The sequence below is a fragment of the Lentzea sp. NPDC054927 genome (assembly GCF_053610285.1).
Map to the genome: position 1 here is coordinate 1 of NZ_JBSGXZ010000010.1, position 56262 is coordinate 56262.

Annotated in this window: 58 protein-coding genes (2 of these 58 cut by a window edge); 37 read left to right on the forward strand and 21 right to left on the reverse strand. The window is 68.5% G+C overall.

Features of this window, described 5'->3' with window-relative positions; translation table 11 throughout:
* Positions 1-868: 868 nt before the first annotated feature.
* Positions 869-1786, reverse strand: coding sequence for an NUDIX hydrolase (locus ACWGE0_RS17355; protein ID WP_452262086.1), 918 nt, complete (start codon positions 1784-1786; stop codon positions 869-871).
* Positions 1786-4065, reverse strand: coding sequence for an RNA degradosome polyphosphate kinase (locus tag ACWGE0_RS17360; protein ID WP_452261893.1), 2280 nt, complete (start codon positions 4063-4065; stop codon positions 1786-1788). The genes ACWGE0_RS17355 and ACWGE0_RS17360 overlap by 1 nt, the downstream gene beginning before the upstream one ends.
* Before the next feature lie 313 nt (positions 4066-4378).
* Between ACWGE0_RS17360 and ACWGE0_RS17365 the strand changes: the two genes are divergently transcribed.
* The gene (locus tag ACWGE0_RS17365) at positions 4379-5911 is read left to right on the forward strand and encodes a hypothetical protein (protein WP_452261894.1); all 1533 of its coding nucleotides are present in this window, start codon (positions 4379-4381) and stop codon (positions 5909-5911) included.
* On the opposite strand, the gene ACWGE0_RS17370 is transcribed toward ACWGE0_RS17365, so the two are convergent.
* The 3 genes from ACWGE0_RS17370 to cofC all read right to left on the reverse strand — a co-directional run bounded on the left by ACWGE0_RS17370 (position 5833) and on the right by cofC (position 8811).
* Positions 5833-7023: an acyltransferase family protein gene (locus tag ACWGE0_RS17370; RefSeq protein WP_452261895.1), complete on the reverse strand. Its 1191-nt coding sequence runs from the start codon at positions 7021-7023 to the stop codon at positions 5833-5835. The two genes, ACWGE0_RS17365 and ACWGE0_RS17370, sit on opposite strands and share 79 nt — an antisense overlap.
* Before the next feature lie 136 nt (positions 7024-7159).
* Positions 7160-8134 carry a hypothetical protein gene (locus ACWGE0_RS17375; protein WP_452261896.1) on the reverse strand — a complete coding sequence of 325 codons (975 nt, stop codon included), beginning with the start codon at positions 8132-8134 and terminating at the stop codon, positions 7160-7162.
* 53 nt (positions 8135-8187) lie between these two features.
* A complete protein-coding gene (cofC, locus tag ACWGE0_RS17380; RefSeq protein ID WP_452261897.1) occupies positions 8188-8811 on the reverse strand; it encodes a 2-phospho-L-lactate guanylyltransferase in 624 nt (207 codons plus the stop codon).
* A 203-nt stretch (positions 8812-9014) separates the two neighbouring features.
* Between cofC and ACWGE0_RS17385 the strand changes: the two genes are divergently transcribed.
* From ACWGE0_RS17385 to ACWGE0_RS17400, 4 genes are all read left to right on the forward strand, one after another.
* On the forward strand, positions 9015-9764 hold the full coding sequence (locus ACWGE0_RS17385) for a lysophospholipid acyltransferase family protein (protein ID WP_452261898.1): 750 nt from the start codon (positions 9015-9017) through the stop codon (positions 9762-9764).
* A gap of 2 nt (positions 9765-9766) precedes the next feature.
* Positions 9767-10777, forward strand: a complete 1011-nt coding sequence (locus tag ACWGE0_RS17390) for an NAD(P)H-dependent glycerol-3-phosphate dehydrogenase (protein WP_452261899.1) — start codon at positions 9767-9769, stop codon at positions 10775-10777.
* The gene (locus ACWGE0_RS17395; RefSeq protein ID WP_452261900.1) at positions 10774-11838 is read left to right on the forward strand and encodes a cystathionine gamma-lyase; all 1065 of its coding nucleotides are present in this window, start codon (positions 10774-10776) and stop codon (positions 11836-11838) included. The genes ACWGE0_RS17390 and ACWGE0_RS17395 overlap by 4 nt, the downstream gene beginning before the upstream one ends.
* Positions 11839-11956: 118 nt before the next feature.
* Positions 11957-12415: a cysteine dioxygenase gene (locus tag ACWGE0_RS17400; protein WP_452261901.1), complete on the forward strand. Its 459-nt coding sequence runs from the start codon at positions 11957-11959 to the stop codon at positions 12413-12415.
* On the opposite strand, the gene ACWGE0_RS17405 is transcribed toward ACWGE0_RS17400, so the two are convergent.
* On the reverse strand, positions 12396-13040 hold the full coding sequence (locus ACWGE0_RS17405) for a pyridoxamine 5'-phosphate oxidase family protein (RefSeq protein ID WP_452261902.1): 645 nt from the start codon (positions 13038-13040) through the stop codon (positions 12396-12398). The genes ACWGE0_RS17400 and ACWGE0_RS17405 overlap by 20 nt on opposite strands.
* Before the next feature lie 168 nt (positions 13041-13208).
* Between ACWGE0_RS17405 and pdxR the strand changes: the two genes are divergently transcribed.
* The 3 genes from pdxR (at position 13209) to ACWGE0_RS17420 (ending at position 15974) form a co-directional block, all read left to right on the forward strand.
* Complete coding sequence (gene pdxR, locus ACWGE0_RS17410; protein ID WP_452261903.1) at positions 13209-14573, forward strand: MocR-like pyridoxine biosynthesis transcription factor PdxR; 1365 nt, start codon at positions 13209-13211, stop codon at positions 14571-14573.
* A gap of 112 nt (positions 14574-14685) precedes the next feature.
* Positions 14686-14889: a hypothetical protein gene (locus tag ACWGE0_RS17415; RefSeq protein ID WP_452261904.1), complete on the forward strand. Its 204-nt coding sequence runs from the start codon at positions 14686-14688 to the stop codon at positions 14887-14889.
* 32 nt (positions 14890-14921) lie between these two features.
* Complete coding sequence (locus tag ACWGE0_RS17420) at positions 14922-15974, forward strand: D-alanine--D-alanine ligase family protein (protein ID WP_452261905.1); 1053 nt, start codon at positions 14922-14924, stop codon at positions 15972-15974.
* Here ACWGE0_RS17420 and ACWGE0_RS17425 read toward each other — a convergent pair.
* Both ACWGE0_RS17425 and ACWGE0_RS17430 read right to left on the reverse strand, forming a co-directional pair.
* Positions 15971-16534 (reverse strand): DUF3515 domain-containing protein, encoded by a 564-nt coding sequence (locus tag ACWGE0_RS17425; RefSeq protein ID WP_452261906.1) that lies wholly within the window; start codon positions 16532-16534, stop codon positions 15971-15973. The genes ACWGE0_RS17420 and ACWGE0_RS17425 overlap by 4 nt on opposite strands.
* 19 nt (positions 16535-16553) lie before the next feature.
* Positions 16554-16787: an Lrp/AsnC ligand binding domain-containing protein gene (locus ACWGE0_RS17430; protein ID WP_090008449.1), complete on the reverse strand. Its 234-nt coding sequence runs from the start codon at positions 16785-16787 to the stop codon at positions 16554-16556.
* A 97-nt stretch (positions 16788-16884) separates the two neighbouring features.
* Between ACWGE0_RS17430 and ACWGE0_RS17435 the strand changes: the two genes are divergently transcribed.
* The 5 genes from ACWGE0_RS17435 to ACWGE0_RS17455 are packed head-to-tail and all read left to right on the forward strand — an operon-like array spanning position 16885 to position 20766.
* Positions 16885-17853 (forward strand): thiamine-phosphate kinase, encoded by a 969-nt coding sequence (locus ACWGE0_RS17435; protein ID WP_452261907.1) that lies wholly within the window; start codon positions 16885-16887, stop codon positions 17851-17853.
* 55 nt (positions 17854-17908) lie between these two features.
* A complete protein-coding gene (locus tag ACWGE0_RS17440; RefSeq protein ID WP_452261908.1) occupies positions 17909-18319 on the forward strand; it encodes a GNAT family N-acetyltransferase in 411 nt (136 codons plus the stop codon).
* A 10-nt stretch (positions 18320-18329) separates the two neighbouring features.
* The gene (locus tag ACWGE0_RS17445; RefSeq protein WP_452261909.1) at positions 18330-18851 is read left to right on the forward strand and encodes a gamma carbonic anhydrase family protein; all 522 of its coding nucleotides are present in this window, start codon (positions 18330-18332) and stop codon (positions 18849-18851) included.
* A gap of 20 nt (positions 18852-18871) precedes the next feature.
* Positions 18872-19546, forward strand: a complete 675-nt coding sequence (locus ACWGE0_RS17450) for a uracil-DNA glycosylase (protein ID WP_319970243.1) — start codon at positions 18872-18874, stop codon at positions 19544-19546.
* Between the two features lie 26 nt (positions 19547-19572).
* Entirely contained in the window at positions 19573-20766 is a 1194-nt protein-coding gene (locus tag ACWGE0_RS17455; RefSeq protein WP_452262087.1) for an MFS transporter, read from the forward strand.
* Here the strand turns inward: ACWGE0_RS17455 and ACWGE0_RS17460 are convergent.
* The 3 genes from ACWGE0_RS17460 to rpmB all read right to left on the reverse strand — a co-directional run bounded on the left by ACWGE0_RS17460 (position 20709) and on the right by rpmB (position 23066).
* On the reverse strand, positions 20709-21590 hold the full coding sequence (locus tag ACWGE0_RS17460) for an NAD-dependent epimerase/dehydratase family protein (RefSeq protein ID WP_452261910.1): 882 nt from the start codon (positions 21588-21590) through the stop codon (positions 20709-20711). The two genes, ACWGE0_RS17455 and ACWGE0_RS17460, sit on opposite strands and share 58 nt — an antisense overlap.
* On the reverse strand, positions 21587-22714 hold the full coding sequence (locus tag ACWGE0_RS17465) for a nucleotide disphospho-sugar-binding domain-containing protein (protein ID WP_452261911.1): 1128 nt from the start codon (positions 22712-22714) through the stop codon (positions 21587-21589). The genes ACWGE0_RS17460 and ACWGE0_RS17465 overlap by 4 nt, the downstream gene beginning before the upstream one ends.
* 160 nt (positions 22715-22874) lie before the next feature.
* Positions 22875-23066 (reverse strand): 50S ribosomal protein L28, encoded by a 192-nt coding sequence (gene rpmB, locus ACWGE0_RS17470; RefSeq protein ID WP_030467945.1) that lies wholly within the window; start codon positions 23064-23066, stop codon positions 22875-22877.
* Positions 23067-23214: 148 nt separating this feature from the next.
* Between rpmB and ACWGE0_RS17475 the strand changes: the two genes are divergently transcribed.
* The 3 genes from ACWGE0_RS17475 to ACWGE0_RS17485 all read left to right on the forward strand — a co-directional run bounded on the left by ACWGE0_RS17475 (position 23215) and on the right by ACWGE0_RS17485 (position 28212).
* Positions 23215-24825, forward strand: coding sequence for a DAK2 domain-containing protein (locus ACWGE0_RS17475; RefSeq protein WP_452261912.1), 1611 nt, complete (start codon positions 23215-23217; stop codon positions 24823-24825).
* 14 nt (positions 24826-24839) lie between these two features.
* Positions 24840-26996 (forward strand): ATP-dependent DNA helicase RecG, encoded by a 2157-nt coding sequence (gene recG, locus ACWGE0_RS17480; RefSeq protein WP_452261913.1) that lies wholly within the window; start codon positions 24840-24842, stop codon positions 26994-26996.
* Between the two features lie 88 nt (positions 26997-27084).
* Positions 27085-28212 (forward strand): hypothetical protein, encoded by a 1128-nt coding sequence (locus ACWGE0_RS17485; protein ID WP_452261914.1) that lies wholly within the window; start codon positions 27085-27087, stop codon positions 28210-28212.
* 10 nt (positions 28213-28222) lie between these two features.
* Here ACWGE0_RS17485 and ACWGE0_RS17490 read toward each other — a convergent pair whose 3' ends face one another.
* Positions 28223-29545: a hypothetical protein gene (locus ACWGE0_RS17490; protein ID WP_452261915.1), complete on the reverse strand. Its 1323-nt coding sequence runs from the start codon at positions 29543-29545 to the stop codon at positions 28223-28225.
* A 316-nt stretch (positions 29546-29861) separates the two neighbouring features.
* Between ACWGE0_RS17490 and ACWGE0_RS17495 the strand changes: the two genes are divergently transcribed.
* From ACWGE0_RS17495 to ACWGE0_RS17505, 3 genes are all read left to right on the forward strand, one after another.
* On the forward strand, positions 29862-33239 hold the full coding sequence (locus ACWGE0_RS17495; RefSeq protein ID WP_452261916.1) for a pyruvate carboxylase: 3378 nt from the start codon (positions 29862-29864) through the stop codon (positions 33237-33239).
* A 116-nt stretch (positions 33240-33355) separates the two neighbouring features.
* Complete coding sequence (locus ACWGE0_RS17500) at positions 33356-34429, forward strand: MBL fold metallo-hydrolase (protein ID WP_452261917.1); 1074 nt, start codon at positions 33356-33358, stop codon at positions 34427-34429.
* A 19-nt stretch (positions 34430-34448) separates the two neighbouring features.
* Positions 34449-35132, forward strand: a complete 684-nt coding sequence (locus ACWGE0_RS17505; RefSeq protein ID WP_452261918.1) for an SDR family NAD(P)-dependent oxidoreductase — start codon at positions 34449-34451, stop codon at positions 35130-35132.
* Here the strand turns inward: ACWGE0_RS17505 and ACWGE0_RS17510 are convergent.
* Complete coding sequence (locus ACWGE0_RS17510) at positions 35083-35529, reverse strand: TFIIB-type zinc ribbon-containing protein (protein WP_452261919.1); 447 nt, start codon at positions 35527-35529, stop codon at positions 35083-35085. The genes ACWGE0_RS17505 and ACWGE0_RS17510 overlap by 50 nt on opposite strands.
* Positions 35530-35560: 31 nt before the next feature.
* On the opposite strand from ACWGE0_RS17510, the gene rsmD reads away from it, so the two are divergent.
* Positions 35561-36115: a 16S rRNA (guanine(966)-N(2))-methyltransferase RsmD gene (gene rsmD, locus ACWGE0_RS17515; protein ID WP_452261920.1), complete on the forward strand. Its 555-nt coding sequence runs from the start codon at positions 35561-35563 to the stop codon at positions 36113-36115.
* A 53-nt stretch (positions 36116-36168) separates the two neighbouring features.
* Complete coding sequence (gene coaD / locus ACWGE0_RS17520; RefSeq protein WP_319970232.1) at positions 36169-36651, forward strand: pantetheine-phosphate adenylyltransferase; 483 nt, start codon at positions 36169-36171, stop codon at positions 36649-36651.
* Here coaD and ACWGE0_RS17525 read toward each other — a convergent pair.
* Complete coding sequence (locus ACWGE0_RS17525) at positions 36648-37043, reverse strand: GNAT family N-acetyltransferase (RefSeq protein WP_452262088.1); 396 nt, start codon at positions 37041-37043, stop codon at positions 36648-36650. The two genes, coaD and ACWGE0_RS17525, sit on opposite strands and share 4 nt — an antisense overlap.
* Positions 37044-37191: 148 nt before the next feature.
* On the opposite strand from ACWGE0_RS17525, the gene ACWGE0_RS17530 reads away from it, so the two are divergent.
* From ACWGE0_RS17530 to ACWGE0_RS17565, 8 genes are all read left to right on the forward strand, one after another.
* A complete protein-coding gene (locus tag ACWGE0_RS17530; RefSeq protein WP_452261921.1) occupies positions 37192-37908 on the forward strand; it encodes a DivIVA domain-containing protein in 717 nt (238 codons plus the stop codon).
* Positions 37909-38057: 149 nt separating this feature from the next.
* The gene (locus ACWGE0_RS17535) at positions 38058-38639 is read left to right on the forward strand and encodes a YceD family protein (protein WP_452261922.1); all 582 of its coding nucleotides are present in this window, start codon (positions 38058-38060) and stop codon (positions 38637-38639) included.
* A gap of 2 nt (positions 38640-38641) precedes the next feature.
* Positions 38642-38824, forward strand: a complete 183-nt coding sequence (gene rpmF, locus ACWGE0_RS17540; protein WP_030467958.1) for a 50S ribosomal protein L32 — start codon at positions 38642-38644, stop codon at positions 38822-38824.
* A gap of 16 nt (positions 38825-38840) precedes the next feature.
* The gene (gene rnc / locus ACWGE0_RS17545) at positions 38841-39647 is read left to right on the forward strand and encodes a ribonuclease III (RefSeq protein WP_319970229.1); all 807 of its coding nucleotides are present in this window, start codon (positions 38841-38843) and stop codon (positions 39645-39647) included.
* A gap of 8 nt (positions 39648-39655) precedes the next feature.
* Positions 39656-39856: a hypothetical protein gene (locus ACWGE0_RS17550; RefSeq protein ID WP_319970228.1), complete on the forward strand. Its 201-nt coding sequence runs from the start codon at positions 39656-39658 to the stop codon at positions 39854-39856.
* A gap of 1 nt (position 39857) precedes the next feature.
* The gene (gene mutM, locus ACWGE0_RS17555; protein ID WP_452261923.1) at positions 39858-40715 is read left to right on the forward strand and encodes a bifunctional DNA-formamidopyrimidine glycosylase/DNA-(apurinic or apyrimidinic site) lyase; all 858 of its coding nucleotides are present in this window, start codon (positions 39858-39860) and stop codon (positions 40713-40715) included.
* Positions 40716-40887: 172 nt separating this feature from the next.
* Complete coding sequence (locus ACWGE0_RS17560; protein WP_319970226.1) at positions 40888-41214, forward strand: PadR family transcriptional regulator; 327 nt, start codon at positions 40888-40890, stop codon at positions 41212-41214.
* Positions 41211-42323, forward strand: a complete 1113-nt coding sequence (locus ACWGE0_RS17565; RefSeq protein ID WP_452261924.1) for a DUF1700 domain-containing protein — start codon at positions 41211-41213, stop codon at positions 42321-42323. Before ACWGE0_RS17560 ends, ACWGE0_RS17565 begins: the two co-directional genes overlap by 4 nt.
* A 34-nt stretch (positions 42324-42357) precedes the next feature.
* Here the strand turns inward: ACWGE0_RS17565 and ACWGE0_RS17570 are convergent, their stop codons facing one another.
* Entirely contained in the window at positions 42358-42798 is a 441-nt protein-coding gene (locus ACWGE0_RS17570) for a MarR family winged helix-turn-helix transcriptional regulator (RefSeq protein ID WP_319970224.1), read from the reverse strand.
* 330 nt (positions 42799-43128) lie between these two features.
* Between ACWGE0_RS17570 and ACWGE0_RS17575 the strand changes: the two genes are divergently transcribed.
* Together ACWGE0_RS17575 and ACWGE0_RS17580 are read left to right on the forward strand one after the other, a co-directional pair.
* The gene (locus ACWGE0_RS17575; protein WP_452261925.1) at positions 43129-45618 is read left to right on the forward strand and encodes a DUF4118 domain-containing protein; all 2490 of its coding nucleotides are present in this window, start codon (positions 43129-43131) and stop codon (positions 45616-45618) included.
* Entirely contained in the window at positions 45615-46295 is a 681-nt protein-coding gene (locus tag ACWGE0_RS17580) for a response regulator (RefSeq protein ID WP_452261926.1), read from the forward strand. Before ACWGE0_RS17575 ends, ACWGE0_RS17580 begins: the two co-directional genes overlap by 4 nt.
* On the opposite strand, the gene ACWGE0_RS17585 is transcribed toward ACWGE0_RS17580, so the two are convergent.
* Complete coding sequence (locus tag ACWGE0_RS17585) at positions 46296-46793, reverse strand: hypothetical protein (protein ID WP_452261927.1); 498 nt, start codon at positions 46791-46793, stop codon at positions 46296-46298.
* 174 nt (positions 46794-46967) lie between these two features.
* On the opposite strand from ACWGE0_RS17585, the gene ACWGE0_RS17590 reads away from it, so the two are divergent.
* Entirely contained in the window at positions 46968-47429 is a 462-nt protein-coding gene (locus tag ACWGE0_RS17590) for a hypothetical protein (protein WP_452261928.1), read from the forward strand.
* Here the strand turns inward: ACWGE0_RS17590 and ACWGE0_RS17595 are convergent.
* Positions 47402-48127: a CAP domain-containing protein gene (locus ACWGE0_RS17595; RefSeq protein WP_452261929.1), complete on the reverse strand. Its 726-nt coding sequence runs from the start codon at positions 48125-48127 to the stop codon at positions 47402-47404. The genes ACWGE0_RS17590 and ACWGE0_RS17595 overlap by 28 nt on opposite strands.
* 81 nt (positions 48128-48208) lie before the next feature.
* Here ACWGE0_RS17595 and ACWGE0_RS17600 point away from each other — a divergent pair, with 81 nt between their 5' ends.
* The 4 genes from ACWGE0_RS17600 to smc are packed head-to-tail and all read left to right on the forward strand — an operon-like array spanning position 48209 to position 53389.
* Positions 48209-48481 (forward strand): acylphosphatase, encoded by a 273-nt coding sequence (locus ACWGE0_RS17600; RefSeq protein ID WP_452261930.1) that lies wholly within the window; start codon positions 48209-48211, stop codon positions 48479-48481.
* Between the two features lie 46 nt (positions 48482-48527).
* Positions 48528-49034, forward strand: a complete 507-nt coding sequence (locus ACWGE0_RS17605) for a sigma-70 family RNA polymerase sigma factor (protein ID WP_452261931.1) — start codon at positions 48528-48530, stop codon at positions 49032-49034.
* Positions 49031-49636 carry an anti-sigma factor family protein gene (locus ACWGE0_RS17610; RefSeq protein ID WP_452261932.1) on the forward strand — a complete coding sequence of 202 codons (606 nt, stop codon included), beginning with the start codon at positions 49031-49033 and terminating at the stop codon, positions 49634-49636. The genes ACWGE0_RS17605 and ACWGE0_RS17610 overlap by 4 nt, the downstream gene beginning before the upstream one ends.
* 60 nt (positions 49637-49696) lie before the next feature.
* Entirely contained in the window at positions 49697-53389 is a 3693-nt protein-coding gene (gene smc / locus ACWGE0_RS17615) for a chromosome segregation protein SMC (protein ID WP_452261933.1), read from the forward strand.
* A 239-nt stretch (positions 53390-53628) separates the two neighbouring features.
* Here smc and ACWGE0_RS17620 read toward each other — a convergent pair whose 3' ends face one another.
* The 3 genes from ACWGE0_RS17620 to ACWGE0_RS17630 all read right to left on the reverse strand — a co-directional run bounded on the left by ACWGE0_RS17620 (position 53629) and on the right by ACWGE0_RS17630 (position 55265).
* Positions 53629-54342, reverse strand: coding sequence for a lysophospholipid acyltransferase family protein (locus tag ACWGE0_RS17620; protein ID WP_452261934.1), 714 nt, complete (start codon positions 54340-54342; stop codon positions 53629-53631).
* A 24-nt stretch (positions 54343-54366) separates the two neighbouring features.
* Positions 54367-54705: a hypothetical protein gene (locus ACWGE0_RS17625; RefSeq protein ID WP_319970212.1), complete on the reverse strand. Its 339-nt coding sequence runs from the start codon at positions 54703-54705 to the stop codon at positions 54367-54369.
* 74 nt (positions 54706-54779) lie between these two features.
* Positions 54780-55265 (reverse strand): tetratricopeptide repeat protein, encoded by a 486-nt coding sequence (locus tag ACWGE0_RS17630; RefSeq protein ID WP_452261935.1) that lies wholly within the window; start codon positions 55263-55265, stop codon positions 54780-54782.
* 94 nt (positions 55266-55359) lie between these two features.
* On the opposite strand from ACWGE0_RS17630, the gene ACWGE0_RS17635 reads away from it, so the two are divergent.
* Positions 55360-56262, forward strand: partial view of a GNAT family N-acetyltransferase gene (locus ACWGE0_RS17635; RefSeq protein WP_452261936.1) — the 5' portion only. Its footprint extends 21 nt past the window's final position; 903 of the gene's 924 nt are visible here — the first part of the coding sequence; it begins with the start codon at positions 55360-55362; its stop codon lies off the right edge, out of view.
* Positions 56233-56262, reverse strand: the 3' end of a protein-coding gene (locus ACWGE0_RS17640; protein WP_452261937.1) for a sodium:solute symporter. The gene runs 1530 nt beyond the window's last position; 30 of the gene's 1560 nt are visible here — the last part of the coding sequence; its start codon lies off the right edge, out of view — the gene reads right to left on this strand; the stop codon is at positions 56233-56235. The two genes, ACWGE0_RS17635 and ACWGE0_RS17640, sit on opposite strands and share 51 nt — an antisense overlap.

The following is a 56262-nucleotide window of genomic DNA, read 5'->3' on the forward strand; positions in this document are numbered from 1 at the left end:
TCGCTGGGTGTTGGGGGCTCGTTGTGGTTATTACGCCGCCGGCCGGGGGGCGCCCCACCGGGGCCTTCCGCGTGTCCGGGTTCGGGGGGTTGCCTGCCCTGCCTGGGAGGCGTGGCGGGGGCCTCGGGAAGGCGCTGGCACGCCTGGGAAGCCGCCGGGGGTGGCTGGGAAGGTCATGTGGGGCAGGGTGAAGCGCCCGTGGGTGCGGCGAGAAGCCTGTGACCTGCTTGAAAGGGCCGCTGATGAGCGTCTGCGGCTGATGTTCCCGGCTGGTCTGGGACGAGGCGCGGGGGCCTCGGGAAGGCGCTGGCACGCCTGGGAAGCCGCCGGGGCCGGTCGGGAAGGTCATGTGGCGCAGGGGAGCCGCCGCACGCCTGAGGCGCTGCTCTGGTCGGCGCACTCGACGGGTCTGCCGCGGGGGTTCGGCGTAAGTCGCTGATATGCCTGGAATGCGGCGACAAGCGTCGGAAGAAGCCCCTGACCTGCTTGGAAGGCGGCGGACAGGTGTTCGCGGAGCAGGCGCGACGCAGATGTCTCGGCCGCCGACATAGACGTAAATGGGAGCGCGGGACCCTGCCGCGGAAACGTCCAATGGCCGCCCGCCAAGCGTCCCAGTCGTACGCTCGCCACTGGTGAGGCGTCCAGAAATTCGCCGGGCCCTGCGCATTTCGACGAAGTCTCCGAGGGGTTCCCGCGACGTCCCGGACCGGCTCCCGGGAACGCCTGTCGCCCCAATAGAAATAACGCCGCCACGCCTGCGAACACGTCCCGCACAAGCGAAACCGCCGCCTCTCCACCCGACTTGGTTGCCAGAGGCGAACTTTTGTCGAGCCGGAGAGACGGCGGCTGAAAACGTCTGCACGCAGCCTCAGGGGCGCGGCAGCGGTGAGGCCAGGTAGTGCGCCGACACCAGCGTTGGCCAGCGCGAAGGTGAGTCCGAAGTGGACCAGGTGCCGAACGGCCTGGTGAAGGCCAGCACCCACACGCTGCCCTTCTTGCACGGGAACTCGTCGAACCGCAGCCCGCCCAGTTCGGCCAGCGACTGCACCACGGACGGGATCACGCCGCCCTGCGAGGACACGACGGCCCGGTCTTCCAGGGCGGCCACCTCCAGCAGCCGCACGAGGCCGGCGTCCGGGTCGGGCCAGTAGCCCTCCTCGGACAGCCGCGCTTCCTCGACGATGTCGACGGAGAGGTCCTCTGCCACGCCTCGCACGGTGTCCGCGCAACGCACCCTGGGCGCCGTGTGGACGCGGGCTGGTGCCCACAGGGGCAACAACGACCGCAGTGCCGCGGCTTGCTTCCAACCCGCGTCGGACAGCGGGCGGAGATCGTCGTCGTCGTTCCACTCGGACCGCTTGCCTGCCTTCGCGTGCCGCACGAGCAACACCAGCAACAGGTCCGCGGGCAGCCGGCCGAACTCCGCCAGCACCGCCCGGTCGTGTGAGTACGTCAGCAGAGAAGAAGCGTCGGCGATCGGCAACCAGCGCAACGAGTCGACCTCGTCGTTGGCCACGAACGAACCGGAGACGGCCTCGGCGGCGTAGTAGTCGACGGTCTTCGCGTCGCCTCTGACCGTGTAGGAAATCTGCTTCAGGAACCGTCCCAGCACGCACGAGTACCCGGTTTCCTCCCGGATCTCACGCGCCGCGCAGGCGGGGATCGTCTCGCCGCGATCCAGTTTTCCCTTCGGCAGGGACCAGTCGTCATAACGCTGGCGGTGCACCACCGCGATTTCGACGTCACCGTCGGCCTCGCGCCAGAGCACCGCCCCAGCAGCTTTGATCACCCAAGAGCTCCGTGCTTGTGCAGCAGATCCATCTGATGGTCGCGCACCGACGAACCGTCGGACGGCGATGCTTCCCATTCTCCGTCAGAACGCAGCACCCAGCAGCGCGTCTGAGGGTCGAGCGCCGAGGTGTAGACGTCCGCCAGCTGCGCGGCCAGGCGGGGGCTGATGACGCGCACGGCCACCTCGACGCGGCGGTCCAGGTTGCGGTGCATCATGTCCGCGCTGCCGATCCAGTACTCGTCGGAGGCGACGAAGTGGAAGATCCGCGAGTGCTCCAGGAAGCGGCCGAGGATCGAGCGCACCTTGATGTTCTCGGACAGGCCCTTGATGCCCGGCTTCAGGCCGCAGATGCCGCGCACGATCACGTCGACGGGCACGCCCGCCTGTGATGCCCGGTACAGCGCGTCGATGACCTGCTCGTCCACGAGCGAGTTCACCTTGATCCGCACGCCGGACGGCTGACCCGCCTGCGCCTGCTCGATCTCCAGGTTGATGCGGTCCACGATGCCCTTGCGGACGCCGTAGGGCGCGACCATCAACGAGCGGTACTCGTCCTGGCGCGCGTAGCCGGTCAGCACGTTGAACAGATCCGTGAGGTCCGCGCCGATCGTCGGTTCGGCCGTGAGGATGCCGACGTCCTCGTACAACCGCGCGGTCTTCGGGTTGTAGTTGCCGGTGCCGATGTGGCAGTAGCGCCGGATCGTCGAACCCTCCTGGCGCACGACCAACGACGTCTTGCAGTGCGTCTTGAGGCCCACCAGGCCGTAGACGACGTGCACGCCCGCCTTTTCCAGCGCCCGCGCCCACTTGATGTTCGCCTGCTCGTCGAACCGGGCCTTGAGCTCCACCAGCGCCACGACCTGCTTGCCCGCCTCGGCCGCGTCGATCAGCGCGTCCACGATGGGCGAGTCGCCGGAGGTGCGGTACAGCGTCTGCTTGATGGCGAGCACGTGCGGGTCGGCGGCGGCCTGTTCGATGAACCGCTGCACCGACGTGGAGAACGAGTCGTACGGGTGGTGCACGAGGACATCGCCCTCGCGCAGCGTCGCGAAAACGCTCTTCGGTGTCTCGCGCTCGCCGAACGCCGGGTGCGTGGCCGGCACGAACGCCGGGTCCTTCAACGTCTTGCGGTCGATGCCGTAGAGCTGCCACAGGCACGACAAATCGAGCAATCCAGGCACGGTCACGACGTCGTGCGGGTCGACGTCCATCTCCCGCAACAGCAGTTCGAGCATGTGCTCGGTCATGTCGTCGGCGACCTCGAGGCGCACCGGCGGGCCGAACCGGCGCCGCGCGAGCTCGCGTTCCAACGCCTGCAACAGGTCCTCGTCACGGTCCTCTTCGACCTCGAGGTCCGCGTTGCGCGTCACGCGGAACGCGTGGCACTCGATGACCTCCATGCCGGCGAACAGCTCGCCCAGGTGCGCGGCGATGAGTTCCTCCAGCGGCAGGAAAGTCGCGGAGGAAGACGAACGGTCCGCCTCCACCCGCACCAGCCGCGGCACGTTGTCCGGCACCTTCACGCGGGCGAACCGCTCGCCGCCGCCCTCGGGGTCGCGCACGGTCACCGCGAGGTTCAGCGACAGTCCGGAGATGTAAGGGAACGGGTGCGCCGGGTCCACCGCGAGTGGCGTGAGGACCGGGAAGACCTGCTCGCTGAAGTAGTTGGAGAGCCGCAAACGGTCGTAGTCCGTGAGGTCGCCCCACGCCACGATGCTGATCCGGTGCTCTTCCAGACCGGGCCGGATGTGGTCGAGGAACGCGCGGGCGTGCTGCTCGACGAGTTCCTGCGAACGCTTGGAGATCGACTGCAACTGCTCGAGCGGCGTGAGCCCGTCCGCGCTGCGCACCGTGAGCCCGGTCTCCGCGCGCCGCTTCAGACCCGCGACCCGGACCATGTAGAACTCGTCCAGGTTCGAGGCGAAGATAGCGAGGAACTTCGCGCGCTCGAGCAGCGGCTGCGAGGAGTCCTCCGCGAGCGCCAGCACGCGGGCGTTGAAGTCCAACCAGGACAGTTCACGGTTGAAATACCGGTCGTCCGGCAGGTCGGTGGGCAGGACGCTCGACGTCACCGCAGGCGGCGCCGAGGGGACACCGCGCACCGGCGTCGAGATCGGCTGAGTCGGCTGGGTCTTCCGCCGCGGTGGGTTGGAGGCCCGCCTGGTAGCCGCGCGAGGCTGCTTCTGCGGGGTCGCCGCCGCCTTGCTACGCGTGGAGCGGCGTCGGGAGGGGCTCGCCTTGTCGTCGCTGTCGTCCGTGCTCACGCCCCGCATTGTTCCGCACTATCGCCGGAAGCGCCCCCAAGCAGGACATCCGTCTGGTGAACTCCTCGTCACAGAACAGGCATGCGCACGGCGGTGACGCCCCCGTCGGGACTACGTTCGAGGGTCACCCGCTGACCCGGACGCAGCATCCGCCAGCCACCCGCGGTGACCGCGGTTGCGCTCACATCGAGCAGGACGCCGTCGTCTCGAAGGACGGTCGCGGATCCGTCACTGTTAAAAGTAGACACAGTCGCCTGCACAGCCCAGAAGCCTAGACGTTCGGACCTACACGTCTCATTCGCGGCGCTGCCAGGGTCGATCCATGAAGGTTATTGCCACGATCACTGCGGCGACCCTGTTGGCCTTCACCACGGCAGGACTGGCATCGGCTGCGGCGGCCGAGCCCAGGACTCCCGAGGTGGACAAACCACGACTCCAGGCGGCGGCCAAGAACGTGCGCCTGAAGGCCTCCCTTCCCGGCACCGAACGGGCCATCTCGATCGCGTTCGCCCAGTACGGGCATCGCGACGTGGCGTTCGTAAGCATGGAGACCGGGCTGAAGACGTTCGACGTCACCGATCTGGACCAGCCGAAGCTCCTCGACCACCTCACCAAGGAGGAGATGGCGCTGCCGGGCGACGACCCGACGAAGCGCTTCTGGGAGAACGAGGACATCAACGTCGACCCCAAGCGCAAGCTCGCGTTCCTGGCGCGTGAGGTCAACTCGTTCGGGCGCGCCCTGCCGGGTGACCGCCCGACCGGCAACTACATCGTGTCCGCTGTGGACCCGAGCGATCTGAAGGTCCTGAGCTTTCACAGGCAGAACACCGGCCACACCAGCACCTGCATCAACGACTGTTCCTTCCTGTGGACGGCCGGACTGGACAGGTCGGACGCCAAGACCGGGCGGATCTTCGTCACCGACATCCGCGATCCGAAGACGCCGAAGGAACTTCCGGTCTCGGTCGACGTCCGCGGCAAAGCGGGCGAAGGCAAGATCACGCACGACGTCCAGGTCGACGCCCAGGGCATCGCGTGGGTCGCCGGCGACGACGGCACCCGCGGCTACTACACGCAGGGCTGGCACCGCGACCCGTTGAGCGGCAAGTACCGCGAGGCGAAGGCGTGGGACCCGGTCCCGTACGCGGGCGGCACCGTGCCGAAGGCGGACATGCCGACCTCGTTCACGCACAACTCGTTCCGCCCGATCGGCCGCACGCTCGACGACGGCCCGCGTCCCACGCGGGAGAACCCGCCCGGCTCGCTGCTGCTGCACACCGAGGAAGCGTTCGGTTCGCCCACCTGCAAGACCGAGGGCCGATTCGTCATCTCCTCACTGCAGGGCACGCACAACGGTGAGGGCTGGGGCGAGACGCCCAAGGAGATGAAGACGGTCGGCATCTGGAGCCCGGACGACCAGGAGGGCACGATCCCCGGCAACGTCACATGCTCCGCGCACTACTTCGACGTGCAGAAGAGGATCGTGGCCTACTCCTGGTACAACCAGGGAACCCGGTTCCTGGACATCTCGAACCCGGCCAAGCCGATCCAGGTCGGCTACTGGCGACCGGACACCGCGACCTCGTGGGCGCCGTACTGGCACCGCAACACCGTTTTCGTCGCCGACATCTCGCGCGGCGTCGAGATCCTCCAACTGGAGAAGGGCGCTTACGACGCCCAGGCGAGCGGCACGCCCGTGACGCTCACCGAGCACTACGCGCAGGAACTGGCCAGGGAGAGCGACCGGGAACCCGTGCCGCTCGCCCCGAACCCGTTCTACGGCTGGGCCTGCCCGATGGTCGCGAGCCGCGACGACTCGGACTGCGGCGTGGGAGCCTGCGGCGCACCCTGCTGAGTCGTCTGCTGGGTCACCTGCCGGGCGACTCCAGCCCGGACAGCGGCCTGAGCGCGCTGGCGGGTGATCACACGTCGGCCGACGTTGATCATCGGGATCTCCACGGTCACGTAGAGAACACTCGCCAGCGCCAGTCCCAGCCCGGTGACCACCGCGGCCTGGCCGAGACCCGACAAAGCGGGCCAGAAGAACCAGATGATGGTCGCGGCGATCGTCTGCACCAGGTAAAGCGAGTACGAGCGCTCACCGACGAACTGCATCGGCTTCGTGGACAGGAAGGTCGTGACCGGTCCCGGCGCGATCAGAGCCGCGAGCAGCACCGCCGTCGCGAGTGCGTACACCGGAACGACCAGCACGTGACCAGGAATTCCGTTGATCCCGTCCAGGAATCCGGCGATCGGCTTCACGCTCAGGTGCACCGCGATGAATCCAATCGAGACGATCGCCTGCGCGACCGGACTCGTGAGCGGCCGCAACAGCGCGAACGCGCGCGGGCTGTGCAGCGCGATGGCGAGCAGAACGCCGGTCAGGATCGAGAAGTAGTGCAGCGGCCAGCCGGGGTTGCTGTGCGAGCTGGTGAAGTTGACGATCACGACGGCGAGCAGCATGCCGAGGGCGGCGGCACCGGCGCGGCGCCGGAGCACGACGGTGCCCAGCGCGATCGCCACCAGCGGCCAGACCAGGTAGAACTTCTGCTCGATGCCCAGCGACCAGGACTGTCCGTACGGGCTGGCGCCGGCGAACTCGTTGGTGAACGTCAGGAAGTACTTGAGCGCGGGCCCGATCCCGTTGCTGACGAACGTGCCGTACAGCGCCGAGCCGACCGCGGTGACCAGCAGCAGCACGAAGTAGACGGGCAGAATCCGGAACGCCCGCCGCAGGTAGAACTCCTTGAGCGAGATCTCGCCGGTACGACGTTCCTCGCGCAGCATCAGCGTGGTGATCAGGAATCCGCTGAGGACGAAGAACATCTGGACACCCGCCCAGCCCTGCAGCCAGTCCGGGCCCCCGTAGTGGAAGAACACCACCAGCACCGCGGCAATGGCCCGAAGACCGTCAAGAGCGGGAAAGCGGCGCAACGCCAGGTAGTCGGCGTGCGTCAACAACTTCATGCAGGTACACCTCGGGGCAACGCGTCGGGGAAACGACGTCGGGGGATGCGTCGTCATGGGGGGATACGGATGTAAAGGTGCTGGGGTTTCCCGTTACGTTGCTCTGAACAACCTTTTCGTGTTGTTCGTCACGGCGTTAACAGGTGGGCAGCGGCGAAAGTGAAGACAGCGGCGCGGACGAGGCCACCCGCCATCCCTGCTGCGTAAGCGCTCCGCCGTGCACCTCGAGCCAATAAGCACCTTCGGTCGTGTGCATGGTCGCGCCGCTGCGCATGTCCGTGACGTACGAGGCCTCGGACTGCCAGGACACGAAGTCGCCGCTGACCCGCGGGAACAGGATGCCCTCCGTCCTGGGCGCGGACTTGATCTCGGCGAGCTCACGCGGTTCGGTCCAGCCCTCGCGCCAGCCGCGCAACGCATCATCCTGCGTCCACACGACCGTGCGGCCGTCCGAGGCGACGCGGTCGCCGGGCCTGGCGTTCTTCAGCTGCTCGGGCAACGCGTCGACCGCGCGGAACTTCCCGTCCTGCAGCCAGATGACCGCGTCACCCAGGAAAGCGGGCGACGAACCCTGACCCACGACCTTGTCCTTCTTCTTGGCGAGGTCGTAGACGTGCACGCCTTTGCTGTCCGACCAGGCGGCTTTGCCGTTGTGCACCACGGCGCCGGCGTCGCCGATCCGCACGGGCGCGCCGTCGTTGCGGGCGTCCCACGCGTAGGTGGTCGTGGTGCGGTCGGCCGGGCCGGGACTCGTCGAGAACGTCACCCAGCGGCCGTCGAACTCGACGCCGAAGAGCTGCCCGTCGTTCTGCACCGCCATCACCTGCTGGCGCTTCTTGCTGTCGCGCAGCACGAGTTCGGTGGTCCTGTTGCGCGTGGTCTTGACCAGCGTCGTGTCACCGTTCTCGTTGGCGCCGACGACCGTCACCTGCTCGTGCGAGCCGGCTTCTGTTCGGTCGCGTGCCAGCCGGTCTTTCCAGTTCTGGGGAAGGTCCACGCGGCACGATGTGAGCTTGCTCGGTGCCGTGTAGTCGGAAGGTCGGTCGATCGGTACAACGGCGACACAGCCGGCGATGGCCGTGACAGCCGCCAGCGCGATGAGCGCTCGCATCAGTCTCCCAAATCGTGATCACCCCGGTGACCCGGAAGACGCGTGAGGACAGCTCAGGTTGTCCAGGCGGGCAAGGCGTTCGCGGTGTGCACGCCTAGACCGAGCGTGAGGGCGAGGCGCAGATCTTCTTCCGTGTCCACGTCACAGCGCAGCGACGGCCACGGCCCGAGCAGCGCGACCGCACCGGAAACCCGGTGATGCCCGGCCGATCCGACGCCGAACCGCGGATCCAGCGCACCGCCGGGAGCCGCGAGCAACAACGTGGTGCCGGTGCCCTGCCGGTCCGGGACGAACGCGCGCCGCCCGGCCGCGGCTTCGAGCGCGGCCTGGAGCTCGGCCGACCGCAACGCGGGCAGGTCCGCCTGGAGCGCGCCGATGCGAGGTGATCGAAGCGTGCGCGCGCCGTGGTCGAGCGCCGCGTTGAGTCCGGGCTCCGGTGGTTCGGGCACCGAATCGACACCCAATGCGGCCATTTCGGACGCCACCGCCGGATCCGATGTGATCGTCACCACGCGCCGGACGCCGGGCGTGGCGAGAGCGGCGCTCACCGTGTCCATGGCGAGCGCCAGCGCCAGCGCCGCGTGTGACACCGGATCTCCGCCGGTGGCGCTGGTCAGCCTGGTCTTGGCCCTGCCGAGCGTCTTGACCGGGACCACGAGGTCGACTTCGTCTCGCACCTCGTCATAGTCCACGATCTGACGACGAGCCCGTCGACCCCTAACCCTCATCGTTCGATTTTCGCCGCTCAGACGGGTGCATCGTGGTGCCGACCCCCGCCCCTCATATCGGGCATATGGGGGGCGGGGGTCGGCACCACGAGGTGCCCTGCTGAGCGCCGGAAGCGAGCGATGAGGATTGGGGTCGACGGGCTAATGTGCTCATGGGCGCAGGTTCGTGCAGGTCCGGGAGTGAGGAGAGGGTCCACGTGGCCAAGGAGAAGGGCGGCTTCTGGGTCGGGGTCGCCGCGGCGATCGTCTATCCCATGTCGTTCGTGCTGGGCAGGCACCGGATCCTGCACGGCGACCGCATCCCGCGCGAGGGATCGGCGCTGCTGGTGATGAACCACATCTCGCACCTCGACCCGTGCTACGACGCCGTGTTCGTGCACCGCAACGACCGGGTGCCGCACTTCCTCGCCAAGCACAGCCTGTGGAACGTGCCGATCATGGGTTCGATCCTGAAGGGCGCGAAGCAGATCCCGGTCTACCGGGGCACCTCGGACGCGCAGCAGAGTCTGCGGGCGGCGCACGAGGCGCTGGAGACGGGTCAGCTGGTGGTGATCTATCCGGAGGGCACGATCACCAAGGACCCCGACGGCTGGCCGGCGAACTCCCGCACCGGCGTGGCGCGGCTCGCGCTGCAGCACGACGGCCCGGTCATCCCGGTCGCCCGCTGGGGCACCATGGATCTTTACAACCACTACCAGAAGAAGTTCCGGCCGCTGCCGCGCAAGACGATCACCCACTTCGTCGGTGAGCCGGTCGACCTCTCCGCCTACCGCGGCAAGGAGGAGACGCTCCCGGTGCTGCGCGAGGTGACGGATCTGCTGATGGGCAAGGTCAAGGACCACCTCGCCGAGGTCCGTCAGCAGCAGGCCCCCGAAGGCTATTACGGACCGAGGAAGGCCTGACCATGGCGATCGAACGCGTTGCGGTGCTCGGCGCCGGTTCGTGGGGCACGACGTTCGCGAAGGTCATCGCGGACTCGGGTCCCGAGGTCGTGCTGTGGGCGCGGCGGCAGGAGATCGCCTCGGCGATCACCGAGACCCGCGTGAACGCCGACTACCTCCCCGGCATCTCGTTGCCCGGCAACCTGGCGGCCACCTCCGACCCGGCGAAGGCGCTGGACGGGGCGGACGCCGTGGTGCTGGCGGTGCCGTCGCAGACGTTGCGGGTGAACCTGTCGGCGTGGAAGGAACTGCTGCCGCCGGACGCGACGCTGGTGTCGTTGTCCAAGGGTGTCGAGCTCGGCACGTTGAAGCGGATGAGCGAGGTCATCCGCGAGGTCGCCGGCGTCGACGAGTCGCAGGTGGCCGTGGTGTCCGGGCCGAACCTGGCCAAGGAGATCGCCGTCGGGCAGCCGACCGCGACCGTCATCGCGTGCACGGACCACGACCGCGCGGTCGACCTGCAGCACGCGTGCTCGAACTCCTACTTCCGCCCGTACACCAACACCGACGTGGTCGGCTGCGAGCTGGGCGGGGCGTGCAAGAACGTCATCGCGCTGGCATGCGGCATGGCGGCCGGCATGGGCTACGGCGACAACACGATGGCGTCGATCATCACGCGCGGCCTGGCCGAGACCGCACGTCTCGGTGCGGCGCTGGGTGCGGACCCGCTGACGTTCGCGGGCCTGGCGGGGCTCGGTGACCTCGTGGCGACCTGCGCGTCGCCGTTGTCGCGCAACCGGTCCTTCGGCGAACGGCTAGGCAAGGGCGAGACGCTCGCGCAGGCCCAGGAAGCCGCTCACGGACAGGTCGCCGAGGGCGTGAAGTCCTGCTCGTCGATCCGCGAGCTCGCGGCCGCGCACGGCGTCGACATGCCGATCACCGAAGGCATCCACCAGGTCTGCCACGACGGGCTGAGCGTGCGCGACCTCGGCGCCGCGCTGCTGGGCCGCGACCGGAAGCACGAGCGCCAGTGACCGAGCTGGGTGACGGCACGCGGGTCGTGCACGCAGTGTCGGGTGCGCCGGGCGAGCCGTTCGGCGCGCAGCCGGTGTTCGCGTCGGCGTTCCACTTGGGCGGCTCGGACTACTACGGCCGTGCGGGCAACCCGACGTGGCGATCTCTGGAAGCCGCGCTGGGTTCGCTCGAGGGCGGGGAATGCGTTGTCTTCCCGTCCGGGATGGCGGCCATCTCCACGTTGCTGCGGGTCGTTCTGTCCACTGGGGACACTCTGGTGGTGCCGTCGGACGGCTACTTCCTGACCCGCAAGTTCGTGTCCGAAATGGACGTGAACGTGGTCGAGGTGCCCACGAGCGGACCGTATCCGTCCTTCGACGGGGTGAAGCTGGTGCTGCTGGAGACGCCGTCGAACCCCGGCCTGGACGTGTGCGACATCGCGGATCTCGCCGCTCGGGTGCACGCGGTGGGCGCGTTGCTGGCCGTGGACAACACGACCGCGACGCCGTTGGGGCAACGGCCGCTGGAGCTCGGCGCGGACATCGTGGTCGCGTCCGACACCAAAGCGGTCGCCGGCCACAGCGATGTCCTTTTCGGACACGTGACGGTGGCTTCTCCCGAGCTGGCCGCTCGGGTGCGCGACTCGCGGACGTTGAACGGCGCGATCCCCGGGCCGTTCGAGACGTGGCTCGCGTTGCGCGGCCTGGGAACCTTGGACCTGCGGCTCGCGCGGCAGGCGGAGAACGCGGAGGCGATCTACGCGCTGCTCAAGGGCCGGGTCGAAGGCCTGCGCTGGCCCGGTGCGCCGGAAGACCCCGCGTACCTCGTGGCGGCGCAGCAGATGCGGCGGTTCAACGGCGTGTTGACGTTCGAGCTGGAATCGGTCGCGGCGGTGGAGAAGTTCCTGGCGCGCTCGAAGCTCGTGTCGGCGGCGACGTCGTTCGGCGGCCTGCACTCCACGGCCGACCGGCGCGCGCAGTTCGGCGACCCGGTGCCCGAGGGCCTGGTGCGTTTCTCGGCCGGCTGTGAGGACACGCGGGACCTCGTCGCGGACGTGTCCCACGCTTTGGGACTGGATTGACGGAGGGTCCCGGTTCCGGGACCCTCTTCCGCATGTCCTTCACTGCTCTGTGTTGTACCTGGCGATAGTCCCGCGTCCTCTTTTCGCGCATTCGCCACGGTTAGGACTGTTTTCCCCGATGTTCGCCGTTCCCGAGAACAGCACCGTTCTGCCTGAAAACACCGCGCTCCTGCACCCCGTCCGGGTGGCTTTGGCGTGGGCGGCCGACCGCGATCGCTGGAAGCACCTGCTCCGGTACGACCCGGAAGAGCGCTTCTCGGCGTTGGTCGACAAGACCGACGACCAGGAGATCTGGCTGATGAGCTGGCTCCCTGGTCAGACCGCGTCGCTGCACGACCACGACACCACCTCCGGCGCGTTCACGGTCGTGAGCGGCCTTCTGACCGAGGTCGTGACCACGCGCATCCAGGTCGTGCACTCACTTCACGCCGGTCAGTCACGCGTGTGGGGGCCTGGCTACGTGCACCAGGTGCGCAACGACGGCGTCGACCCGGCCGTGTCGCTCCACGTGTACCGCCACGGCACACGCGCCATGACCCCCTACCGCTACGACCCGGTCAACGGCCCCGTGCGCTGACGTGCGGCGGGATGCCCTTGTCCGTCTCGTGCGGCACCGGCGCACCCCACGTCTGGATGAGCGGCATGTGCCCGGCCCACACCAGGTTGGCTTCGAGGTCTGACGGCTCCTCGCCAGGCCCGCCGTCACGCACCTTGACGCTCGCCTCGGTGAGGTCGATCTCCAGCGCGGCGGTCTGCGCGAGCTCCTTCTTGGACGGCTGACGCGCGTAGTCCCAGCTGCCCGGCGTGACGTGCTCGACGATCGTGCGCAGCGCGTGCTCGGCGTCCTCGGCGATGTTGGCGGTGCCGTGGATGATCGCCGACCGGTAGTTCATCGAGTGGTGGAACACCGACCGCGAGTAGACGACGCCGTCCACGAGCGTGACCGCGACGCAAACCTGCTTGCCTTCCAGCATGCTCCTGATGGACCGTGAGCCCGTCGACCCGTGCAGGAAGATGCGGTTGCCGTCCCGCCCGTACGCGGTGGGGATGAGGAACGGCGCCCCGTCGACCTCCACGGCGAGATGGCAGACCAGGCCCGCGTCGAGGATGTCGTAGAGCACCTGGCGGTCTTCGACGGCTCGCTTCTTGCCGCGGACGACGGTGCTGCGCGGGGTGGGGGAGAGCTGCGTTTCAGCGGTCATGCTCCTACTGTGACGGCAGAAGTGGCATCATTGAAGCGCCAGTATCCGTCGATTTGAGAAGGCCACTTTGCGCCTCAGGCCCGCTGGGAGTGTCGGTGCTGTCTGGGAGAATTGAAACAAGGGGTCCCCTTCGCGGGGGGACGCCTGCGCGAGCATGGGCGGCCGGCCGTGGCTGAGACCGCGCTCCCCGTCGCACTCGACCGCGAGTCGCCCGAACCACTCGCCGTCCAGCTGGCCGACGCCCTGCGTTCCGCCGCCTCCGAGGGCAGGCTGCGCGCGGGCGACCGGCTCCCGTCCACACGGGCGTTGGCCGAGAGCCTCCAAGTTTCCCGCACGGTCACCGCCGCCGCCTACGAGCAACTGCACGCGGAAGGCTGGATCGCGGGTCGCCACGGCTCCGGCACCTACGTCACGACGACGCCGCCCGGCCCGTTGCGCAAACGTTCGCGCAAGCCGGTCGTGCCCGCCATCACCGACTTCGTCGACCTGGGCACCGGCGCACCGTGGGCGAGCGGCCTCGATCGCGCGGCCTGGCGGAGGGCATGGCGGGCCGCGGCCGACACCCCACCGTTGTTCCGACCCGAACGCGCCGGGCTGTCCGACTACCGCGAGGCCATCGCCGAACACCTGCTGCGCCACCGCGGGCTGGCCGTCAACGCCGACCCCGTTCTGGCCACCGGCGGCACCACGGCGGTGCTGACCGAGATCGCGGTCGCGGTGCTCCAGCGCGGCGACGCCGTGGCCGTCGAGGAACCCGGCTACCAACGGGCGGTGGGCGTCTTCCGCGCCGCCGGCCTCAAGGTCGTGCAGGCGGCCGTCGACGCCGAAGGGCTGCTCCCGGACGCCGTGCCGGCCGGCGTGAAAGCCGTCTACTGCTCGCCCGCCCACCAGTACCCGCTCGGCGGGCGCATGTCGGCCGGGCGCAGGGTCGCGCTGGTCGAGCGGGCGAGACGGGACGGCTGGCTGGTCATCGAGGACGACTACGACGGCGAGCTCCGATATGACGTGGCGCCGCTGCCGTCACTGGCCGCGCTGGCCCCGGACGTCGTGGTCCACCTCGGCACCACGAGCAAGATCCTCACCCCGACGCTGGGCGCGGGCTGGATGGTCGCCCCCGAGCACATCGCCACGGCCGTGCTCGAACACCGTGACCTGACCGGTACCAGCCCGGCGGCCGCGGGACAGCGGGTCGTCGTCGAGCTGGCCCGCATGGGCGACCTCGGCCGGCACCTGCGCAAGCTGCGCCGAGAGCTGTCCGAACGGCGCGCGCTCATCATCGACACGTTCGCCGACGCGGGTATCAAGGTGCTCGGCGACGACGCGGGCGCGCACGTCGTGGTGTTGCTGCCCAGTGCCGAACAGGAGCGCGAGCTCATGAGAATGGCGCTCGAACGCGGCCTGCGGGTCGACGGGCTGGCGCGGCACTACGTGAACCGGGCCAAGCTGCACGGGCTCGTCATCGGATACAGCGCGTGCTCGCGCGAGCAACTCGTCAACGCCCTGCCCGTGCTCACGGAATTGCTGAGCCGATGACCCCCTTCGTCCCCGACGACTTCGTGGTCCCGCGCGAGCTCACCACGGAGTCGTTCCGCCTGGAGCCCCTCGGCCCGCGGCACAACGACCGCGGGCAGGGTTCACCTACTCGGTGGTCGACGAGGAGGAGGTGATCGGCTGCGTGTACATCTACCCGCTGCGCGACGACCGCACCGTGGCGGACGTGCACTCCTGGGTGCGTGCCGACCGGGCTGACCTGGACAAGCCGCTCTACGACGCGGTTTCCACCTGGCTCGTCAACGACTGGCCGTTTCCGGAGATCCGCTACGCGCCGCGACCTCCAACTGGCGAGTAGGCACAATCGCCCAAACGGGTAGGGTCGCCCGCATGACGCAGCGCAAGACGAGGGTGGCCGTGGTCTTCGGCGGCCGCAGCTCCGAGCACGAGGTCTCCTGCCAGTCCGCCAAGAGCGTCCTGCCCTACCTGGACGCGGACCGCTTCGAGGTGGTGCCGGTCGGCATCACGCCGCAGGGGCAGTGGGCGCTCGGCACGGACCCGAACGCGCTGGAATCGGGCGCCGGCAACCTCCCCACGCTGCGCAACAAGGCCGACATCACCCCGATCGAGCCGGGCGTCGCGCTCCAGGACGTGGACGTGGTCTTCCCGCTGCTGCACGGCGCGTGGGGTGAGGACGGCACGATCCAGGGTCTGCTCGAACTCGGCGGTCTCCCGTACGTCGGGCCGGGCGTGTTCGCGAGCGCCGCCGCCATGGACAAGGTCTTCGCCAAGAAGATCCTCGAGGCCGAGGGCCTGCCGGTCGGCAAGTTCGTCGCGCTCGACCGCGCCGCCACCACGCTGACCCTCGACGAGCGCGAGCACCTCGGGCTGCCGGTGTTCGTGAAGCCGTCGCGCGCCGGGTCGTCCGTCGGCATCTCCAAGGTGAACGACTGGGCTGACCTGGACGCCGCGATCTTCGAGGCGCGCCAGCACGACCCGAAGGTCATCATCGAGGCCGCCGTGCCCAACGTGCGCGAGATCGAACTCGCGGTGCTGGAGTTCCCGGACGGCCGCGTCGAGGCCTCGCTGCCCGCCGAGCTGCGTCCGGTCGGCACGGGCGCCGACTGGTACGACTTCGAGGCCAAGTACGTCAACGACTCCTACGAGGCAGACATCCCCGCGAAGCTCGACGACGACATCACCGCGCAGCTGCGTGAGATGGCCGTCGTCGCGTTCAAGGCGCTCGACTGCCAGGGTCTGTCCAGGGTGGACTTCTTCCTCACCGAGCAGAACGAGCTCATCGTCAACGAGCTCAACACCATGCCCGGTTTCACGCCGATCTCCATGTACCCCAAGGCGTGGGAGGCGACCGGCATCGACTTCTCGACCCTGCTGACCACCCTGATCGAGACGGCGATCGCGCGCGGCTCAGGCCTCCGTTAGGGCCCGGCCTTCACCGGCTGCTTCGGCAGCAGGTCGCGCACCGTCGTGGAGATGTCCTGCAACGGTCCGGTGCCCGCGTCGTCGGGCACCGTCAGCGCCACGTACGCCTCGCGGTCCACGATCACCCACGTCGAGCTGCCGGAACCGGGCAGCTGCAACCACTGCACGTCGGAGATCACCCGGAGCTGCGAGGTCGCCGACAGCTCGGACGGCCGCGGCATCCCGCACCGCAGAACCACCGGATCGTGTTCGGCGTCACCCCACGCGACGGTGGCGAGCGGCGCGGGCGAGGCGAGCTCCCGGCGCGGCAGCATGTCCTTCCCGGACGGCAGCCCCACCGGCAGCTTCTCGATCAGCGACACGCACGTCGGTGAGCCCGCGTCCGGTGCGTCGATCGAGACCAGCGCGAGGGGACCCGTGCGACCGGGTACGTCCTGCGTCTGGTTTCCCGTGCCCAGCACTAGACCGAGCGTGGCGACACCGATGGCGAGCAGCACGGCGAGCCCGACCGCCGCGAGCAGCGGCCGGGACAGCGCCGACGTGGATTCCTGCTGAGTCACCCAGTTATGACAACACGAGCTAGAGATGCACCACCGGGCAGGTCAACGTCCGGGTGATTCCCTCGACGTTCTGGATCCGCGCGACCACGAGCTGGCCGAGCTGGTCGACGGTCTCCGCTTCGGCGCGCACGATGACGTCGTAAGGACCGGTGACGTCTTCTGCGGTTGCTACGCCGGTGATTCCGGAGATCTCGGAGGCGACTGCGGCGGCCTTGCCGACCTCGGTCTGGATGAGGATGTATGCATGCACCACGGCGTGCCCCTTCGTCGCGACAGGTTGGGTCGAGGTAGGAACGTGTCACGCAACGTACCCCAGTTGGGGTTCCGAATGCTCAGATTGGGAGGCAACTTTGCGTCCGGAGCCGCCGCGCGACGCGGAGACGGTCGCCGCCGTGGGTGAGTTCAATCTCATCCATCGGGTGACGACCGGTCGGGCGCAACCCGAGACGACCATCCTCGGTCCCGGTGACGACGCGGCTGTGGTCGCCGTTCCGGACGGCAGGGTCGTGGCCTCCATGGACGTGCTGGTCGAAGGTGTCCACTTCAGACTCGACTGGTCCAGTCCCGAGCAGGTGGGCCGAAAAGCGGCCGCCGTGAACCTCGCGGACGTCGTCGCGATGGGAGCGTTGCCGTCCGGTCTGCTCGTCGGGATCGCGTGCCCGCCGGACACTCCCGCGGCGACGGTCGAGGGGATCATGTCGGGACTCTGGCAGGAGGCGGCGATGGCCGGCGCGGGCATCGTCGGCGGCGACATGGTCAGCTCCGCCACGCTGGTGATCTCGATCACGGCCATGGGTGACATGAACGGGCTCGAGCCGGTCACGAGGTCCGGCGCGCTCGTCGGGGACGTCGTGGCGGTGAGCGGAAGACTCGGCTGGGCGGCCGCGGGACTGGCCGTGCTGGGGCGCGGTTTCCGTTCCCCGGTGGGCATCGTGAACGCCCAGCGCACGCCGGAGCCGCCGTACGAGGAGGGCCCCAGGGCCGCGGAGGCCGGCGCCACTTCGATGATCGACGTCTCGGACGGACTGCTGCAGGACCTCGGCCACATCGCGGACTCCAGCGGCGTCGCGATCGACATCCGCACCGAACTCCTGCCGCTGCACCAGCGTCTGCTCGACGTCGCGTCGGCGCTCGGCGGTGACGCGCGGCACTGGGCGTTGACGGGAGGCGAGGATCACGCGCTCGCGGCGACGTTTCCCGGCCCCAAGTCGGTTCCGGAGAACTGGACGACCATCGGCACGGTTCGCGCGGGCGAGGGTGTGACGGTCGACGGGAGGGTTTACGAAAAACCTCCTGGCTGGGAGCACTGGCGCGCGTAAACTGGTCGATGTGGAACTATGCACGCGGACGTATGACCATCCAGACTCGGTCAAGATGATCGCTGACCTGCAGCAGGTCTACGTCGAACGCTACGGCGACGTCGACGTCACGCCGGTCGACCCGGCGCAGTTCGCCGCACCGCTCGGCTACTTCGTGATCGGCTACCTCGACGGCGTGCCCGTCGCGTGCGGTGGCTGGCGCATCAACCCCGAACTCGACGGCGCCGCCGAGATCAAGCGGATGTACGTCGTCGACTCCGTGCGCGGCAAGGGCCTCTCCCGGTTGGTTCTCGCCCACCTGGAACAGACCGCGCGCGAGGGGGGCCTGGCGCGGATGGTGCTCGAAACCGGTCTCCGCCAGCCGGAGGCGATCAGCCTGTACACCTCCAGCGGGTACGAGCAGATCGACAACTTCGGCGTGTACCGGGACCACCCGGAGAGCCGCTGCTTCGGGAAGTCGTTGTAGGTTCGGGCGCATGGCCATTTATGCGTTGGGGGACTACACGCCGCAGATCCACCCGGACGCGTACGTGCACCCGGATGCGACGGTGATCGGTGACGTGCGCATCGGCGCGTTCTCGTCGGTGTGGCCGCAAGCCGTGCTGCGCGGCGACTACGGGCGCATCGTCGTCGACGAGCGCACGTCGGTCCAGGACGGCACGGTGATCCACTGCACCGAGGTCCACCCGGTGCACATCGGTTCGTCGTGCGTCATCGGCCACAACGTGCACATCGAGGGCGCGACCGTCGCGGACGACTGCCTGATCGCCTCGGGTTCGGTGGTACTCAACGGTTCCATCGTGGAAAAGGGCGCGATTGTCGGCGCCGGCGCGGTGGTCTCGTTCGACGGCCACGTCCGCGAACGTTCGATGGTGCTGGGAGTTCCTGCTCGCGAGCGTCCCGGACATGTTGTGCCAGAACAGGCCTGGGCATTCATCGTAGAGAAATACGTTCAGAACATCGCCTTGTACCGGGAGAAGCTCCGTCGGCTGGATTGAGTGAGATAGGGTTCACAGCCGTGGCTCGTCCCCTCAACGAAGTTGTCGAAGCCGGTTGGGCTGAAGCTCTCGCCCCCGTTGCTGACCAGATCGCCGCCATGGGTGAGTTCCTGCGCGCGGAGGTCGCCGCCGGCCGCACCTACCTGCCGGCGGGTGAGAACGTGCTGCGAGCGTTCCAGCAGCCGTTCCACCAGGTGAAGGTGCTGATCGTCGGACAGGACCCGTACCCGACGCCCGGCCACGCGGTCGGCCTGTCGTTCTCGGTGGCCCCTGACGTGCGGCCGATCCCCAAGTCGCTGGTGAACATCTACAAGGAGTACGCGGAGGACCTCGGTCACCCGTTGCCCTCCAACGGCGACCTCACGCCGTGGTCCGAGCGCGGTGTGCTGCTGCTCAACAGGGCGCTCACCGTGCAGCCCGGTAAGGCGAACTCCCACCAGGGCAAGGGCTGGGAGGCCGTGACCGAGCAGGCGATCAAGGCGCTGGCCGCTCGCGACGCACCTCTTGTCTCCATTTTGTGGGGCCGCAACGCCCGCAACCTGCGCCCCTTGTTGGAACCGTTGCCCGCCATCGAATCCGCGCACCCGTCGCCGCTTTCCGCGCACGCCGGGTTCTTCGGCTCGAAGCCGTTCAGCCGCGCCAACGAACTGCTGGAGAAGCAGGGCGCCGACCCGATCGACTGGAAGCTTCCGTAGTTCCGCACCCAAGACGAGATCTCTGGCTGACGGCCGCGGGAGCGGCCGTCTCCGAGTTCGGCAACGCGTTGTCGCTGCTCGTCCTGTTGTTCTGGGCGACGCCGATCAGCTCGTTGCTCGTCGCCGCGATCCTGGTCGCGGAACTGCTGCCGCTCGTGCTCGGCGCACCGCTGGCCGGTGTCCTTGTGGACAGACTGCCCAACCGCCGCCTGCTGATCATCGCGTTGCTGTTCCAGGGCGCCGCGATCGCCGCCATCGCGCCGTTGATGGGTCAGCCCGTGTTCGTCGTGGCCCTGGTGTTCCTGTCCGGCTGCGGTCGTGCCGTCGCCCAGCCGGCCACCTCCTCGTTGATGCCGCACATCGCGGGCGAAGAAGAAGCGACGCGCGGTTATGCGTGGCTCGGCACCTCGCGCAGCATCGGCAACATCGCGGGCGTGACCGGTGGCGCGTTGCTGGCCGGGTTCTTCGGTCACGCCTCGGCGATGCTCATCGACGGCTGCACATTCATCGTTTTCGCCGCGCTGCTGGCGTTCGTGCGCTCGGAACGCAGGCCGTCCGGCGAACACGAGAAGCGGCCGAGCGCGCTGGCCGGCATTCGCCACGTGCGGCGCGATCCCGTGTTGTTCGCGGCGATTCTCGGGCTGGCGTGCTTCGTCGGCGCCGTTGTGGTGATCAACGTGGCCGACCCCGCGTTCGTGCGGTTCGTGTTGCACGGCGACGAGTTCCTGCTGGGTGCGATGCAGGCGTGCTGGATGATCGGCGTGATCGTCGGCAACAGGCTGTCCGCGCGGCTGACGACCGTTCCCCAGGTGGCGTACGCGCTCGCGATCACCGGCATCACCACGGGCATCGCGGTGCTGATTCCGGCCACCTTCCCGTTCGTCGTGGCGGCCGGGATCGGCTGGTTGATCGGTGGTGTGTCGAACGGCGTGGACAACGTCGCGGTGAACGCGATCGTCCGGCTGCGCACGCCCGAGAAGATGCGCGGGCGGGCGTTCGCCGCCGTTGGGTCGATGGTGACCGGCGCGAACCTGCTCGGCACGGCCACCGCAGGCCTGTTGTTGCTGTTCATGGGGCCTCGGGCGGTGTTCGCGCTGGGCGGCACCGGGGCGTTGCTCAGCGGTGTCGCGTGCCTGGTGTTCGTGCACCGAGCCCTGCGCCGTCAGGCCGCCAACGGTGACGTGGACCGGTACCAGGACACTGTCTCGCCAAGCCCCTGACGCAGCGCCCGTGGTGTGACCAGCTGGTACATCCGCGTGGTGTCGAACGGGCGAGGGGGCGCGCCGGTCGGTTTGGTGAGATCGAGCCGCACACGCTCGGGCACGTCCAGGAGCGCGCACAACGTCCGAGCCAGTTCGAGGATCGAGATGGTCTCGCGGGACGCCACGGTCAGCACGTCGTCGGCGTCCTGGGCGACCATCTCCAGCATCGCGGTCACGACGTCGCGCACGTGGACGAACGACCGCGTCTGCGAGCCGTCGCCCCAGATCTCGACGTCCTGACCGGAGGTGATCCTGGTGATCATCGCCGGGATCACCCTGTCGACCTTGTCCCGCGGACCGTAGACGTTCGACGGGCGCGGCAGGAAGATCCGCATGCCGTACTGCTTGCGGTACTGCTCTGCCAGCAGTTCGACCACGGACTTCGAGAGCGCGTAACCGTTGTCCGACTCGACGGACGCCTCGGCGGAGCTGACCAGCACGATGTTCCCGACACCGGTTTCGCGGGCGCAGTTGAGCACGTTCGAGCCGATGCGCAGGTTCGTGTCGAAGATCAGGGCGGTGTTGTCGCGCTTGAACGCCGCGTTGCCGTCCATCGCGGCGGTGTGGATCACCGTGTCCGCGCCGGGTGCCGCGTACCGCAGGACCGCGCGCAGTTCGTTCTCGTCGCGCAGATCGAGCGGGAACGTCTGGAGATTCGGCGCGGTGAACGGCGGTGGATCCGTGCGGTACAAGGCGACTACACGGGCGTTGGTGCTCAGCAGGGTTTCCACGACGTGCGAGCCGATGAACCCGCCCGCGCCCGTCACCACCACTGTCTTCATGTCGCCTCCACGAGTTGGGTGAGAGTCGAGACGACGGCTGCGGGTGGCGGCAGTGCCCGCATCTCGTCGCGGATCTTCTCCGCGGCCACGCGCGGCGCTGGATCGTCGAGCATCCGGCGGGCGTGGTCGCGGACGATGTCCGCGGTGACGTCGTCTCCGAGCAGCTTGCTTGCGGCGCCGACCGCTTCCGCGCGGTCGGCGTGGCGGTGCTGGTCACACATCTGCGGCAGGGCCAGCTGGGGCAGTCCCGCGTGCAGCGAGGTCATGGTCGTGCCCGACCCGCCGTGATGGATCACGGCGTCACACACCCGGAGCACCTGGTTGAGCGGCACCCAGTCGACGACGCGAGCGTTGGCGGGGACGGTGCCGGGGTCGAGCGCGCCGCCGCCCGTGATCACCAACACGTCGGCGTCGATGGTCTTGAGTCCTGCGAGAACCGTGCGCAGCACACGGTCGTGTTCGCCACCTGGGACGGGCACGCTGCCGAGCGTGACGCAGATCCTCGGCCTCGTGCGTGGCTCGAACAGCCACGCGGGGAGCACACCTGAGCCGTTGTAGGCGGTGTAGGCCATCGGCAGGCCTTCCGGCGCGTCCGGGTACTGAAGTGACGGCGGGCAGACGTCCACGAGCAGCGCCGGGTCGTCCGGGAATCCCCACTCGCGGTGCACCGGTTCGAGCGTGACGGCCTCCGCGGCGGCCAGCTCGGGCGGCAGCGCGACACCCCAGGTGTGCCGGACGAGCGGAATCCCGAGTCGTGCGGCGGCGATCGGCCCCGCGTACTCCCACGGTGTGTGCATTACGGCATCCGGTCGCCATCTCTCGGCCAGATCGATCACGCTCGGGACCGTGAAATGGGCGATTTTCGCGTAATGCTCGGTGACGTGCTCGATCAGAGCCTCGGTCACATTTTCGGAATAAAGTGCGTGATTCGAGTTCGCGAAGACAGTCCGGATGGACACCTCGCCCACCGCTGCGGCCGGTAGCCCGGTAGCGGCTCCCACCTGCGCGAACCGGTCAGGCAGCGCGAGCAGCACGTCATGCCCGGCGTTGGTCAACGCCCAGCTGAGTGGAATAAGTGGATACAGGTGCCCGTAACCCGGACAGCTTGTCACCAGGACTCGCACTCAACCAACGTAAGGGCAGGTTCGGGATTGTTTCAACATCGTCTTGATTGGCGAGTCAACTACACGTCTTGACTGGGTTTTTCCGTGAACTTTCCGGAAAAGCAGAAGAGCCCGGCCGAAGCCGGGCTCTTCCTGAACTAAAAACGAACTGTGGCGGTGATCAGCCGCGCACGACCTTGCCGGCCTTCAGGCAGGACGTGCACACGTTGATCCGCTGGCGCTGCGAGGCCGAAACCTTGGCGCGCACAGACTGGATGTTCGGGTTCCAGCGGCGGTTCGTCTTCCGCTGGGAGTGCGAAACCGAATGGCCGAAGCCCGGCCCCTTGCCACAGACGTCGCACACGGCAGCCACGTCAGCCACTCCTTCAGGTTCCTCAAGCGGTAAGTCTCGCGTCCCGGTGGGCGCGCAAGCGTGCACAAGCCTCAACCGGGCACGGCAACCCAATCAGGGTAGCCGGTGGCCTCACTCGCGACCAAACCGGGTGGATACTCTCGCCGCCATGCAGGTCATGGATGCGGTCGCGGTGCGCAGGTGGGCGGACGCATGCGTGCGGTCGTTGGACGCCAATCGGGAGTCCATCGACCAGATCAACGTCTTCCCCGTGCCCGATGGTGACACGGGCACCAACCTGCTGCACACGATGCAGTCGGCCCTCGACGCACTGCTGCGGTCGCCGATCTCCACGGTGGGTGACGCGCTGTCCGCGTTGGCCCGAGGCGCGCTCGCGGGGGCGCGCGGCAACTCCGGCGTGATCCTGTCCCAGGTGCTCAGGGGGCTGGCGGAGACCGTGCAGGAGGTGTCCCTCGTCACCGGCTCGGCGCTGCGCAAGGGCCTGCAACGGTCTGACGAGCTCGCCACGGCCGCTGTGTCCAAGCCGGTGGCCGGCACGGTCCTGTCAGTGCTGCACGCTGCCGCCGAGGCCGCGCGTGACTGCCCGTCCGACGAACTCGACGAGGTGGTGCTGGCGGCCTCGCGCGCGGGTGCCGTCGCGTTGGCTGACACGCCTCGTCAGCTGGCCGTGCTGGCCAAAGCAGGAGTGGTGGACGCCGGCGGGCGCGGCCTCGTTGTGTTGTTGGACACACTGGCCGCGGTGATCACCGGTCAGACCGTGGAAACCCCGATGGACGCGCCGTTGCTGCCGCGCACGCCCGAGTCGCTGACGACCGCGCGCGAGAGCGGGTCGTCGGAGTTCGAGTACGAGGTCATGTACCTGCTCGACGACACCTCGGAGGACGCGGTCGTGGAGCTGCGTGCGTCGTTGAACATGCTCGGCGACTGCGTGTCTGTCGTGGGCGACGGTGCTTCTTTGTGGACCGTGCACGTGCACTGCAACGACATCGGTGCGGCGATCGAGGCGGGTGTGCGCGCTGGGCGTCCGCACCGCATCACGGTGGCGCGGTTCGCCGACCAGATCGCCGCGCAGGCTTCACGGTTCGTGCGCGACCGGGCGATCGTGGTGGTGGTGAGCGGCGCCGTGGACCTGTTCCGTGCGGAAGGTGCCGCGGTGTTCGACCTCGCTACTACTTCGGCGACGCCCACGGACCTGTTGTCGTCCATCGTGTCGACGCGCGCGCGCCACGTCGCCGTACTACCTGGCGATCCGGACATCCGCGAGGCGCTCGAGGAGGCCGTGGCGTACGCACAGGCCGCAGGGCAGGACGTAGTGGTGGTGCCGACGTTCTCGCCCGTGCAGGCACTCGCGGCGTTGGCGGTGCACGACCCGTCCAGGCGTGCCGGTGACGACGTTGTCGCGATGGCCGAGGCCGCTGCCGCCACGCGTCGCGGTGAGCTCTCGATCGCCGCCGACGAGGCCATCACGTGGGTCGGCCGCTGCCAGCCGGGCGACCTGCTGGGCATGCTGGACGGCGAGGTCGTGCTGATCGAGCCAGGTCCCGCGTCGCCGGAGACGTTGATGGACCTGTCCTGCCGGCTGGTCGACCGCATGCTCAACGGCGGCGGCGAGCTGGTGACCGTGATTTTGGGCGCGGACAGTCCGGATGGTTTGGTGGACGTGCTCGAGGACCACCTGCGGGTCACCCATCCGGAGGTGGAAGTGACGGCGTATCCGGGCGGTCAGCCGGACGCGGTCATTTTTGTCGGTGTCGAGTAGTTCAATAGGGCGCGATGATCTCCTTCGACGACAAGCTGCAGCCGTTGCTCGGCAAGAAGACCGCCGACGCACTGGAGACCGGCCTCGGCCTCACGACGGTCGGTGACCTGCTGCGCCACTACCCGCGCCGGTACGACGAGCGCGGGAAGCTGACCGACATCCGCTCGCTGGAAATCGACGAGCACGTCACCGTGCAGGCCGAGGTCCGCAAGTGCACCAAGAGGCGGATGAAGGCGCGGCACGGCCACATGACCGAGGCCGTGATCACCGACGGCACCTCCGAGCTGCACCTGGTGTTCTTCGGCAAGGTGGCGTTCGTGGCCGAGCAGGAACTCCTGCCGGGCACGCGCGCCCTGTTCGCGGGCAAGGTCGGCCGCTACCGCCAGAACCTGCAGCTGGTGCACCCGGCGTTCGAGATCCTGACCGCGGAGCAGGACGGATCATCGTTCCTGCAGACGTTCCTGCCCGTCTACCCGGCCTCGCAGCACATCAACACGTGGAACATCGCGAACTGCGTGAAGCAGCTGCTGGAGATCTGGGACGGCGTGCCTGAGGACCCGCTGCCCTCCGACTTCCGCGCCGAGCACGGCCTGATCGGGCTGGAATCCGCCCTGCGGGCGATCCACCGGCCGGAGAGCTGGGCGGAGATCTCCGTGGCGCAGCTGCGGTTGAAGTGGGACGAGGCGCTGGCCGTGCAGCTGGCCCTGGCCCAGCGCCGCAAGGCGTCCACGGCCCGCCCGGCACCGTCCTGCGCGCGCCGGTCCGGCGGCATCCTGGACGCGTTCGACGCGCGGCTGCCCTTCAAGCTCACCAACGGCCAGGTGGAGGTCGGCGAGCAGATCGCCACCGACATCACGTCCGTCGTGCCGATGAACCGCCTGCTGCAAGGCGAGGTCGGCTCGGGCAAAACGATGGTCGCGTTGCGAGCAATGCTCCAGGCCGTCGACGCGGGCCGTCAGTCCGCGATGCTCGCACCCACCGAAGTCCTTGCGGCACAACACGCTCGCTCGTTGCAGGAGATGCTCGGCGACCTCGCCCAAGCCGGTCAGCTGGGCGGCGCGGAGGACGCCACACGCGTGACGTTGCTGACGGGCTCGATGAACACGGCGCAGCGGCGCCAGGCGTTGCTCGACATCGTGACCGGCGAGGCGGGCATCGTCGTCGGCACGCACGCGATCATCCAGGAGAAGGTCGAGTTCTACTCGCTGGGCCTGGTCGTGGTGGACGAACAGCACCGCTTCGGCGTCGAGCAACGCGCCGCTCTTAGTGCGCGGGGTGAACGGGAAAACCCGCACGTGCTGGTGATGACCGCGACACCGATCCCGCGCACGGTGGCCATGACCGTGTACGGCGACCTCGAAGTGTCCGCGCTGCGCGAGTTGCCCGGCGGCCGCTCGCCGATCAAGACCTCCGTGGTGCCCGTGCGCGAGAAGCCGACGTGGCTCGACCGCGCGTTCGCCCGCGTGCGCGAAGAAGTCGCCGCCGGCCACCAGGCCTACTTCGTCTGCCCGCGCATCGGCGACGAGGAGCCGGCGAAGTCCGAGGACGAGGACAAGCGCCCGGCCCTGTCCGTGGTCGACGTGGCGAACATGCTGGCGCAGGGCCCGTTGCGCGGCCTGCGCATCGAAATCCTGCACGGCCGCATGCCGTCCGACGAGAAGGACGCCGTGATGCGCGCCTTCTCGGCCAACCAGGTCCAGGTGCTCGTCGCCACCACCGTCATCGAGGTGGGCGTCAACGTCCCGAACGCCACCGTCATGGCCATCATGGACGCGGACCGCTTCGGCGTCTCGCAGCTGCACCAGCTCCGCGGCCGCGTGGGCCGAGGCAGCGCGCCCGGCCTCTGCCTGCTGGTGACGGAGATGCCCGAGATGACCGCGACCATGGAACGCCTGCGCGCCGTCGAGTCCACTCTGGACGGTTTCGAACTCGCCCAGCTCGACCTCGAACTGCGCCGCGAGGGCGACATCCTGGGCGCCGCGCAGTCCGGCCGCCGCTCGGGCCTGAAGATGCTCTCGCTGTTGCGCGACGAGGACATCATCGCGGACGCCCGCGTGGCGGCTCAGCTGGTGGTGGACGCGGATCCGGACCTGGCGAAGCACCCCGGGCTCGCGGGGATGGTGGCGACGCTGCTGACGGAGGAGAGGGCGGACTTCCTGGAGAAGGCCTAGGCAGGATGCGGCCTGGTCACGACATCACCTGAAGGTGTCCGCGTGGCAGGTGCCGGATCTGTCCGGCCGGCGTCGTACGTTCCCATCCGTGCGCCGCCTGATCATCACCGCGCTCGTCGCCGTTCTCGCCGTCGCAAACCAGGCGCCGGCCCTCGCGGACCCCGTCGTGCTGACCGGTGAAGAGTCCCGCTACCCCCACGCGATCCGCCTGGAGCACGGCCCCCAGCGGGGATCCATCCTGCTGGCGCTGCACGGCAACCACGTCGTGGACATTCTTCGCGCCGGCCGGGCCGGCAAGAAGTTCAAGCGGATCGCCGCCTTCACCGACACCGCGAGCACGTACGCGACCTGCTGCGGGCACCTGTTCGAGCTGCCGAGCCAGGTCGGCGCCATGCCCGCCGGCACGGTGCTGTGGGTGGGCTCGGTGGGCATCAAGGAAGAGACGCTGAAGGCGCGGATCTGGCGCAGCGCGGACGCCGGCGAGACGTGGACGTACCTGTCCGAGTGCGCGCGGGCCAAACCTCTGGGCGGGCTGTGGGAGCCGGATCTGTCGGTCGACGCCCGAGGCCGGCTCAACTGCTACTTCGCCGACGAGACGGACCCCGGGCACAGCCAGTACATCGGGCGCACCGTCTCGGCCGACGGGGTCGGCTGGTCGGCCAAGGAGAAGGTCGTCGCGATGCGCCAGAAGGGGCTGCGGCCGGGGATGGCGCAGGTCAAGAGGCTGCCGACGGGCCAGTACTACATGATGTACGAGATCTGCGCGCAGCCGAACCAGTACTTCTGCGAGGCGTACCACCGCACTTCGCCCGACGGCGTCGGCTGGGGTGATCCGGCCTGGTCCGGGACCAGGCCGACGACCAAAGACGGCAAGTACTTCGCGCACACGCCGTCGATCGCCCTCGCGCCCAACGGCACGCCTGAGGGCCGGGTGATTCTCATGGGGCAGATGCTGATGTCCAAGGACGGCAAGGTCGACCCCGGCAACGGCAGGACGGTCTTCGTCTCGGAGAACGGCGGCAGGGACGGCTGGTACGAGGTCGCCGCGCCGGTTCCGGTGCCGGGGGCGCGCGACAACTACTGCCCGAACTACCACCCGGCGGCGGTGGCCTCGCTGGACGGCACGGCGCTCATCGGGTTCGCCAGCGACCACGCGGCGAACGGCGGCTGCCACACGAGCTGGGCCACGGGCAGCCTGCCGCCGTTCCCCGGCTGATCGAAAGAGCTCAGTTCTCGCGCGGCTTGGGCAGCTGCTGGGTCTTGTCCCTGTCCTTGTCCTCGTCGGCCTTCTCGGCGTCGTCCAGCGGCTTCAGCACGGACATCGCCGCGTCCACCGCTGCCTGGGCGGCGTGGAACTGGGTCGCGAGGTTGTCGTGCGCCGAACGCAGTGACGCTTCCTTCTCGGCCGCGGCGGCGGCGCGCTGGTCGGCCTGGGCGACCGCGGCGGCCCTCTTCTCCTCCGCCTCGCGCACCAGCGCCGACGTCCTGGCCTCGGCGTCGCGGACGAGCGTCGAAGCCTTCTCGTCGGCCTCGCGCACCAGCGCCGACGTCTTGGCCTCGGCGTCGCGGACGAGCGTCGAAGCCTTCTCGTCGGCCTCGCGCACCACCGAAGCCGCCTTCTGCTCGGCGTCCGCGACGGTGGCCTCCGCCTTGTCGGACGCCTCGCGCAGGGTCGTGGCCGCCTTGTCCTCCGCCGCGCTGACCAGGGCAACTGCCTGCGCGGACGCGTCGGACGTGGTCTTCTCGGCTTTGGCGAGCGACTCGGCCTCGAGGTCGGCGAGCGCCTTCTCGGCCTCGGACTGCTTGAGCTTGAGGGCGTCGTCGAGCTTCTGCAGCGCCTCGACCCGCGTGACCTCGGACTCGGCGGCGATCCGCTCGGCCTCGGACCGGGCGTCCGCGAGCACCTTCTTGTGCTCGGCGGTCAGCGTCGCCTTGAGGCCGTCGTACTCCTTGTCGAGCGTGTCGTGGTACGCCTTGTACTTCGCGTCGAGCTCCACGCGACGGGCGTCCAGGTCGGCCGACTTCTTGTCGAACTCGGTGGCGACGCGCTCGGCGTCGGCACGCACCTCGGCGACCAGGGCCTCGTGCTCGGAGGTCAGCTTCGTGCGCAACGCGGCGTACTCGGCCTCCAGCTCGGACTTGCGGCCGGCGAACTGCTGGTCGAGCTCGGCGTGGCGCTGCTGGTAGGTGACCTCCAGCTGCTTGCGGCGGGCCTCGGTCTCGGCGAGCAGGCGGTTGTGGCTGTCGCGCTGATCGGCCGCCCACTTCTCGGCCTCGCCGCGCGTGGCGGCGGCTTTGTCGAGGGCGTCCTTGCGGATGTCCGCGATCTCTTCCTCGGCGAGGCTCATCATCACGCGAACACGCTCGGTGACGTTGGACGCGCTCACGGGGCTGTTGGCGAGGTTGTGGAGCTGCATCTTGGTCTTGTCGAGATCGGCGCGCATCGAGTTCAGGAGCTTGGTCAGCTCTGCCACCTGCGCGGCAGCCGCGTCTCGGGAGCGGTTGGAGTTCTTGAGGTCGAACTCGAGGCGAGTGACTCGTTCATTCACCTGTCGCTGGTTGTAACCACGAAGGACAACGTCGAAATGCGGTGTGCGGGCAGTAGGCTGCCCGGCTCCATCAGCCCCGGCCATATGGCTCACCCTACCGAGATGTTTCCCAAGATCGTCACTCGATCTGGTTAATCCCACTACCGGCCGCAGCTGACCGGGTGGTGGGTGTCCATCTAGCTCCCCACACGCGAGAATTGTCACGAGCAAGACCGATCACGATGACACCCATCACGTGGGACAGTCCTCCCAACAGGCAAGAGTCGCACGGTAACGTGCCCGAACTGACCGCTGAGCAATACCGGGAGGGCTACGGATGTTCCGCAAGGTTCTTGTCGCCAACCGCGGCGAGATCGCGATTCGCGCGTTCCGGGCCGCCTACGAACTGGGCGCGGGAACGGTCGCCGTTTTCCCTCACGAGGACCGAAACTCGCTGCACCGGTTGAAGGCGGACGAGTCTTACGAGATCGGCGAGCCCGGTCACCCCGTGCGCGCGTATCTCTCCGTCGAAGAGATCATCAAGGCCGCCCGCAAGGCCGGTGCCGACGCGATCTACCCCGGTTACGGCTTCCTGTCCGAAAATCCGGAACTCGCGCTGGCTTGCCGTGAGGCGGGTCTCACGTTCGTCGGCCCCGTCGCCGAGGTTCTGGAGCTGACGGGCAACAAGGCGCGCGCGATCGCGGCCGCCCGCGAGGCCGGGCTGCCGGTGCTGGAGTCGAGCGCGCCGTCGTCGGACGTCGACGAGCTGCTCGAAGCGTCGAAGACGATGCGTTTCCCGGTGTTCGTCAAGGCGGTTGCCGGTGGCGGTGGCCGCGGCATGCGCAAGGTCGACGACCCGGCCGCGTTGCGTGAGGCGCTCGAGGCGGCTTCTCGTGAAGCGGAGTCGGCGTTCGGCGATCCGACGGTGTTCCTCGAGCAGGCCGTGGTCGAACCGCGCCACATCGAGGTGCAGATCCTCGCCGACGGCCAGGGCAACGTGATCCACCTGTTCGAGCGCGACTGTTCCGTGCAGCGGCGCCACCAGAAGGTCATCGAGATCGCGCCGGCGCCGAACCTGGCGCCCGAGCTGCGTGACCGGATCTGTGCCGACGCGGTGAAGTTCGCCAGGCACATCGGCTACCGCAACGCCGGCACCGTCGAGTTCCTGCTCGACCCGCAGGGCCACTACGTCTTCATCGAGATGAACCCGCGCATCCAGGTCGAGCACACGGTCACCGAAGAGGTGACCGACGTCGACCTCGTGCAGTCGCAGATGCGCATCGCGTCCGGCGAGACGCTCGACGACCTCGGTCTGTCGCAGGACACCGTCCAGCTGCGCGGTGCGGCGCTGCAGTGCCGCATCACGACGGAGGATCCCGCCAACGGGTTCCGCCCGGACACCGGCATGATCAGCGCCTACCGCTCGCCCGGTGGCTCCGGCATCCGCCTCGACGGCGGCACGGCCGGCGCGGGCATGGCGATCGGCGCGCACTTCGACTCGATGCTGGTGAAGCTCACCTGCCGCGGCCGCAACTTCGAGCTCGCCGTCGCCCGTGCGCGCCGTGCGATCGCGGAGTTCCGCATCCGCGGTGTGTCCACGAACATCCCGTTCCTCCAGGCGGTTCTGGACGACCCGGACTTCTACGAGGGCCGCGTCACCACGTCGTTCATCGAGAAGCGCCCGCACCTGCTGACCGCGCGCCACTCGGCCGACCGCGGCACGCGTCTGCTGACCTACCTCGCGGACGTCACGGTCAACCACCCGAACGGCACCCGCCCGACCGCGGTGGACCCGCGCGAGAAGCTGCCGATCATCGACCTGAACGCCGAACCGCCCGCCGGTTCCAAGCAGAAGCTCGTCGAGCTCGGTCCTGAGGGCTTCGCGCGGTGGATGCGGGAGAGCAAGGCCGTCGGCGTCACGGACACGACGTTCCGCGACGCGCACCAGTCGCTGCTCGCCACCCGAGTGCGGACCAAGGACCTGCTCGCCGTCGCGCCGCACGTCGCGCGCATGACGCCGGAGCTGCTGTCCCTGGAGTGCTGGGGCGGCGCGACCTACGACGTGGCGCTGCGGTTCCTCGCGGAAGACCCGTGGGAGCGGCTCGCCGCACTGCGCGAGGCCGTGCCGAACATCAACCTGCAGATGCTGCTGCGCGGCCGCAACACGGTCGGCTACACGCCGTACCCCGAGGCGGTCACCAAGGCGTTCGTGCAGGAAGCCACGAACACCGGCATCGACATCTTCCGGATCTTCGACGCGCTCAACGACGTCGAGCAGATGCGCCCGGCGATCGAGGCCGTGCGCGAGACCGGGACGGCGATCGCCGAGGTCGCCCTGTGCTACACCAGCGACCTGTCCAACCCGGACGAGCGTCTGTACACACTGGACTACTACCTCAAGCTCGCCGAGCAGATCGTCGGTGCGGGCGCACACGTGCTGGCCGTCAAGGACATGGCCGGTCTGCTGCGCGCACCCGCCGCGGCACGGCTGATCTCCGCGCTGCGCAAGGAGTTCGACCTCCCGGTCCACCTCCACACGCACGACACGGCCGGTGGCCAGCTCGCGACCTACCTGGCCTCGATCCAGGCCGGGGTGGACGCGATCGACGGCGCCGCCGCGTCGATGGCGGGCACGACGTCGCAGCCGCCGCTGTCGTCGATCGTGGCGCTGACCGACCACACCGAGCACAGCACGGGCCTCAACCTGCAGAACGTGTGCGACCTCGAGCCGTACTGGGAGGCCGTGCGCAAGATCTACGCGCCGTTCGAGTCCGGCATCCCCGGCCCGACCGGCCGCGTGTACCACCACGAGATCCCCGGTGGTCAGCTCTCGAACCTGCGCACCCAGGCCGTCGCACTGGGCCTGGGCGAGAAGTTCGAGGAGATCGAGTCGATGTACGCGGCCGCCGACCGCATGCTCGGCCACCTGGTCAAGGTGACGCCGTCGTCCAAGGTCGTCGGCGACCTCGCGCTGCACCTCGTGGGCGCGGGCGTGGCACCGAAGGACTTCGAGGCGGACCCCGGCAAGTTCGACATCCCGGCCTCGGTGATCGGCTTCCTGCACGGCGAGCTGGGCGACCCGCCCGGCGGCTGGCCGGAGCCGTTCCGCAGCAAGGCCCTCGAGGGCCGTCCGGCGCCGAAGCCGATCGAGGAGCTGTCCCCGGAGGACGAGGCGGGCCTGGTCGACGACCGGCGGGCGACGCTGAACCGGCTGCTGTTCCCGGCGCCCACCAAGGAGTTCCGCGTTCACCGCGACGCCTACGGTGACACGTCGGTGTTGCGCTCCAAGGACTTCTTCTACGGCCTGCGTCCCGGCGAGGAGTACTCCGTCGACCTGGAGCCCGGTGTGCGACTGCTGATCGGGCTGGAGGCGATCTCCGAGGCCGACGCACGCGGCATCCGCACGGTCATGGCGACCCTGAACGGCCAGCTGCGGCCGATCCAGGTCCGCGACAAATCCGTGGCGGCGGACATCCCGGCCGCGGAGAAGGCCGACCGGACGAACCCGAACCACGTCGCGGCGCCGTTCGCCGGCGTGGTGACGGCAGCGGTGGCCGAGGGTGATTCGGTCGATGCGGGCCAGACGGTCGCGACCATCGAGGCCATGAAGATGGAGGCCGCGATCACCGCTCCGAAGGCGGGCAAGGTGCAGCGCCTGGCGTTGCGCGGGGCCCAGCAGGTCGAGGGCGGAGATCTGCTGATCGTCCTGGAATAACTGTTCTCGCGAAGGGCCCGGCCGGCTGGCCGGGCCCTTCGTCGTGCGGGCGGTGTGGAACTCGACGACCATTCCCTGCGTTGCACCGGGCACAGGTCAGGGAAGAGGGTTCGATGATGAAGAAGGCGTTGGCCGGCCTGCTCGGACTGGCGGGCGTGGCGTGGGCGTTGCGGGACGTGCCCAGACAGCTGGGCGGCAAGCCCGACCCCGTGGAGATGTCGCGATCGCCGCGCTACCGGGACGGCAAGTTCCACAACGACAAGGAAGTCAGCACGGTCCCCGACCGCGACTCCTTCTCCGTCCGCGACTTCATCTTCGGCGGCAAGGACCGCAAGCCGTCCGCCGCGGTGCCGTTGGTCGGGCCCGCTGCGCCGGTTTCATCCGGTTTGCACGTGACCTGGTACGGCCATGCGTCCGCGTTGATCGAGATCGACGGCGCCGCGGTTCTCCTGGATCCCGTGTGGAGCGACCGCGTCTCGCCCTCGGCACACGTCGGACCCAAGCGCTTGCACCCGGTTCCACATGAGTTGTCGGATTTGCCCGCTCTGAGCGCAGTCGTGATCTCGCACGACCACTACGACCACCTCGACATGGCGACTGTGGACGCGTTGGTCGCTTCGTCGTCGTGTGTGTTCGTGGTGCCGTTGGGGTTGGCGGCGCATCTGCTCCGGTGGTCCGTGCCTGCGGACCGGATCGTCGAGCTGGACTGGGACGAGTCCTTCTCCGTGGACGGATTTGAGCTCACTTGCACTGCGGCGCAACACTTTTCCGGACGGTCCGTGCAGCGGAACGTGACGTTGTGGGCCTCGTGGGTGATCTCGCGCGGGTCCCGTTCGGTGTTCTACAGCGGTGACACCGGGTACTTCCCCGGCTACAAGACCATCGGGGCCGCTCACGGGCCGTTCGACGCGGTGCTGATGCAGGTCGGGGCATATGGGGACGCGTGGCCGGACATCCACATGACCCCGGAGGAAGGCGTGCAGGCGTTCGACGATCTCGGTGGCGGGCTGCTGATCCCGGTGCACTGGGCGACGTTCAACCTCGCGCTGCACTCGTGGACGGAGCCGGTCGACCGGGTGTGGCGCGAGACCAAGGCCCGGGGTCTGAAGCTGGCGGTGCCGCGGCCGGGCGAGCGGGTCGACGTGGACGCGCCGAATGAGGTTGACGGGTGGTGGCAGGCTCTCGCCTGACGACTTCGTTGGGGGAAGCATGCGCACTGCAGTGGTCACGGGTGGTGGCACCGGCATCGGCCGGTCCATCGCTCTGGAGCTTGTCGCACAAGGACTTGACGTCACCATCACCGGGCGCCGTGCGGAGGTGCTGGCCCAGGTCCCGGACGTCCGGCACGTGGCGTTCGACGCCACCGACCCCGACGCGGTCCAGGCGGTGCTGGCCGATCTTCCGGCTGGTGTGGACGTTCTGGTCAACAACGCGGGAGGCGTCATCAGCCACGCCGACACCAAGACGCGGTGGCTCGCCAATTACGAGTCCAACGTCGTCAGCGCGGTGCTGGTCACCGAGGCGCTGGCCCCAAGACTCGTGGACAACGGTCGCGTGATCACCCTCGGCTCGATCGCGGGTCGGCGGGGCGGCGGCAGCTACGGCGCTGCGAAGGCAGCGGTGGAGGCGTGGACGGCGGAGCTGGCGGGGGAACTGGGCCCGCGCGGGATCACGGCGAACGTCGTGTCGCCCGGCTTGATCGTCGACACGGAGTTCTTCGGCGACTCGATGACCGAGGACCGGCTGAACACGCTCATCGGGCAGACCAAGAACGGGCGGGCGGGGACGCCGCAGGACGTGGCCGCGCTGGTGGCGTTCCTGGCGTCGGAACGGGCGGGGCACATCACGGGGCAGGTGCTGGCGGTGAACGGCGGGGCGCACCTGGGGCGGTAGCGCGCAGGCGGCGGACGGCGCGGAGCACCTCGTCGCGGTGTTTCGCCGACTTCAGCCACGCGGGGAGTTTCGCGAGGACCGTCATCCGGCGCACGGACGTCGAAGGCGGATCCTCGCGGAGCGTCGCGGTCACGTAGGACTCCAGCAGATCCAGGTGCTGGGTGTTCAACGCCCACAGGGTGTGGCCGGCGCACGACGTCCGGAGCCACAGGTCCGGTACGAAGCGGTGATCGTCCCAGCACCAGATGCGCTCGTAAGGCCGTACGTGGGCGCAGTCGGTGCAGACGAGGCGGCCGGAGACGACCACGGCCTGAGCCGCGCAGGCGGGGCACACCACCAGGACCGGGTGGGCGGCCAGGTCGCACAGGCAGTCGCCCGAGTCGCGGTGGCGGGTCATCGGCACAGGATGCACCTGAGAGCATGAACCGGTGACGCGAATTGTTGCCGGGACCGCCGGGGGGCGCAGGCTCAAGGTGCCGCCGAAGGGCACGAGGCCCACGTCGGACCGGGTGCGGGAAGCGCTGTTCAGCTCCCTCGAGGCGATGATGGACCTCGACGGGGCGCGGGTGCTGGACCTGTACGCGGGGTCGGGGGCGCTGGGGTTCGAGGCGCTCAGCCGCGGGGCCGGGCACGCGACGTTCGTGGAGTCGGACAAGCGGGCCGCCGAGGTCCTCAAGGCGAACGCGCGGGAGCTCGGGTTCGCCGGCGTGGTGATCGCCAACCGGACGGCCGAGGCGTACGTCACAGCCGAGGGGGAGCGGTTCGACGTCGTGTTCGCGGATCCGCCGTACGCGGTGGGGGACGACGAGCTCGCGAAAGTGCTGCACGGCCTCAAAGACAGATTGGCCCCTGACGCGGTGCTGATCGTCGAACGCGCTTCGAGGAGCAGCGAACCAGCGTGGCCGGAGGAAGTGGAACCCTTGCGTGCCAAGCGATACGGGGACACGGCTGTGTATTGGGGTCAGGTGCGTTCTGATGGGTGACGAGAACCACGGACACGCCTGGAGGCGTCCGATCGGGTGCTAACGTCCGGCTTATGACGCGTGCCGTGACGCCCGGCTCCTACGACCCGGTAACCAACGGTCACCTGGACATCATCGAGAGAGCCGCGCATCTCTTCGACGAGGTCGTCGTCGCTGTGCTCATCAACAAGACCAAGAAGACGCTCTTCTCCGTTGAAGAGCGCATGGAGATGTTGCGCGAGGTCACGCAGCCTTGGCCGAACGTGCGCGTGGACTCGTGGCACGGGCTGTTGGTCGATTACTGCCGCGAGAACGACATCAAGGCCATTGTGAAGGGCCTTCGCGCGGTCACGGACTACGACTACGAGCTGCAGATGGCGCAGATGAACCACCAGCTCACCGGGGTCGACACGCTGTTCATGCCTGCCACGCCCGCGTACTCGTTCCTGGCGTCCTCGCTGGTCAAGGAGGTCGCGACGTACGGCGGCGACGTGAAGACGCTGCTGCCCGCGACGATCGAGCAGCGGTTGCAGCAGCGCCTGGCCGAGACTCGTTAGAGCGAGAGTTTCATGCCTACGTGCGATGCGGTGAAGCCGAGTCGCTCGTAGAAGCGGTGGGCGTCGGTGCGTGAGGCGTCCGTGGTGAGTTGGATCAGGCCGCAGCCGCGTGCGCGGGCCGTGTCGACGGCCCAGGTCATGAGGACTTCGCCGAGGCGGTTGCCGCGCTGGTCGGAGCGCACCCGGACGGCTTCCACGGTGGCGCGGGTCATGCCCAGGCGGGACAGGCCGGACGTGAACGTGAGCTGCAGAGTGCCCACGACCTCGGCGGTGTCGGAGACGGCGACGGCCAGGTACTGGTGCGGGTCGGCGTCGATGACCTCGAAGGCCTTGAGGTAGGCGGGGTCGCCGGGGCGTTCGCGGGTGGCGCCCAGGGGATCGTCGGCGAGCATCGCCACGATCGGGTCTACATCGGCTGCTGTGGCCTGCCTGATGGTGATGGTCACGGCAAATCCTGACACGCCCTGCCGATCTCCCTCTTCGGGGGAGATCGGCAGGGCACACTTGTGGGTGGGATCCACAGGGGTTAGGGAGTGAGACGTGTACCGGGTGTTCGAGGCACTCGACGAGCTCGTCACGATCGTCGAGGAAGCGCGCGGAGTACCGATGACCTCGGGCTGCGTCGTGCCGCGCGGTGATGTGCTCGAACTGCTCGACGACGTGCGCGATGCCATTCCCGCGGAGCTGGACGACGCGCAGGACGTGCTCGACCACCGCGACGAGGTCGTCGGCAAGGCCAAGCACGAGGCTGAGTCCGGGGTGTCGAAGGCACGCGCGGACGCTGATCGCATGCTCGCCGAGGCGCAGGCCGAGGCGGAGGCGATGCTGTCCGACGCGCGGGCGCGAGCGGAGCGGATGATCGCCGAAGCGGAAGACCAGGCGGAACGGACCGTGGCCGCCGGTCGGCAGGAGTACGACGACCTGGTGGGTCGTTCGCACGCCGAGGCCGAGCGGATGATCCAGGCCGGCCGTGCCAACTACGAGCGCGCCACCGAAGACGGCCGTGCCGAGCAGGCCCGGCTCGTCAACGAGCAGGAGGTCGTCCGGGCGGCGCACGCCGAGTCTGCGCGCCTGCTGGACGCTGCGCAGAGCGAGTCGATCCGGTTGCGGTCGGAGTGCGACGCGTACGTCGACGGCAAGCTCGCGGACTTCGAGGACCTCCTCGCACACACGCTCAGGTCGGTCGGCAAGGGCCGTTCGCACCTGCGCGGGCCAGCCGTCGCGGGGGCCGCTGCGCCGTTCGACTACGGTTCTTAACGAACCAGCTGGGGTGCGGGGCGACTGAACGTGTGATTCGCGCTACGTCTTGCAGGTGCGATCACCTGCGGATTTCACGCGCGAGGCCGTCGTCCCGTACCCTGGACCGGCTGGACGTGGTAGGTCCCCGCCAGCAACAACCCGAAATCATGACTGAGCATCGTCACGCGTCCACGCGTCCCACAGCATCCAGTCCCTGGGTCATCGACACCAGGGACATCGGCCGTCGCGCCGGTCTGAGCCGACCCCTTGTCAGGTCGGTCCCCGGCGAAGGTGTGGGGCTGCTCGGGGTGATCGCGGTGCCCGAGAGCGGGGAAGTTGAGCTCGACCTCCTGATCGAATCGGTCGTGGAGGGCCTGCTCGTGTCGGGGACAGCGTTCGCCAAGGTCGCGGGGGAGTGCTCGAGGTGTCTCGAGCCGCTCACCGATGAGGTTGAAGTCCGGGTCACGGAGCTCTACGCGTGGCCGGACAGCACCACGGACGAGACCACTGATGAACACGAGGTCAGCCGGATCGTCAACGATCTGATCGACCTCGAGCCTGTGGTGCGGGACGCGATCGTCCTCGCGCTGCCGCAGGCGCCGCTCTGCGAGCCGGACTGCAAGGGGCTTTGCCCCGAGTGTGGTGGCAGGTGGGCGGAGCTCGGGCCCGACCACGGGCATGAGACGATTGACCCTCGGTGGGCCGCGTTGCAAGAGCGGTTCAGCGATGACAACAACGAGGAGAAGTAGTCGTGGCCGTCCCGAAGCGGAAAATGTCGCGTTCGAACACCCGTGCGCGCCGTTCCCAGTGGAAGACGTCTGCCGTGCACCTGGTGGCGTGCTCCAACAAGGCTTGCCGCCAGCCGAAGCCGCAGCACGTCGCCTGCCCGGCCTGTGGTCAGTACGCTGGCCGCCAGGTCGCTCAGCCGGCCTGATCTCCTCGGTTTCGTAGTGGGGGGAAAGCCGCCGCGCGCTCCGCAAGCCGACCGCGCGACTCTGTCCGAAGCGCTCGGCGTCCAGCTGGACGCCGAGCTGCTCGGGCTTTCGCTCACCCACAGGTCGTACGCGTACGAGAACGGCGGCCTGCCGCCGAACGAGCGTCTCGAGTTCCTGGGAGACGCTGTGCTGGGGCTGGTCGTCACCGACCACCTCTACCGCACTCATCCCGACCTTCCCGAGGGTCAGCTCGCGAAGCTCCGCGCCAGCGTGGTGAACATGCACGCTCTCGCGGGTGTCGCGCGTGACCTGGGACCGGGCGGGCTGGGCGCACACCTGTTGCTCGGTCGTGGCGAAGAACTGACCGGCGGCAGGGACAAGGCGAGCATCCTCGCCGACGGTCTCGAGGCCGTCATCGGTGCGGTGTACCTGCAGTTCGGTATTGATACCGCACGAACGTTCGTTCACCGGCTGTTCGATCCACTCTTGGCCAAAGCTCCGCTTCTGGGTGCTGGACTGGACTGGAAGACAAGCCTGCAGGAGCTCACCGCTCAAGCCAGTCTCGGCGTCCCGGAGTATCGCGTGGACGACCAAGGGCCGGATCACCGCAAGGAGTTCACCGCAACGGTGCTCGTCGGTGGCCAGCCCTACGGCAAGGGTGATGGGCGCACCAAGAAGGAAGCCGAGCAGAAAGCCGCTGAAGCGGCTTATCATGTTCTGTCGGAGCGGGTCAAGGCCGAGCAGGAGTCGGTCCGATCCGCGAACGGACAGAACGGCGCCTCGGTGACGCCGCCAGGGACCCTCCCATCCGAGGAAGACTGAGACACGCAATGTATGCGACCAGGTACCGCACCAACCGCCGCACGCGCTCCGCTCGCGGCCCCGTGAACACCTCCCGCAACGGAGGCATCCAGGGACTTGTGCTGGTCAGGGACACGAGCCGCGCGGGTGTGTGGGTTCTCAAGCCCACCAAGCCGCAGGCCGCCGTGATCGAAGCGCAGCCCATCGACGAGGGCAAGTCCGAAGCCTGACGTGCCCGAACTCCCAGAGGTCGAGGTAGTACGCCTCGGCCTCGAAGCCCACGTCGCCGGCCGGGTCATCTCCTCGGTAGAGGTGTTGCACCCACGCGCCATCCGCCGGCACGACATGGGTTCCTTGGACTTCTGCGCGCGCTTGGCCTCGCAACCGATGGTGGCAGCCAAGCGCCGCGGCAAGTACCTCTGGGTCGAACTGGCCGACAAGGCCGCCATGCTCGCGCACCTGGGCATGAGCGGCCAAATGCTCGTTCAACCCTCGTCGGCTCCCGACGAGAAGCATCTGCGCGTCCGCTTCCGGTTCACCGACGGCGGCCCGGAGCTTCGCTTCGTTGACCAACGAACCTTCGGCGGCCTCGCTCTGGCCGAGCTGGTCGAGGTCGACGGCACCCTCGTGCCGGATTCCGTCGCGCACATCGCGCGCGACCCCATGGATCCTCTCTTCTCCCGCGATGCTGCCGTGCGTGCATTGCGTCTGCGTCACACGGAGATCAAACGCGCACTGCTCGACCAGACCCTCGTGTCCGGCATCGGCAACATCTACGCCGACGAGGCCCTCTGGCGTGCTCGTTTGCACGGCACCCGAATGACGGACAAGCTGGCCAAGCCCAAGGCGGCCGAGCTGCTGGACCACGCCGCCGATGTGATGCGTGAGGCGCTCGGGCAGGGCGGGACGTCGTTCGACGCCTTGTACGTCAACATCAACGGGCAGTCCGGGTACTTCGACCGATCGCTGAACGCCTACGGCCAGGAGAACCGGCCGTGCAAGCGGTGCGGTGCGTCGATGATCCGCGAGCCGTTCATGAACCGCTCCTCGTACTCCTGCCCGCGCTGCCAACCGCGCCCGCGCAGCTGAGCCAACCCTCCCCGTAGGTTCCGCGTCCTATTTGTGCGCCGTCATCCGCTTGAGCGGACTTCTCGCGCGCACGTTCGAACACGCTTTGACGATCTCGAAGCCGTAACGCGCGTTAGACAGTACTGCGCAGTGCGTAGTAGTGTTCACGGCGTAAGAGCGGGCGGGAGAGGCCATGGACACGAGTCAGCTGCTCAAAGGGGTGCTGGACCTGGCCGTCCTTGCGGTTTTGCGCAAGGACGACGGGTACGGGTACGACGTGGTGCGCAGACTGCGCGCCGGGGGATTGAACGAAGTGGGCGACGCGTCGGTGTACGGGACGCTGCGGCGGCTCTACAACGCGGGGATGCTCACCTCGTACGTGGTGCCCAGCGAAGAGGGGCCGCACCGCAAGTACTACAGCATCAACGAGACCGGGCGGGTGCGCCTGGCTGAGTCGAGGGAGACGTGGAGGTCGTTCGCCAGCACGCTGGACGGCCTGCTCGAGGAGGTCGCAGCATGAACACCCAAGCGCTCGGTGTCGAGTACTACCTGGCCGGGATGCGTGCGGCCCTCGACGACCTGCCGCCCAACGAGGTCGCCGAGATCATGGAGGACGTCGAGGCGCACGTCGCCGAGCTCTCCACGGAACTCGGGGAGAACGAGACTCTCGAGCAGCGGCTCGGTTCTCCCGATCAGTACGCGCAGGAGCTGAGGTCGGCCGCGGGGTATCCGCCGCGGACCGAACGGCTGCCGGTCACCACCAAGGGGAAGTTGCTGACCAGGCCGCGGGTGGCGGCGTGGGGGCTGGGGATCGCCACGGGCATCACGTTGCTCGCGGGCGCCACGACTCTGCGTGAGCCGGCGATTCTGTTGCTGCCCGGCGTGATCCTGGTGCTCAGCCTCGCGCTGGTGAACGATCGCGGGCCGACGCAGGCCGAGATCATGGCGTTGCCCGAGACGATCAAGATCAAGCAGTGGCTGACGCCGGAGGCCGGTACGCCGGCGGAACGGGCGTTGACCTACCTGCGGTCGTTGCAGCCCGCCTGGTGGTTGGTGCGGGCCGGTCTGCTCGGGCTCGGGGCGGTGTTGCTCGCCAGTCGCGACATTCTCGGGTTCCTGGCCATCGCCGGAATCGCCGTGTTGTCGGTGTTCGCCGGGCCGCGCGCCAAGACCGACCGGCGGTGGCTGTGGTTCAGCCTGCCGGCCTCGGCGCTGGCGGTCGGGCTGTTGTTCCAGGTGATCGACGTGACTGCGAACAACCTCGCCTACAACAACAGGTCGTCGTACCAGCAGGTGCCGAGCGTGCAGTCGTACGAGAACATCTATGCGTACGACGAGAACGGCAAGTTGCTCACCAACGTGCTGTTGTACGACCAGGACGGCGATCCCATCAACGCCCCGCGTCAGTACAACAACAACAGCTGCGGTGGCAGTGACCCGGAACCGATGATTCCTGCTAACAGGTATCCGCGGCCGAAGATCGACTACGAAAACGGTGTCTGTTACACGGTGGCACCAGGTGTGTCCGCTCCGTCATCGCCGACATCAACGACCAACACACCGCCGTCGAGTTCTGTTGTTACACCTTCAAGCTCGGTGTCACCTACTTCCGTGTCACCCAGCAAGTAATGCCTGGAGCGGGACCCGTCGGGGGGTCCCGCTCCTACTTGTTCTCCTGCGGTTCGGCCAGGTGGCGCAATATTGGCATGGCAGAGCGCAGGTGTTCTCTGTCTTCCGGCGAAAGTTCGGACATTCTTTCACTCAATAGTTCGGCTTCGCCGTGAGCGAGCGACAGGATCGTCTCGCGGCCGACTTCGGTGAGCACGACTATCGTCGCTCTGCCGTCGGCGGCGTCGGGCTCTCTTCGCACTAGGCCGGTGCCTTCGAGGCTGGTCACGACGGTTGTCGCGGTCGGCTGCGAACACAGTGCGCGCACCGCGATCTCGCCGATGCGCATCGGGCCGTGGGCGCTCAGTTCTGACAGCACCAATAACTGGGTGGGTTGCAAACGACGGGCCGGAGCGGCCTGTCGAAGACTTCGCACCAGCCGGTGCACGGCCACCACGAGTTGAAGTGCCTCGTGGTTGGTGACGGTGGTGGGCATCGTTTCTCCGCGCGCATGTGATTGTCCGAATTCGGACACGAACCCTGGCACTTTCCCTCATTCACGCTCCGCGCGCTATCCGCCAACTGCCGATAACCCATTCGGCCGTTGTGGTGACGCGGGGTGTCACAGCGCGCGTCCGGCACACTTAAATGTGCTGGTAAACGGCGTAAAAAGTGCAGTGAGGCTCACTCGAACGGGCGCCGCGCTGAAGCATGATTCAACGAGACAGATCTCTGTCGAAAGATGTGGGAAGGAGCACTCGTGTGGCCGGGCGGCGCAGTGCGTACCCCCGAACAGCCCACGCGGGGCCAGGAGCAGACTGGTGCGGTGAGTGCGAAACCCAGGCGTGGTGAGCTGCGGATCTATCTCGGTGCAGCTCCTGGCGTCGGCAAGACGTTCGCGATGCTGGGCGAGGCGCACCGGCGGCGGGAACGCGGCACAGATGTGGTCATAGGATTCGTGGAGACCCACGGCCGTGCGAAGACCTCTGAACTGGTCGAAGGCCTGGAAATCGTGGTGCGCAGGCACTCCACGCACCGCGGTGTCGAACTCACCGAGATGGACGTCGACGCGGTGCTGGCTCGCGCGCCCGAGGTCGCCGTCGTCGACGAACTCGCACACACGAACGTGCCGGGGTCTCGTAATGCAAAAAGGTGGCAGGACGTTGAGGAACTCCTCGACGCCGGGATTGACGTCCTGTCGACGGTCAACGTGCAGCACCTCGAATCTCTCAACGACGTCGTTCATCGCATTACGGGCGTACCGCAGCAGGAAACCGTGCCGGACGAAGTCGTGCGCAAGGCGAACCAAATACAGCTCGTCGATCTCACGCCCGAAGCACTGCGCCGCCGGCTCGCCCATGGCGACGTCTACGCGGCGAACAAGATCGACGCAGCCCTCGGCAACTACTTCCGCGTCGGCAACCTGACCGCGCTGCGCGAGCTGGCGCTGTTGTGGGTCGCGGACCAGGTCGACGTCGCCTTGCTGCGCTACCGGACCGAACAGCAGATCACCGACACGTGGGAGACGCGCGAACGCGTTGTCGTCGCCATCACCGGTGGCAAAGAGAGCGAGACGCTCATCCGTCGTGCGCGGCGCATCGCCACGCGCGCGGGTGGCGACCTTCTCGTCGTGCACGTGCTGAGGGGTGACGGACTAGCGGGAGCCGACCCGCACTCGTTGACCAAGTACCGCAAGCTCGTGGAAGACGTCGGCGCCACGTTCCACACGGTCGTTGGTGATGACGTGCCAACGGCACTGCTTGAGTTCTCACGAGGCGTGAACGCCACTCAGCTCGTGGTCGGTACGTCACGCCGTTCACGGTTCGCGCGCGCGTTCTCGGCGGGTATCGGCTCCACGGTCGTGCAGGAGTCCGGCGCGATCGACGTCCACATGGTCACGCACCCGGCGACGACCAGCGGCTGGCGTGCGCGGTTCGCCGTCAGTCCGCTCAAGCCGAGCAGGCTCGCGTGGGGCTGGTTCCTCGCGGTCGCCGGGCCAGCGCTGGTGACGGCGGCCGGCACGTCGATGCGGGGCAGCCTGAACTTCTCCACCAACGTCATCGCGTACCTGCTGGTCACGCTGGTGGTCGCGATCGTAGGCGGACTGGGCCCGGCGATCGCCGCCGCGCTGGTCAACGCGTTGCTGCTGAACTTCTTCTTCACCGAGCCCTTCTACACGTTCACCATCGACGCACAGCAGAACGTGCTCACCTTCTTCGCGATGATCGTCGTGGGTGCCTCCACGGCCGTGGTGGTGGATCACGCCGCCCGCCGTGCCACGCAGGCAGCGCGCGCTCGCACCGAGGCCACACTTCTCGCGTCGTACGCGCGCACCGTGCTGACGAACCCGTATCCGCTTGCACGGCTGTTGGAGAAGGTGAAGGAGAACTTCGGTCTGACCTCCGTCGCGCTGCTGGAACGCGTAGACGGCGACTGGGAACGCGTGGCGTGCGTCGGCGCGAGCCCGTGCGACGAACCCGACGAGGCGGACGTCGACATCGCGGTCACCCCCGAGGTGCACCTGGCGTTGCGCGGACGCTCGCTGCCCGCGTCCGACCGCCGCGTGCTGGAGGCGGCAGCCGGCCAGGCACTGCTCGCGCTGAGGCAGCAACGCATGGCCGAGCAGGCCCTCGAAGTCCAGCGCCAGGCTTCGCGCTCCGAGCTGCGGACCGCGCTGTTGAGTGCCGTTGGTCACGACCTCCGCACGCCGCTGACCTCGATCAAGGCGTCGGTGGGCTCGTTGCGCGACCCGGAGCTGAAGCTCTCCGACGAGGACACCGCCGAGCTGCTGGAAGCCGTCGAGGAGTCCGCGGACCGGCTCACCGACCTGGTCAACAACCTGCTCGACTCGTCCCGCCTCGCCACCGGCGCCGTCGAACCGCAGTTCCGTGCGGTCGGTTACTACGAAGCCGTCGCACGGGCGTTGAGCGGCTTGAGCGGGGACATCGAGCTCGACGTCCCCGAGTCGCTCCCGCCCGTGCGTGCCGACGTCGGACTCCTCGAACGAGTGATCGCGAACGTCGTCGGCAACGCGCTGCGTTACGCGGGTGCGGTGGCGCTGCGGGCGTCGGCGCACGGCGACGAGGTGGAGCTGCGCGTGGTGGACCACGGCCGCGGGTTGCCGCGGGACACGGCGGACCAGGTGTTCGCCCCGTTCCAGCGGCTCGGCGACCGCACGCCGGGTGGCGTTGGTCTCGGTCTGAGCGTGGCGAAGGGCTTCACCGAGGCGATGGAGGGCACGATCAGCATGGAGGACACGCCCGGTGGCGGTCTCACCGTGGTGATCTCACTCCCGGTCGATGAGAGGGCTTCGTGACGAAAGTACTGGTGGTCGACGACGAGCCGCAGATCGTGCGTGCGTTGCGGATCAACCTCTCCGCGCGCGGCTACGAGGTGCTGACCGCCCACGACGGCGCCACCGCACTCCGCCTGGCCGCCGACGGCAAGCCGGACGTCGTGGTCCTCGACCTCGGGCTGCCGGACATGGACGGCACGGACGTCATCGCCGGCCTGCGCGGCTGGACGACCCTGCCGATCATCGTGCTGTCCGCCCGCACCGACTCGACCGACAAGGTCGACGCGCTCGACGCCGGCGCCGACGACTACGTGACGAAGCCGTTCGGCATGGACGAACTGCTGGCCAGGCTGCGTGCCGCGGTCCGCCGCTCGGCCGTCGCGGGCCCCGAGGACGAGCCGATCGTGCAGACCGCATCGTTCACCGTCGACCTCGCGGCCAAGCGCGTGCTCAAGGACGGGGCCGAGGTGCACCTCACGCCGACCGAGTGGGGTCTGCTGGAGGTGCTCGCGCGCAACGCCGGGAAGCTCGTCGCGCAGAAGCAGCTGCTGCGGGACGTGTGGGGACCTGCGTACGAGAAGGAAACGCACTACCTGCGGGTGTACCTCGCGCAGCTGCGGCGGAAGCTGGAGCCGGAGCCCGCGCGGCCGCGGCACCTGCTGACCGAACCCGGGATGGGGTACCGGTTCGAGCCCTGACTAGGGCTTCGGGTCCGGCGGCGGAGTGGTCGAGCTCGAAGACGACGACGGCGGCGCGGTGCTCGACGACGCCGATGACGAAGCGGACGACGGCGGTTCGGTGTCCGACGTCGGCGGGACGGTCGGCGTCTGGGTCGGCTGCGACGGCTGGGCCGGGTCCGTGGTCAGCTGAGGCTGGTCCGGCGTGCCGGGCTTCGGCTGCTCCTGCGGGCGTGCGGCCTGCTTGCGGTCCGGCTTGCCCGACGAGGGCGCACCGGAGGACACCGTCACGACGACGGTGCTGGTGCTGCCGTCCGGAGCGACGCTGGTGATGGTCTGGACGATGTCGGCCGACGTGCGCTCCGGCGCCGCCTCTTTGCCGGAGGCGGCGAGCATGGAGGCCACCGTGGCGAACAGCGTCGCGACGACCACGCCGCCCGCAGCCAGCATCACCGCCGTGCCCACGCGCTTCTTCTGGGCCGGCTCGGCCGGTGACTGCGGATGATCTTCCTCGAACACACCCATCTCCTCGTGGGAAACCCGGTCGGATGGACTTGCGTTCGAGTTATCGGCGGAAACGCACCAAAGCCTCAGTCACGCCACACCTTCGTGTAGCGCTGCGTCACTGGGCGGTGACGGGCGTAACCCTACGGCGTTGTCGTCGTTGTCGTCGGGTCCGTCGTGGTGGTGGTTGTGGTGGTGGTTGTCGTCGTGGTGGTGGTCGTAGTGGTCGTCGACGTGACCACCGGCGGCGGGTCGTCGGTCGTGACCGTGGTCGTCGTGCCGTCGGGGCGCGTGATGGTCGTGACGCGCGTCGGCTTCTTCGACGTCGTGGTCGTGGTCGACGTCGGGGTCTCGGAGGACGACGACGTCAGTTCGACGGACGAGCTCGGCGCGGACGTCGGCACGACGCTCAGAGCGTCGCGCACGGCCTCCTTGCGCGGCGGCTGCGTGGCCGGTGTCTCGCTGGCGCTGTTCGAGCCTGCGGCGAGCGAGGCGACGGCGGCGAAGACGGTCGCCAGCACGACGCCGGACGCTGCTAGGACGACCTGGGGCGCGCCGCGGAAAATGCGCGAGCGCGAGTCAGGTTCCGGGCTCTCGTACACGAAGTTTCCCCTGCTCAACCGTCAGAAACCGAAGTTCTGGGTCCAGTAGTTGCCGCGGGTGTCGAGACCCAGGCCCATGGTGGTGAAGCTGCAGTTAAGGATGTTCTCGCGGTGGCCTTGGGAGTTCATCCACCCGTCCATCACCGCGTTGGCGTTGGCGTAGCCCATCGCGATGTTCTCGCCGCCGGGCTTCGGGTAGCCCGCTTCCTTCATCCGCTTGTCGAACGTCCTGCCGTCCTTCGACGTGTGCGAGAAGTAGTTCTGGGTGGCCATGTCGGTGCTGTGGCCCTGCGCGGCGGTCGTGATGCGGTCGTCGATCACCAACGCCTTGCAGCCCTTCGCGGCGCGCTGGTCGTTCACGAGCGCGAGCACGGCCTGCTCCGGCGACTGGCCGGGCGGCGTCTGCGGAGGCTGGGCCGGCGGCTTCGGCGCTTCGGGAGGCGTCGTCGTGGTGGTGGGAGCGGCGGACGAAGAAGAGGAAGGAGGGGTGGTCGTCGTCGAGGACGTGGTGGGAGCGGAAGAAGACGACGATCCCGTGGGGGTGCCGACGCCCGTGTTGTCCGCGGGGGCCGGTCTGTTGTTGGGTGCGGCCGCGTTGCCTGTACCGAACTGGTTCGCTGCGTCGGTGGTCTCCTGCTGTGCGGCGTTGGTGAAGCTGATGCCGAGAGGAGAAGTCCCGGTGACGGCAAGACCGCCGATTCCGGTCGCACCGATCAGCAGGCCGAGTAAGAGGCTGCGGGCACTCACGGGTCGGCACCGTACCACTAATGGGTGACAACCCCAGAGTGCGTGTTCGGTCACCTCGCGTGACTACGCAACCATTCGGAGGTGGACGTGCGACTAAACGCGTGGGTGCGTGGACGGGTTCAGGGAGTCGGTTTTCGCTGGTGGACGCGAGCCAGGGCGCTAGAACTCGGCCTGGTGGGCAGCGCTTCGAACAGGCCGGACGGGCGGGTCGAGGTCGTGGCCGAGGGTTCGCGGGAGAACTGTGAACAACTGCTGAAGGCTCTCCGTTCGGGTGACACCCCCGGACACGTCGAATCTGTCGGTGAGCAGTGGTCGGAGGCCAGGGGTGATCTGACCGGGTTCGTGGAGCGCTGAACCTCCTGGCTGAACCTTTCCGAAAGGGGTGGCGTAGTAAGGGAGCGTGGACTCCGCCGAAGACGTCCTCATCCAGCTTTACGACCGCTGGAGAGGCCCGCTGCTGCACTACGTGCTGCGGCTGGTCGATGGCGACTATCAGCAGGCGGAGGACGTCGTGCAGGAGACATTGCTGCGCGCGTGGCGGCACTACGACGAGCTGAACCCGGACGACGCGGCACCGTGGCTCTACACGGTCGCCAAGAACCTGGTGATCTCCGGATACCGCCGCCGCAACGCACGCGCGACCGAGGTGCCGCTCGAACCGGTGGACCTGCCGCCGGTCAGCGACAAGGTCGAGCACGTGCTGCAGACGTGGCAGATCGCGTCGGCGCTGCGGGCGCTCACGCCTGAGCACCGGACGGTCGTCATCGAGCTGTACTACCGCCGCCGCACCGTCGCGGAGGCCGCCAAAACGCTCGGCATCCCGCCGGGCACGGTCAAGTCGCGCTGCTTCTACGCACTGCGGGCGCTGCGCGACGCGCTGGAGGAAAGAGGGGTGACCGAGGCGTGAGCTGCCAGCACACCGTCGACGTCGGCGCCTACCTCTTCGGGTCGCTCGACCTCAAGGAGCGGTCCGTCTTCGAAAAGCACCTCGGGACCTGCGACGCGTGCCAGGCCGAGATGCTGCGGCTGGCCCCGCTGCCGGGCCTGCTCGGCCGCCTGAGCCTGGAGGACGTCGAGAACCTCGACGAGATCCCCGAGTGCCCGCCCAAGCCGAACCACCACCGCCAACGCCGCGTGCTCATCGCGTGCGCGGCCGTCCTCACCCTGCTCGCGCTGGCCGGCGGCCTCTTCTTCCTGCGGCCGGCACCGAGCTCGTCCGCGCCGATCTGGGCGGCGAAGGACTCGGGCACCGGTGTGGACGGTGAGGTCTCGATGGTTGCGAAGTCCTGGGGCACGGAAATGTGGTTCAAGCTCGGTGACGTGAAACCGGGCGCGCGCTGCAAGGTCATCGTGTTCGACCGGCGGGGACAGCGGGAGATCGGTGGCTGGTGGGGGTCCGATCACGGCCCTGAAGAGCGGATTCCCGGCTCGACGTCGTTCCGGGTGGACCAGATCGATCGCCTGGAAGTGTCGGACGAATCAGGACTGCTGGTTACTCTCCGTCCATAATTGCGCAGGTCACGGCCCGCCTAACGCATCACTCGCAAGCGTTTGGGTACTCTGCCCGGCGTGCATCTCAAGAGCCTGACGCTGAAGGGCTTCAAGTCCTTCGCCTCGGCTACCACGCTGCGCTTCGAGCCCGGCATCACCTGTGTGGTCGGCCCCAACGGGTCCGGCAAGTCCAACGTGCTCGACGCGCTGCGCTGGGTGATGGGCACGCAGGGTGCCAAGGACCTGCGCGGCGGCAAGATGGAGGACGTCATCTTCGCCGGCACGTCCGGCCGCGCGCCGCTCGGTCGCGCCGAGGTGACGCTGACGATCGACAACTCCGACGGCGTGCTGCCGATCGAGTACACCGAGGTGTCGATCACCCGCCGGATGTTCCGCGAGGGCGCCACCGAGTACGAGATCAACGGCAGCTCGTGCCGCCTGATGGACATCCAGGAGCTGCTGTCGGACTCCGGCATCGGCCGCGAGATGCACGTGATCGTCGGTCAGGGCCAGCTCGCCGCGATCCTCGAGTCCAAACCGGAGGAACGGCGCGCGTTCGTCGAAGAGGCCGCCGGCGTCCTGAAGCACCGCAAGCGCAAGGAAAAGGCGCTGCGCAAGCTCGAGGCGATGCAGGCGAACCTGACCCGCCTCACCGACCTCACCGCCGAGCTGCGCCGCCAGTTGAAGCCGCTCGGCAAGCAGGCCGAGATCGCCCGCCGCGCGCAGGTCGTCCAGTCCGAGCTGCGAGACAGCAAACTCCGCCTGCTCGCCGACGACCTGGTGACGCAGCGGGAGAACATCGCGCAGGAAGAACACGACGAGGCGAAGGCCCGCGAGCGCCGCGCCGAGGTCGAGAAGTCGTTGCAGACCGCGCAGTACCAGCAGACCGAGCTGGAGGAGCGCGTCGCGGCCGACTCGCCGAAGCTGCAGGCCGCGCAGGACACCTGGTACCGGCTGTCCGCTTTGGAGGAACGCCTCCGCGGCACCGTTCGCCTCGCCGCCGAACGAGCACGCCACCTGTCCGCGGACGTGGACGCGCCCTCGCGCGGCCGTGACCCGGACGACCTCGACCGCGAGGCCGAGGAGACCGCCGAGATGGAGCTGGAGCTCCAGGAAGGCGTGACCGAGGCGCGCATCGCGCTGGCGGAGGCCGTGGAGACGCGGGCCGAGCTGGAGCGCATGGTGTCGCAGGCGGAGAAGGCGCACATCGCCGCCGTCCGCGCGATCGCCGACCGCCGGGAGGGCCTCGCCCGCCTGTCCGGTCAGGTGGAAGCGTTGCGCAGCAAGACGAACGCGACCGCCGAGGAGATCGAACGGCTCTCCGTCACGGTTACCGAGGCCTCCGAACGCGTCGAGTTCGCGTCGATCGAACTGGCCGAGGCGCAGGCGGTCACCGGCTATGAAGACGAGGGCGACAACGACCTCGACGAACGCCACCGTCACGCCGTGCAGGCCAACGACGCGGCGCGGCAGCGCGTCGACGAGCTCGTGAAGGCCGAACGCACCGCGGAACGCGACATCGCGTCGTGGCGTGCGCGCGTCGACGCACTGTCGTTGGGCTTGACCCGCAAGGACGGCGCGGGCGTGCTGCTCGCGTCCGACGTGCCCGGACTGCTGGGTTCCGTCGCCGCGCTGCTGACCGTCGAACCCGGTTTCGAGGTCGCGCTGGCCGCCGCGCTGGGCCCGATCGCCGACGCCGTCGCGGTGGCGTCCGGTGACGGCGCACTGCAGGCGCTGAAGCTGTTGAAGGAGAAGGACGCCGGACGCGCCGGCGTGCTGATCGGCTCCCACGGATCCACTGTGGACACCTCGCAGTGGGGCTACCTCCCGCACGGCGCGCGGTGGGCCATCGACGTCGTGCACGCCCCCGAGGCATTGCGTCCCGCACTGGCTCGTGCGCTCGATCGCCTTGCGGTGGTGGACGATCTCGACACCGCGGCCCGGCTCAACACCCGCTCGGTGACCAGGGACGGCGACGTCTTCGGCGCGGACTGGGCGGTCGGTGGCTCCGGCGGTCAGGGCCAGAGTGTGATCGAGGTCCAGGCGGCCGTCGACGAGGCCCAGGAGGCTCTGGGCACGGCGGAACGCGCGCTGGAACACGCTTCGGCGGCGTTGGAAGGCGCCCGAGCCGAGCAGCAGGCCCGGCGCAAGGTGCTCGACGCGGTCAAGGAAGCCGTGCAGGAGGCCAAGGTCCGCCAGGCCCGCTCCGGCGAGCGGCTGAACCGGATGGCGTCCGCGGTGCGTTCTGCGGAGGCCGAGGTCAGCCGCATCACCGAGCAGCGCGCCAAGGTCGAGCGGTCGCGCGAGGAAGCCCTGCTGAAGCTGGCCGAGCTCGAAGAGCGGCTGCTGATGGCCGAGGAGGAGCAGACCCTCGACGACGAGCCGGACACCGAGCAGCGCGACCAGCTGGCCGCTGAGCTCGCCCAGGCCCGTCAGGCTGAGATGGACGCACGCCTTGTGCAGCGCACCGCTGAGGAGCGCGCACGGGCGTTGCAAGGCAAAGCGGACGGACTGCGTCGTGCCGCGCGCGCCGAGCGTGAGGCCCGTGAACGCCACGCCCGTGCGACCCAGCACCGCGCGCGTGGCGCCGTGGTCGCGAAGGCCGTGGTCAGCGGTGGCGAACAGGCGTTGGAACGCATCGAGATCTCGCTGGCCCGCGCCGCCCGTGAACGCGACCAGGCCCAGGAACGCCGTCAGCAGCACGAACTGTTGCTGACCCAGGTGCGCAACGTGGTGCGTGAGATGTCCGGCGAGCTGGAGAAGCTCGTCGACGCCGTGCACCGCGACGAGGTCCTGCGCGCCGAGCAGCGCCTGCGCATCGAACAGCTGGAAACCAAGATCTCCGAGGACTTCGGCATCGGGCTCGAGGACCTCGTCAACGAGTACGGCCCCGACGTCATGGTGCCCGCCTCGGCCGCCGAGATGTACGAGTACGAGGCCGCCAAGGAACGCGGCGAGCAGGTCACCGAGCCGCAGCCGATGCCCTACGACCGCGACACGCAGGCACGCCGCGCCAAGCGGGCCGAGCGCGACCTTTCTTTGCTGGGCAAGGTGAATCCGCTCGCGCTGGAGGAGTTCGCCGCGCTGGAGGAGCGCTACAAGTTCCTCTCGACCCAGCTCGAGGACATCAAGGACACCCGCCGCGACCTGCTCACCGTCGTGAAGGAGGTCGACGAGAAGATCCTGGAGGTCTTCACGCTGGCCTACGAGGACGTGGCGCGCGAGTTCGAGATCGTCTTCAAGGTCCTGTTCCCCGGCGGCGAGGGCCGGCTGGTGCTGACCGAGCCGGACGACATGCTGACCACCGGCATCGAGCTGGAGGCCCGCCCGCCCGGCAAGAAGGTCAAGCGCCTGTCGCTGCTCTCCGGCGGCGAGAAGTCGCTGGCCGCCGTGGCCATGCTGGTCGCGATCTTCCGCGCCCGCCCCTCACCGTTCTACGTGATGGACGAGGTCGAGGCGGCGCTGGACGACACGAACCTGCACCGGCTGATCAGCCTGTTCGAGCAGCTGCGGGAACGGTCGCAGCTGCTGATCATCACGCACCAGAAGCCGACCATGGAGATCGCGGACGCGCTGTACGGCGTCTCGATGCGCGGTGACGGCATCTCGCAGGTGATCTCGCAGCGGTTGCGCACGACGGCGGACGAGCCCGTCAAGCCCGCGAAGGCCGTTGAGCAGGTTGCGGCTGAGCCGGCCGAGTCCGAGCCGGTCGAGTCTGCACCGGTTGACTCTGCGGAGTCCGCGCAGGAACCGGCGGACGTCGAGGCCTGAGAGGGCGGTCGGAGCGGTGCCTGGGGGGCTAAGACCAACCCCGACCGCGGCCTCTTACCACTGGCCGCGCCTGACGCGGTGACCTTCCTCTTAGGGGAGGGAGGTCCCCCGTATCACCGTGCAGACGCGACCTCGGCGCCAGAAGGGGTGAGGTCCCCCAGTTTCAACCTCACCACTTCAGGTGCGCACGGATCACCTTGCCGGACGGGTCTTGTGAAAACCTTGTATCGGCCGTGGGCTCAGTCCCGGCGCGCGTCCAGTGCCGCTGCCTCTTCCGGCGTGGGCGCGGTGCCGCCGAGGTGCACGGGTGCCCACCAGGCGCCGGGCTCGGTCGGGTAGTTCGCCTGGGCGGTGTCCAGCAGGTCCTGCATCCGCTTGCGCAGGAGGCCGTCGCCGGAGTCGTCGGGGGAGGCCTCGAACGGCTCGCCGATGAGGATGGTGATCGGCACGTGGCGCTGGGTGAGGTTCTTGGGACGGCCCTTGGTCCACAGGCGCTGGGTGCCCCACAGCGCCATGGGGATGAGCGGCACGCCAGCCTCGTGCGCCAGGCGGTTCGCGCCGGACTTGATGTCCTTGACCGTGAACGAACGGCTGATGGTGGCCTCGGGGAAGATCCCGACCACCTCGCCGGTGCGGAGCGCGGACAGGGCCTGCTGGTAGGAGGCCTGGCCCGCGCCCCGGTCGACGGGGATGTGGTGCATGCCGCGCATCAGCGGGCCTGCGATCTTGTTGGCGAAGATCTCGTGCTTCGCCATGAACCGCGTGAGGCGCCCCGATGGGCGCGCCCCGAAGCCCGCGAAGATGAAGTCGAGGTAGCTGACGTGGTTCGACGCCAGCACCGCTCCACCCGTGCGCGGGACGTGGTGCGCCCCTTCGACGGTGATCCGCAGGTCCAGCACCCTGAACATGAGCTTCGCTGCGGCGATCACCGGGGGATATACGCGATCCGACATGCTTCCGAACGGTAGCCGTAAACGCTACTGACCGGTAGCGGCCCTTTCGTTGTCTCGGATGACCCTTGGCACACCCGCGAGGTCCTCGTCGTTGCACAGCAACTTGAGGTCGTAGTACGGGTTGCCCTTGGTGTCGTCGTAGTCGAGATGAACTGCGATGACGTCCACGGGCTCGCCCAGCCAGTCCTGCGTCTGCCGCAGCCAGGCGGCGGCACGTTCTAGGGCAGTGGGCAGATCATCGTCTCGGAATTCGACCGGCCGGTAGGGAACACCCTGGACACCGTCCCGGTTGTTCGTCGGCAAGGGCAGGTCGACGGCCACCCCGGATTCGCTGAGATCGAGTTGGATCGTTTCCTCACTCACTGTAGAAGAGTCCCCCACCCTCACCTGCCCTGCAAGCCCGAATCTGGGTAGGGGTGTGAGTGTTGTCTCCCACGTCACGTGGGGCGCTTCAAGAACGCGATGTCGCGCTTCACCTTGGTGATCCGGTCGTGGGTGGGCATGAGCACGTGCGACAGAGCCGTCAGCAGCTGCTCCAGATCCCCGATCGCCCCCTCGGTGTCACCTGCCTTGTAGCGCAGGTTGGCGAGCAGCTGCCTGGTCTCCAGGACGTCGGCGTGCTCGGGACCGAGGACGCGGATCTGGTCGCGCAGCAGGGGCTCGCAAACGCCGATGGCCTTGGTCACCTGTCCGGCCGTGCCGAGCACCCTCGCCAGGTTCAGCCGGACGTCGAGCGTCTGGGGATGGTCCGCGCCCGCGGCGGCCGTGCGGTCCTTGACGAGCGCCCTGAACTCGGTCGCCGCGCGCCGGAAATCACCCGCGTGCGCCCTGGCCTCTGCCAGGTCGTTCCTGCTGGTCAGGGCGTCAGGATGATCGTCGCCGAGTGCGGCTACGAGCTCTTCCAGTTCTCGGACGGAGGGCACTGCTCGATCCTATCGAGCAGCGCGTCTCCCACCCGTTGAGCCTTCCGGGAAAACTCCCTCGCTTCGAACGGCCGTGCGAGCAACCATTCCTTCTATGTACGACATCCGTTTCGCCGAACCTGGCGACCTCGGCGCCACGATGGCGCTGCTGGTCCGGCTCCAGGCCGACAACGCGCACCACATCGGTTACCTCGGTGAGACAAGCGAAGAGCTCCGCGCGGAGCTCGCCGAGTTCGAACCCAGCTGGGCCGACTGCACGGTGGTCGCCGTCGACGCCGACGACAACATCACCGGCATGCTCAGCGTGGAGATCGACTCTGAGCTCGGCCGCGCGTGGCTGCACGGACCGTTCGTCGACGTACCGGTCAACCACCCCGCGGGCAGCCGCATCTGGGATCAGACCGCCGACGCGATGTTCCGCCGCGCCACCGAGCTCCTCACCGGCGTCACCGATCTGGAGCTGTACGGGCACACCGCCCACCGACGACTGGCGGCGTTCGCCGAACGGCACGGCTTCTCAGCCGGCAAGGCGAGCGCCATACACGTACTGGACAACGGGGATCTGCGCTCGTTGCTGCTGAGGGACGCGAAGTGCCCCAGCGAACGTGAGATGCGCGTCCTCCCGACTGATGTGTTCGTGCACGAAGCCGTTGCGGTGCTGCACGAACGATGTTTCCCCCGCACGTACTTGTCCGGCAAACAACTCGTGGAATCCAAACCGGAGACCCGCACGGTCGTCGTCGCGATGGACGGCCAACGCGTGCTCGGGTACGCGGCGGGCAAAGCCCAACCCGAGGAGTACTACATCGATTTCGTGGCCGTCGAACCCGATGTTCGCGGCCAGGGCGTGGGTGCCGCGCTCGTCACCGAACTGCTGTGGAAGCTCGCGGCGGACCACGGTGCTCGACCGCAGGCCGCCGCGTCGATCCACTCCGGCAACGAGTCGTCGCAGAAGATGTTCGCCCGCCTAGGCTTTCGCCTTCACATCGAGCTCGTC

Coding starts and splice junctions, on each gene's coding strand:
- ACWGE0_RS17360 (WP_452261893.1), bottom strand. CDS start 4,065: ATGCGGGGCGTGAGCACGGACGACAGCGACGACAAGGCGAGCCCCTCC.
- ACWGE0_RS17365 (WP_452261894.1), top strand. CDS start 4,379: ATGAAGGTTATTGCCACGATCACTGCGGCGACCCTGTTGGCCTTCACC.
- ACWGE0_RS17370 (WP_452261895.1), bottom strand. CDS start 7,023: ATGAAGTTGTTGACGCACGCCGACTACCTGGCGTTGCGCCGCTTTCCC.
- ACWGE0_RS17375 (WP_452261896.1), bottom strand. CDS start 8,134: ATGCGAGCGCTCATCGCGCTGGCGGCTGTCACGGCCATCGCCGGCTGT.
- ACWGE0_RS17385 (WP_452261898.1), top strand. CDS start 9,015: ATGGGCGCAGGTTCGTGCAGGTCCGGGAGTGAGGAGAGGGTCCACGTG.
- ACWGE0_RS17390 (WP_452261899.1), top strand. CDS start 9,767: ATGGCGATCGAACGCGTTGCGGTGCTCGGCGCCGGTTCGTGGGGCACG.
- ACWGE0_RS17400 (WP_452261901.1), top strand. CDS start 11,957: ATGTTCGCCGTTCCCGAGAACAGCACCGTTCTGCCTGAAAACACCGCG.
- ACWGE0_RS17405 (WP_452261902.1), bottom strand. CDS start 13,040: ATGACCGCTGAAACGCAGCTCTCCCCCACCCCGCGCAGCACCGTCGTC.
- ACWGE0_RS17420 (WP_452261905.1), top strand. CDS start 14,922: ATGACGCAGCGCAAGACGAGGGTGGCCGTGGTCTTCGGCGGCCGCAGC.
- ACWGE0_RS17440 (WP_452261908.1), top strand. CDS start 17,909: ATGATCGCTGACCTGCAGCAGGTCTACGTCGAACGCTACGGCGACGTC.
- ACWGE0_RS17445 (WP_452261909.1), top strand. CDS start 18,330: ATGGCCATTTATGCGTTGGGGGACTACACGCCGCAGATCCACCCGGAC.
- ACWGE0_RS17460 (WP_452261910.1), bottom strand. CDS start 21,590: ATGAAGACAGTGGTGGTGACGGGCGCGGGCGGGTTCATCGGCTCGCAC.
- ACWGE0_RS17475 (WP_452261912.1), top strand. CDS start 23,215: ATGCAGGTCATGGATGCGGTCGCGGTGCGCAGGTGGGCGGACGCATGC.
- recG (WP_452261913.1), top strand. CDS start 24,840: ATGATCTCCTTCGACGACAAGCTGCAGCCGTTGCTCGGCAAGAAGACC.
- ACWGE0_RS17495 (WP_452261916.1), top strand. CDS start 29,862: ATGTTCCGCAAGGTTCTTGTCGCCAACCGCGGCGAGATCGCGATTCGC.
- ACWGE0_RS17500 (WP_452261917.1), top strand. CDS start 33,356: ATGAAGAAGGCGTTGGCCGGCCTGCTCGGACTGGCGGGCGTGGCGTGG.
- ACWGE0_RS17505 (WP_452261918.1), top strand. CDS start 34,449: ATGCGCACTGCAGTGGTCACGGGTGGTGGCACCGGCATCGGCCGGTCC.
- ACWGE0_RS17510 (WP_452261919.1), bottom strand. CDS start 35,529: ATGACCCGCCACCGCGACTCGGGCGACTGCCTGTGCGACCTGGCCGCC.
- coaD (WP_319970232.1), top strand. CDS start 36,169: ATGACGCGTGCCGTGACGCCCGGCTCCTACGACCCGGTAACCAACGGT.
- ACWGE0_RS17525 (WP_452262088.1), bottom strand. CDS start 37,043: ATGCTCGCCGACGATCCCCTGGGCGCCACCCGCGAACGCCCCGGCGAC.
- ACWGE0_RS17535 (WP_452261922.1), top strand. CDS start 38,058: ATGACTGAGCATCGTCACGCGTCCACGCGTCCCACAGCATCCAGTCCC.
- ACWGE0_RS17550 (WP_319970228.1), top strand. CDS start 39,656: ATGTATGCGACCAGGTACCGCACCAACCGCCGCACGCGCTCCGCTCGC.
- ACWGE0_RS17560 (WP_319970226.1), top strand. CDS start 40,888: ATGGACACGAGTCAGCTGCTCAAAGGGGTGCTGGACCTGGCCGTCCTT.
- ACWGE0_RS17565 (WP_452261924.1), top strand. CDS start 41,211: ATGAACACCCAAGCGCTCGGTGTCGAGTACTACCTGGCCGGGATGCGT.
- ACWGE0_RS17570 (WP_319970224.1), bottom strand. CDS start 42,798: ATGCCCACCACCGTCACCAACCACGAGGCACTTCAACTCGTGGTGGCC.
- ACWGE0_RS17620 (WP_452261934.1), bottom strand. CDS start 54,342: ATGTCGGATCGCGTATATCCCCCGGTGATCGCCGCAGCGAAGCTCATG.